Origin of the sequence: Bradyrhizobium sp. CCBAU 51745, assembly GCF_028128715.1 — a bacterium.
In the GTDB taxonomy this organism is placed as follows: domain Bacteria; phylum Pseudomonadota; class Alphaproteobacteria; order Rhizobiales; family Xanthobacteraceae; genus Bradyrhizobium; species Bradyrhizobium manausense.
Map to the genome: position 1 here is coordinate 162,703 of NZ_LBJP01000008.1, position 57,671 is coordinate 220,373.

The 57,671-nt window shown below is 64.5% G+C and carries 47 protein-coding genes and 3 pseudogenes (1 of these 50 running past the window's edge); 25 read left to right on the forward strand and 25 right to left on the reverse strand.

Features of this window, described 5'->3' with window-relative positions:
• A partial coding sequence (locus tag XH98_RS11545) for a DUF2155 domain-containing protein (protein ID WP_271618654.1) occupies positions 1-637 on the forward strand: 637 nt, incomplete at its 5' end.
• Between the two features lie 37 nt (positions 638-674).
• On the opposite strand, the pseudogene aat reads toward XH98_RS11545, so the two are convergent.
• The 10 genes and pseudogenes from aat to XH98_RS11595 form a co-directional block, all read right to left on the reverse strand.
• Positions 675-1,350, reverse strand: a pseudogene (aat, locus tag XH98_RS11550) (leucyl/phenylalanyl-tRNA--protein transferase).
• A gap of 52 nt (positions 1,351-1,402) precedes the next feature.
• Positions 1,403-2,512, reverse strand: coding sequence for a sensor histidine kinase (locus XH98_RS11555; protein WP_271602895.1), 1,110 nt, complete (start codon positions 2,510-2,512; stop codon positions 1,403-1,405).
• Complete coding sequence (locus XH98_RS11560) at positions 2,509-2,949, reverse strand: response regulator (protein ID WP_271618655.1); 441 nt, start codon at positions 2,947-2,949, stop codon at positions 2,509-2,511. The genes XH98_RS11555 and XH98_RS11560 overlap by 4 nt, the downstream gene beginning before the upstream one ends.
• Positions 2,946-4,463: a sensor histidine kinase gene (locus tag XH98_RS11565; RefSeq protein ID WP_271618656.1), complete on the reverse strand. Its 1,518-nt coding sequence runs from the start codon at positions 4,461-4,463 to the stop codon at positions 2,946-2,948. The genes XH98_RS11560 and XH98_RS11565 overlap by 4 nt, the downstream gene beginning before the upstream one ends.
• Before the next feature lie 102 nt (positions 4,464-4,565).
• Positions 4,566-5,924, reverse strand: coding sequence for an acetyl-CoA carboxylase biotin carboxylase subunit (gene accC, locus XH98_RS11570; protein WP_271618657.1), 1,359 nt, complete (start codon positions 5,922-5,924; stop codon positions 4,566-4,568).
• 81 nt (positions 5,925-6,005) lie between these two features.
• Positions 6,006-6,494, reverse strand: coding sequence for an acetyl-CoA carboxylase biotin carboxyl carrier protein (accB, locus tag XH98_RS11575; protein ID WP_271618658.1), 489 nt, complete (start codon positions 6,492-6,494; stop codon positions 6,006-6,008).
• A 97-nt stretch (positions 6,495-6,591) separates the two neighbouring features.
• Positions 6,592-6,741 (reverse strand): annotated as a pseudogene (locus tag XH98_RS11580) (type II 3-dehydroquinate dehydratase); the annotation flags it as partial.
• Between the two features lie 225 nt (positions 6,742-6,966).
• Complete coding sequence (locus XH98_RS11585) at positions 6,967-7,839, reverse strand: DUF1236 domain-containing protein (protein WP_271618660.1); 873 nt, start codon at positions 7,837-7,839, stop codon at positions 6,967-6,969.
• A 209-nt stretch (positions 7,840-8,048) separates the two neighbouring features.
• A complete protein-coding gene (locus XH98_RS11590; RefSeq protein ID WP_271618661.1) occupies positions 8,049-8,816 on the reverse strand; it encodes a DsbA family protein in 768 nt (255 codons plus the stop codon).
• Between the two features lie 193 nt (positions 8,817-9,009).
• The gene (locus tag XH98_RS11595) at positions 9,010-10,404 is read right to left on the reverse strand and encodes a M48 family metalloprotease (protein ID WP_271618662.1); all 1,395 of its coding nucleotides are present in this window, start codon (positions 10,402-10,404) and stop codon (positions 9,010-9,012) included.
• A 152-nt stretch (positions 10,405-10,556) separates the two neighbouring features.
• On the opposite strand from XH98_RS11595, the gene XH98_RS11600 reads away from it, so the two are divergent.
• The 3 genes from XH98_RS11600 to XH98_RS11610 all read left to right on the forward strand — a co-directional run bounded on the left by XH98_RS11600 (position 10,557) and on the right by XH98_RS11610 (position 13,810).
• Positions 10,557-11,744: a pyridoxal phosphate-dependent aminotransferase gene (locus XH98_RS11600; RefSeq protein ID WP_271618663.1), complete on the forward strand. Its 1,188-nt coding sequence runs from the start codon at positions 10,557-10,559 to the stop codon at positions 11,742-11,744.
• Between the two features lie 90 nt (positions 11,745-11,834).
• The gene (locus tag XH98_RS11605) at positions 11,835-12,392 is read left to right on the forward strand and encodes a biotin transporter BioY (protein ID WP_271618786.1); all 558 of its coding nucleotides are present in this window, start codon (positions 11,835-11,837) and stop codon (positions 12,390-12,392) included.
• Between the two features lie 83 nt (positions 12,393-12,475).
• Positions 12,476-13,810, forward strand: coding sequence for a dicarboxylate/amino acid:cation symporter (locus tag XH98_RS11610; protein WP_271618664.1), 1,335 nt, complete (start codon positions 12,476-12,478; stop codon positions 13,808-13,810).
• 26 nt (positions 13,811-13,836) lie between these two features.
• Here the strand turns inward: XH98_RS11610 and XH98_RS11615 are convergent, their stop codons facing one another.
• Positions 13,837-14,715 (reverse strand): SDR family oxidoreductase, encoded by an 879-nt coding sequence (locus XH98_RS11615; protein ID WP_271618665.1) that lies wholly within the window; start codon positions 14,713-14,715, stop codon positions 13,837-13,839.
• 89 nt (positions 14,716-14,804) lie between these two features.
• On the opposite strand from XH98_RS11615, the gene XH98_RS11620 reads away from it, so the two are divergent.
• Entirely contained in the window at positions 14,805-15,641 is an 837-nt protein-coding gene (locus XH98_RS11620) for a helix-turn-helix transcriptional regulator (RefSeq protein ID WP_271602885.1), read from the forward strand.
• Here the strand turns inward: XH98_RS11620 and XH98_RS11625 are convergent.
• From XH98_RS11625 to XH98_RS11635, 3 genes are read right to left on the reverse strand one after another with little or no spacing between them, the layout of a single operon-like run.
• Positions 15,638-16,870 (reverse strand): NAD(P)/FAD-dependent oxidoreductase, encoded by a 1,233-nt coding sequence (locus tag XH98_RS11625; protein ID WP_271602884.1) that lies wholly within the window; start codon positions 16,868-16,870, stop codon positions 15,638-15,640. The genes XH98_RS11620 and XH98_RS11625 overlap by 4 nt on opposite strands.
• 14 nt (positions 16,871-16,884) lie before the next feature.
• Positions 16,885-18,099 (reverse strand): MFS transporter, encoded by a 1,215-nt coding sequence (locus tag XH98_RS11630; protein ID WP_057744918.1) that lies wholly within the window; start codon positions 18,097-18,099, stop codon positions 16,885-16,887.
• A 59-nt stretch (positions 18,100-18,158) separates the two neighbouring features.
• Positions 18,159-19,655 carry an amidase gene (locus tag XH98_RS11635; RefSeq protein WP_271618666.1) on the reverse strand — a complete coding sequence of 499 codons (1,497 nt, stop codon included), beginning with the start codon at positions 19,653-19,655 and terminating at the stop codon, positions 18,159-18,161.
• 210 nt (positions 19,656-19,865) lie between these two features.
• Here XH98_RS11635 and XH98_RS11640 point away from each other — a divergent pair, with 210 nt between their 5' ends.
• Positions 19,866-20,546, forward strand: coding sequence for a helix-turn-helix domain-containing protein (locus tag XH98_RS11640; protein WP_057744921.1), 681 nt, complete (start codon positions 19,866-19,868; stop codon positions 20,544-20,546).
• A gap of 71 nt (positions 20,547-20,617) precedes the next feature.
• Here XH98_RS11640 and XH98_RS11645 read toward each other — a convergent pair whose 3' ends face one another.
• Positions 20,618-23,758 carry an Rne/Rng family ribonuclease gene (locus XH98_RS11645; protein ID WP_442868567.1) on the reverse strand — a complete coding sequence of 1,047 codons (3,141 nt, stop codon included), beginning with the start codon at positions 23,756-23,758 and terminating at the stop codon, positions 20,618-20,620.
• Between the two features lie 702 nt (positions 23,759-24,460).
• Here XH98_RS11645 and XH98_RS11655 point away from each other — a divergent pair.
• The 6 genes from XH98_RS11655 to XH98_RS11680 all read left to right on the forward strand — a co-directional run bounded on the left by XH98_RS11655 (position 24,461) and on the right by XH98_RS11680 (position 33,002).
• On the forward strand, positions 24,461-25,759 hold the full coding sequence (locus XH98_RS11655; RefSeq protein WP_271618669.1) for an N-acetylmuramoyl-L-alanine amidase: 1,299 nt from the start codon (positions 24,461-24,463) through the stop codon (positions 25,757-25,759).
• A 232-nt stretch (positions 25,760-25,991) separates the two neighbouring features.
• On the forward strand, positions 25,992-28,499 hold the full coding sequence (locus XH98_RS11660) for a penicillin-binding protein 1A (protein ID WP_271602879.1): 2,508 nt from the start codon (positions 25,992-25,994) through the stop codon (positions 28,497-28,499).
• A 113-nt stretch (positions 28,500-28,612) separates the two neighbouring features.
• Positions 28,613-29,744 (forward strand): peptide chain release factor 2 gene (prfB, locus tag XH98_RS11665; protein WP_157083446.1). Its coding sequence is split into 2 segments (ribosomal slippage): positions 28,613-28,681 and positions 28,683-29,744, totalling 1,131 coding nucleotides; the frame shifts between segments, so codons are not numbered across the junction.
• Between the two features lie 2 nt (positions 29,745-29,746).
• Positions 29,747-30,628 carry an NAD(P)-dependent oxidoreductase gene (locus tag XH98_RS11670; RefSeq protein WP_271618670.1) on the forward strand — a complete coding sequence of 294 codons (882 nt, stop codon included), beginning with the start codon at positions 29,747-29,749 and terminating at the stop codon, positions 30,626-30,628.
• A gap of 117 nt (positions 30,629-30,745) precedes the next feature.
• Positions 30,746-31,657, forward strand: coding sequence for a DMT family transporter (locus tag XH98_RS11675; RefSeq protein WP_271618671.1), 912 nt, complete (start codon positions 30,746-30,748; stop codon positions 31,655-31,657).
• Positions 31,658-31,766: 109 nt separating this feature from the next.
• Positions 31,767-33,002: an ABC transporter substrate-binding protein gene (locus XH98_RS11680; protein ID WP_271618672.1), complete on the forward strand. Its 1,236-nt coding sequence runs from the start codon at positions 31,767-31,769 to the stop codon at positions 33,000-33,002.
• 37 nt (positions 33,003-33,039) lie between these two features.
• Here the strand turns inward: XH98_RS11680 and XH98_RS11685 are convergent, their stop codons facing one another.
• Complete coding sequence (locus XH98_RS11685; RefSeq protein ID WP_271618673.1) at positions 33,040-34,401, reverse strand: M23 family metallopeptidase; 1,362 nt, start codon at positions 34,399-34,401, stop codon at positions 33,040-33,042.
• A 112-nt stretch (positions 34,402-34,513) separates the two neighbouring features.
• A complete protein-coding gene (locus XH98_RS11690) occupies positions 34,514-35,215 on the reverse strand; it encodes a redoxin domain-containing protein (protein ID WP_271603317.1) in 702 nt (233 codons plus the stop codon).
• 204 nt (positions 35,216-35,419) lie between these two features.
• On the opposite strand from XH98_RS11690, the gene XH98_RS11695 reads away from it, so the two are divergent.
• Complete coding sequence (locus XH98_RS11695) at positions 35,420-39,235, forward strand: YhdP family protein (RefSeq protein ID WP_271618787.1); 3,816 nt, start codon at positions 35,420-35,422, stop codon at positions 39,233-39,235.
• Between the two features lie 282 nt (positions 39,236-39,517).
• Here the strand turns inward: XH98_RS11695 and XH98_RS11700 are convergent, their stop codons facing one another.
• The 3 genes from XH98_RS11700 to tyrS form a co-directional block, all read right to left on the reverse strand.
• Positions 39,518-39,964, reverse strand: a complete 447-nt coding sequence (locus tag XH98_RS11700) for a DoxX family protein (RefSeq protein WP_220003344.1) — start codon at positions 39,962-39,964, stop codon at positions 39,518-39,520.
• A 219-nt stretch (positions 39,965-40,183) separates the two neighbouring features.
• Positions 40,184-41,455 carry an MFS transporter gene (locus tag XH98_RS11705; protein WP_271618788.1) on the reverse strand — a complete coding sequence of 424 codons (1,272 nt, stop codon included), beginning with the start codon at positions 41,453-41,455 and terminating at the stop codon, positions 40,184-40,186.
• A gap of 55 nt (positions 41,456-41,510) precedes the next feature.
• Positions 41,511-42,764 (reverse strand): tyrosine--tRNA ligase, encoded by a 1,254-nt coding sequence (gene tyrS, locus XH98_RS11710; RefSeq protein WP_271618674.1) that lies wholly within the window; start codon positions 42,762-42,764, stop codon positions 41,511-41,513.
• Positions 42,765-42,928: 164 nt separating this feature from the next.
• Between tyrS and XH98_RS11715 the strand changes: the two genes are divergently transcribed.
• The 3 genes from XH98_RS11715 (at position 42,929) to XH98_RS11725 (ending at position 45,134) form a co-directional block, all read left to right on the forward strand.
• The gene (locus XH98_RS11715) at positions 42,929-44,032 is read left to right on the forward strand and encodes an anhydro-N-acetylmuramic acid kinase (RefSeq protein WP_271618675.1); all 1,104 of its coding nucleotides are present in this window, start codon (positions 42,929-42,931) and stop codon (positions 44,030-44,032) included.
• A gap of 96 nt (positions 44,033-44,128) precedes the next feature.
• Positions 44,129-44,806, forward strand: a complete 678-nt coding sequence (locus XH98_RS11720; protein WP_271618676.1) for a glutathione S-transferase family protein — start codon at positions 44,129-44,131, stop codon at positions 44,804-44,806.
• 4 nt (positions 44,807-44,810) lie between these two features.
• Positions 44,811-45,134, forward strand: a complete 324-nt coding sequence (locus tag XH98_RS11725; RefSeq protein ID WP_271618677.1) for a DMT family transporter — start codon at positions 44,811-44,813, stop codon at positions 45,132-45,134.
• Here XH98_RS11725 and XH98_RS11730 read toward each other — a convergent pair.
• The 3 genes from XH98_RS11730 to XH98_RS11740 all read right to left on the reverse strand — a co-directional run bounded on the left by XH98_RS11730 (position 45,131) and on the right by XH98_RS11740 (position 47,658).
• Entirely contained in the window at positions 45,131-45,643 is a 513-nt protein-coding gene (locus XH98_RS11730; RefSeq protein ID WP_271602870.1) for a DUF1697 domain-containing protein, read from the reverse strand. The genes XH98_RS11725 and XH98_RS11730 overlap by 4 nt on opposite strands.
• 63 nt (positions 45,644-45,706) lie before the next feature.
• Positions 45,707-46,354, reverse strand: a complete 648-nt coding sequence (locus XH98_RS11735) for an alpha/beta hydrolase (RefSeq protein WP_008143006.1) — start codon at positions 46,352-46,354, stop codon at positions 45,707-45,709.
• A 353-nt stretch (positions 46,355-46,707) separates the two neighbouring features.
• Positions 46,708-47,658 carry a LytTR family DNA-binding domain-containing protein gene (locus tag XH98_RS11740; RefSeq protein WP_271618678.1) on the reverse strand — a complete coding sequence of 317 codons (951 nt, stop codon included), beginning with the start codon at positions 47,656-47,658 and terminating at the stop codon, positions 46,708-46,710.
• A gap of 44 nt (positions 47,659-47,702) precedes the next feature.
• Between XH98_RS11740 and XH98_RS11745 the strand changes: the two genes are divergently transcribed.
• From XH98_RS11745 to XH98_RS11785, 9 genes and pseudogenes are all read left to right on the forward strand, one after another.
• The gene (locus XH98_RS11745) at positions 47,703-48,896 is read left to right on the forward strand and encodes an acyltransferase family protein (protein ID WP_271618679.1); all 1,194 of its coding nucleotides are present in this window, start codon (positions 47,703-47,705) and stop codon (positions 48,894-48,896) included.
• Positions 48,897-48,947: 51 nt separating this feature from the next.
• Positions 48,948-50,087, forward strand: a complete 1,140-nt coding sequence (locus tag XH98_RS11750; protein ID WP_271618680.1) for a cysteine desulfurase family protein — start codon at positions 48,948-48,950, stop codon at positions 50,085-50,087.
• Between the two features lie 113 nt (positions 50,088-50,200).
• Positions 50,201-51,697, forward strand: a complete 1,497-nt coding sequence (sufB, locus tag XH98_RS11755) for a Fe-S cluster assembly protein SufB (RefSeq protein WP_271602866.1) — start codon at positions 50,201-50,203, stop codon at positions 51,695-51,697.
• A 61-nt stretch (positions 51,698-51,758) separates the two neighbouring features.
• Positions 51,759-52,511 (forward strand): Fe-S cluster assembly ATPase SufC, encoded by a 753-nt coding sequence (gene sufC / locus XH98_RS11760; protein ID WP_128952026.1) that lies wholly within the window; start codon positions 51,759-51,761, stop codon positions 52,509-52,511.
• Positions 52,512-52,522: 11 nt separating this feature from the next.
• Positions 52,523-53,845: a Fe-S cluster assembly protein SufD gene (sufD, locus tag XH98_RS11765; RefSeq protein ID WP_271618681.1), complete on the forward strand. Its 1,323-nt coding sequence runs from the start codon at positions 52,523-52,525 to the stop codon at positions 53,843-53,845.
• On the forward strand, positions 53,842-55,089 hold the full coding sequence (locus XH98_RS11770) for a cysteine desulfurase (RefSeq protein ID WP_271618682.1): 1,248 nt from the start codon (positions 53,842-53,844) through the stop codon (positions 55,087-55,089). The genes sufD and XH98_RS11770 overlap by 4 nt, the downstream gene beginning before the upstream one ends.
• On the forward strand, positions 55,086-55,457 hold the full coding sequence (locus XH98_RS11775; protein ID WP_220005952.1) for an SUF system Fe-S cluster assembly protein: 372 nt from the start codon (positions 55,086-55,088) through the stop codon (positions 55,455-55,457). Before XH98_RS11770 ends, XH98_RS11775 begins: the two co-directional genes overlap by 4 nt.
• A gap of 50 nt (positions 55,458-55,507) precedes the next feature.
• Positions 55,508-55,906: a HesB/IscA family protein gene (locus tag XH98_RS11780; RefSeq protein WP_083514086.1), complete on the forward strand. Its 399-nt coding sequence runs from the start codon at positions 55,508-55,510 to the stop codon at positions 55,904-55,906.
• 138 nt (positions 55,907-56,044) lie between these two features.
• Positions 56,045-56,501: pseudogene (locus XH98_RS11785) on the forward strand (TfoX/Sxy family protein); the annotation flags it as partial.
• Positions 56,502-56,561: 60 nt separating this feature from the next.
• On the opposite strand, the gene fabA reads toward XH98_RS11785, so the two are convergent.
• Entirely contained in the window at positions 56,562-57,092 is a 531-nt protein-coding gene (gene fabA, locus XH98_RS11790; protein ID WP_271602862.1) for a bifunctional 3-hydroxydecanoyl-ACP dehydratase/trans-2-decenoyl-ACP isomerase, read from the reverse strand.
• A gap of 95 nt (positions 57,093-57,187) precedes the next feature.
• Positions 57,188-57,671 carry the 3' portion of a GGDEF domain-containing protein gene (locus XH98_RS11795; protein WP_271618683.1) on the reverse strand. The gene runs 584 nt beyond the window's last position, so only the last 484 of its 1,068 coding nucleotides appear in the window; the start codon falls outside the window, past its right edge; the stop codon is at positions 57,188-57,190.

Sequence of the window (57,671 nt, forward strand, 5' to 3'; positions counted from 1 at the left end):
CGGTGCTGTTCCTGGTCAGCGCCAGCCGCAGCAGAAGGGCGGGACCCAGCAGGGCGCCGTGCCGCAGGCACCGGCGAGCCTGCAGCCGGGCGACGAGGTCGTCACCGAGCCGCCGGCCCAGAAGATCGTGAACAAGAAGGCGACCTTCTCCGGCCTCGACAAGATCACCGGCCGCATCATCAATTTCGACGAGGATATCGGCGAGACCGTGCAATTCGGCGCACTGCGGGTGAAGACCGATGCCTGCTACACGCGCCCCGCGACCGAGGCCGCCAACACCGACGCGTTCGTCGAGGTCGACGAGATCACCTTGCAGGGCGAGGTGAAGCGGATCTTCTCCGGCTGGATGTATGCCGCAAGCCCCGGCCTGCACGGCGTCGAGCACCCGATCTACGATATCTGGCTGACCGATTGCAAAGAGCCGCAGCAGACCATTGCGACCGCAGCGCCGGATCCGGCAACCAAGCCGGCCGCGCCCCCACCACCGCCAGCGGCGCAGAAGAAGGCCGCGCCCAAGCAGGCCGTGCAGCAGCGTCCGCCGCAGCCTCTGCCGCCACCGCCGCAGGCGGCCCCGCCGCCACCTCCGCCGCCGGAGCAGCGGCCCGGTCTGTTCGGTATTCCCGGGTTTGGCCGCTAGGCCAAATCCCCAGGGTTTGGCAGCCAGTAAGGCTGATCTACTGCCGCGAAGCGATGATCTCGAGCGCGCGTGCGCCCGGGATCGCATCGCCTGACGACAGTCGCAGGAAATCGCCGGACTCGCCGGTGAGCGCCTTGTCGAGCAGCGCGGTGTAGCGCCGCCGCGAGATTTCGGTCGCACCAAAACTCTTCAGATGCTCGGTGACATATTGGGTGTCGAGCAGCTCGAAGCCGCCGTGGATCGGCGACCAGATGCACCAGCGCGACCTTGGAGGCATCGCGCGCGGTGTGGAACATGCTCTCGCCGAAGAAGGCGCGCCCGAGGCTCACGCCGTAGAGGCCGCCGACGAGATCGTCGCCCTGCCAGGCCTCGACGCTGTGGCAATGGCCGAGCTCGTAGAGGCCGCCATAGAGGTCGCGGATGCGCTTGTTGATCCAGGTGTCCTCGCGCCCTGCCTGCGGCGCCGCGCAGCCGGCGATGGTTGCCTTGAACGCGGTGTTGACGGTGACGCGGAACGCGTCCGCGCGCACGGTGCGCGCCAGGCGCGAGGCGACGCGAAAGCCATCGAGCGGGATCACGCCGCGCATTTCCGGCTCGACCCAGAACAGGGTCGGATCGTCCGCGCTCTCGGCCATCGGAAAGATGCCGCAGGCATAGGCGCGCAGCAGCACGGCGGGTGTGATTTCAGATGAGGCGGAGTCGCGCGAAGTCATGATCGCTACAATAGCAGGATCGCGATGCCGGTGCGATGGGGCGGGGCCGGGATCAGCTCGCCGCCGCGGCGCTGTTCGCCTGGCCTGATACGGCGGGGGTGCGGCGGAACCGGAGGAGGATGCGGGTCCCGGAATGGTTCGGATCGCGCTCGACGGTGGCATCGAGCTTGGAAGCCATGGCCGCGACGATGCGCTGGCCCATGCCGGTGGAGCGCGGATCGGCCTTGACGTTGTCGCCGACGCCGTCGTCGGTGATGGACAGCAGGAGATCCTCGCCTTGCGAGGTCAGCTCGACGTGAATGGGCCCAGCGCCATCGGGATAGGCGTATTTCACAGCGTTCATCACCAGCTCGTTGACGATGATACCGACGGCGACGGCGCGGTCGGGGTCGATCTCGATCGGCTCGGCCTTCACCGTCAGGCGCGACATCCGGTTGCCTTCGGCGGAGCGGCGGAGGTCCTCGAGCAAGGAGTCGAGATACTGGTTGAGCATCACGCTCTTCAGATCCTGCGAGGTGTAGAGGCGGCGGTGCACCTGGGCGACGGCGGCAACGCGGCCCATCGCGTTGGTGAGGGCGGCCTTGACCTCGTCCTGTGCGGCGGAGCTCGCCTGCAGGTGCAGCAGCGAAGCAATGATCTGGAGCGAATTGCCGACGCGGTGATTGACCTCGCGCAAGAGCAGCTCGCGTTCGGCGGCAAGCGCGGCGTAGCGGTCGCGCGAGGCGTGGATCTCGGCCTCGGCTTCATCACGCGCGCGCTGCAGCTCGGCCTGGCGCAGCGCGCCTTCGGCCGCGACATGCAGCAGCGGGATGAAGTCGCCCTTGACGTCCTTGACCAGATAGTCGGCCGCGCCAGCTTTCAGCGCGGTGACGGCGATGCTGGAATCCTGCGAGGCGGTGACGAAGACCACGGGCGGGGCGTCCGGGATCGCCATGATCTGCTCGAGCGTCTCGAGCCCGTCGAGACCCGGCATGTACTGGTCGAGCGCCACGACATCGATGCAGCCCTGAGTGCTGGCGTTGCGGATCCGCTCGAGGCCTTCCTCGCCGCTGGCGGCATGGACGACCTTGTAGCCGCGCCGAGTGAGGCCGCGATCGACCAGGCGCGCCAGTGCGTCGTCGTCATCGATATAGAGCAGTGTCGGGGTGCGCTGTTGGGTCATGAGGCGGCGGGCGGGACCTGGATGACCGAGAAGAACAGGCCGAGCTGCCGGATGGCATTGGCGAAATTCTCGTAATTGACGGGCTTGGTGATGTAGACGTTGCAGCCGAGCTCGTAGCAGCGCTTGATCTCCTGGCTGTCGTCGGTGGTGGTGAGCACCACCACGGGTGAGGCCTTGAGATATTTGTTTTCCTTGATCTGTTTCAGGATGTCGATGCCGCTCATGTCGGGCAGGTTGAGGTCGAGCAGGATCAGCAGCGCGTTGCCCTTCTGAGCGAGCCCGGTTCCGTCCGGGCCGAACAGATGCTTCATCGCCGAGTCGCCGTTGGTGAAGGAGAGGATCTCGTTGTTGACGCCGGAACGGCGGATATTGCGCTCGATCAGCCTGGCGTGGCCCTCGTCGTCCTCGATCATGATGATGGTGACGGGCATTGTCATCGGTCCGCATTCCGGTTGCTGGCGTTCCAATTGATGGGCAGCGTGATCGTGAACGTGCTGCCTGCATTCAGTTCCGATGATACCGACATGGTGCCGCCGAGGCGGCGCACAAGTGCACGTACATGGGCAAGACCGATGCCCTGACCGGGCTTGTCCTGGGTTCCAGCACGCCGGAACAGGTCGAAAATCCGCTGATGATCCCTGGGATCGATACCACGGCCATTATCGCTGATGTCGAAGATAGCGTAGCCAAGCTTGGTGCGCCCGCGAATGCTGATCTCGCCGGGGACCCCGGTCTTGAGGTACTTGATCGCGTTATCGATCAGATTGGAGAAAATCTGCTCCAGTGCAAGGCGGTCGCTGACAATATTCGGCAACGGCTCGATGTGGATCTCGGCCTGCGCTTCGGCCGCCTGGTGCGCCAGCGAGGAGACGATGGCCTCGATGAAGTCGCGGGTGTCGATCCGCTCCGGCTGAAACTCGCGCCGGCCCTCGCGGGTGAGGTTGAGGATCGCCGAGATCAGCCGGTCCATCCGGGCGATCGAAGATTTAATGAAGCCGAGCGCTTCGGAAAAATCCGCCGACAGCTGCTTGTCGGCGTCATCGAGCGGAATCTCTGCGGCATCGACCGGTGGACCGCCGGCCGGCACACGCGTAAGCCCTCCGATCCGTCGGAAGATGTCGTTGCCCAATTCTTCGAGCTCGCTGGTGAAGCCCATGATGTTGACCAGCGGCGAGCGCAGGTCATGGCTGACGATATAGGCAAAGCGCTGGATCTCGTCGTTGGCTTCACGCAGGTCTGCCGTGCGTTCGTCGACGGTGGCCTCCAGGTTGACGTTGGCATCGCGCAGCTGTGCCTCGGCCTCGTCGCGGATGCGCGCCGAACGCCGCACCAGCCAGATCGAGATCAGGGCGAGGACCACCACGAGGCCGGAACCGATACCGGTGAGGGAGGCAGCCAGCGTCTGGCTGCGGTCGGCGTTGGCCGTGCGGAGCTGGAACAGCCGCTCCTCCTCGCGGATCATCGCGCTGCCGGCACTGCCGATGGCGATCGTGGTGCCGGCGCTAGCGGCTTCGCTGACGAGCGCCGTGGCCTTCTCCGGCTGACCCTGGCCCACGAAATCGATCTCGCGCGCGAACTGGCCGAGGCGGGTTTCGATCGCGGCACTGAGCTGCTCGATATTCTGGCGTTGTGCCGGATTGTCGCCGATCAGGCGCGTCAGCCTGTCGAGCGCAGGGATGATCGCGGCGACGGCCTTTTCGTGATCGGTCCGGAAACCCGCCTCCCGCGTCAGCAGGTAGCCACGCGCGCCGCTCTCGGCACGGCGGACCTCGAGCAGCAATGCATTGACCTGGTTCTCCACCTCGATGGTGTGAACCACCCATTTGCTGTCGTTGCGCGCCTCGTTGACCAGATAGACCGAGCCTGCGCTGATCGCGGTCAGCACGACGAGGCCGGCTGCGAACAGCAGGATCTGCCAAAATGCGCGACGTCGCTGCCCCTCGGCGGTCACGACGAACTCGCTCGATCATATCTGGAAGTCAAAACGCCCCCTTGGAACTGCCCACCGTCCAAAACGCGATGGGGGCCAAGCGGTTCCCGACCAGGGTGACGATTATTTCGCTGATGGTTCCGTCTTGCCGGCAAGGTACTGTTCCAGCCAGTGGATGTGGTAGTCGCCGTTGATGATGTCATCCTGGCGGACCAGATCGCGGAACAGCGGCAGCGTGGTCTCGATGCCCTCGACCACCATCTCGTCCAGCGCACGGCGCAGGCGCATCAGGCATTCGGCGCGGGTCTTGCCGTGGACGATCAGCTTGCCGACGAGGGAATCGTAATAAGGCGGGATCTGGTAGCCCTGATAGACCGCCGAATCGATGCGCACGCCGAGGCCGCCGGGCGGGTGATACTGGAGAATCCGGCCGGGCGAAGGGCGGAAGGTCTGCGGGTTCTCCGCATTGATGCGGCATTCGATGGCGTGGCCGATGATCTGGATCTCGTCCTGCCGGGCCGGCAGCTCGCCGCCGGCGGCGATGCGGATCTGCTCCAGCACCAGGTCGATGTCGGTGATGCTCTCGGTGACGGGATGCTCGACCTGGATGCGCGTGTTCATCTCGATGAAGTAGAACTCGCCGTCCTCGTAGAGGAACTCGATGGTGCCGACGCCGAGATATTTCATCTCGCGCATCGCCTTGGCGCAGGTCTCACCGATCTTGGCGCGCGCCGCCGCAGCCAGCACGGGCGAGGGGCCTTCCTCCCAGACCTTCTGGTGACGGCGCTGGAGCGAGCAGTCGCGCTCGCCGAGATGGATCGCGCCGCCGCGGCCGTCGCCGAGAATCTGGATCTCGATGTGGCGCGGCTTCTGCAGGTATTTTTCCAGGTAGACCGAGGCGTCGCCGAACGCGGATTTCGCTTCGTTGGCCGCCGTCGACAGCGCAATCTGCAGATCCGCTTCGCTCTGTGCGACCTTCATGCCGCGGCCACCGCCGCCGGCGGCCGCCTTCACCAGCACGGGGAAGCCGATCTTCCTGGCGATCGCCATCGCGTCATCGTTGGGACCGACCGCGCCGTCGGAGCCGGGCACCACGGGAATGCCGAGCCGCTTGGCGGTCTTCTTGGCCTCGATCTTGTCGCCCATCAGGCGGATATGCTCGGCCTTGGGGCCGATGAATTGCAGATTGTGCTCGGTAAGGATCTCGGCGAAGCGCGCGTTCTCCGACAGGAAGCCGTAGCCGGGATGCACGGCGTCCGCGCCTGTGATCTCGCAGGCCGCGAGCAGCGCGGGAACGTTGAGATAGCTGTCCTTCGATGGCGGCGGCCCGATGCAGACGCTCTCGTCCGACAGGCGCACATGCATGGCGTCGGCGTCGGCGGTGGAGTGCACGGCGACGGTCGCAATCCCGAGTTCCTTGCAGGCCCGCAGGATGCGAAGGGCGATCTCGCCGCGATTGGCTATGAGGATCTTGTCGAACATGTTGTCCTGCAGCGAATGGCGAGTGGCGAAGGCGAGTAGGGAGGGCTGGCGCCATTCGCTATTCGCAATTCGCCATCCGCGTTATTCTATGATGACGAGCGGCTCGCCGAACTCGACCGGCTGGCCGTCTTCGACCAGGATCTGCGTCACGGTGCCTGATCGGGTCGAGGGGATCTGGTTCATGGTCTTCATCGCCTCGATGATCAGCAGGGTCTGGCCGACCGAGACCTTGGAGCCGACCTCGACGAACGGCTTGGCGCCGGGCTCCGGCGCCCAATAGGCGGTCCCCACCATCGGCGAGGTCACCGCGCCTGGATGCTTGGAGACGTCTGCGACGCCTGAAGCCGCAGCCGCGGGAGCTGCGGCGACCCCGGGGGCCGCGGCCGCCACCGGCATCGGCATGGTCGCGGCGACGCTGATGTTGCGGGCGACGCGCAGGCGCAGGCCGGCGCGCTCGATCTCGATCTCGGTGAGGCTGGTCTCATCGAGCAGCAGAGCGAGCTCGCGGACGAGCGCGGAATCGTCGCTGGAAAACTTTGCGGCTGCTTTGTCGTCTGGCTGGCGCGCCATGTTCTTTGATCCGAATGTTCTGGGTGAAGAGAGAGCGTCAGGCTTTGGGCCTGGTGCCGAGCTTGGCGGCAAGCCCTTGGATAGCGAGGCGATAGCCCTCGATGCCGAAGCTCGCCGCGGTCTCCCGGCACAGTTTCTCGACGTCGGCCAGCGTGGCATGGCCATACTGCTCCGGCTCCCGCGTCCCCAACACATTGAGGTTCGGCCCGTTGAGAACGAGGATCGTGTCGGTCGCTGGTTCGGCCATTCTGTCCCGGAAAGGTGTTTCGGCGTGGCGGGGTTATAGGTAACAAAGTGCGTGAGGGGAAGCCTTCAAGGGCTTCCCGGGCCGGTTCAGGCGCCTCATCCAGCGTGCAAAAACCTGTGCGGAAACTACGGAAATTGCTTGCTAACCAGTTCCAAGCATGGCTGCCGGCCCAATGCAAAAGGGGCGGGCATCGCTGCCCGCCCCTGAGGTTGCCGTCTTCCGGCCTTAGACGTTCAGGACAGCCACGATCTCGTAGGTGTCCGGATTGATGATCACGATCTCATCCTTCACCAGGACGTACTTGTAGGTCCGCCACTCCGGATAGATCGTCACGACCCGCGACGGCAGGGCGTGCAGCTCGATGCCCTCGCGCGGAATGCGGGTACCGACCGAGATCGAGAAGTTCACGTTGCTCACGGGAGCGATGTGCTCCTCGCGGATCGCCGAGGTGATCTGGGTGCGCTGCTCGGTCGAGAGCTTGGCGCCGGCGCCGGCCTGACCGACCGTCGTGTTGGTGTTGCTCTGGCCCTGCGCGTTCTGGTTAGCGCCGGGGCTGGTCTGGCCCTGGGCGTTCTGGTTGGTGCTGGGGCTGGTCTGACCCTGGGCCTTCTGGTTGGTGCTCGTGGTGCCCTTCTGGTTCTCGGCATTGTTGGTCGAGGTGCCGCTCTTGCTGCCCTCAGCCTTCATGTCCTTCTGGGCGCCGGACTTGCTGGTGTCCTGGCTCATGCTCTTGGACTTGTCCTGCGTGGACTTGTCCTGCGCGCTCTGGGCGTGTTCACCCTTCGCCCCGCCGGCCTTCTCCTCGGCCGCGTTCTTGTTCATCGCGCCGCCGGATTTCTCCGCGGTCCCGGACTTCTCCATCGCGCCAGACGACTTCTCTTCGCCTTGCTTCATGGAGCCACCGGCCTGACCCACCGTGCCCTTCTGCGGACTTGCGGAGTCCTTGCCGCGCTCGCTGGCGCCGCCCGAAGACTGCGAGTGCTCCATCGGCTGCGCACCGGCGCCGCTGTCATTCTTCATCGTGCCTTGTGCGTTCGCCAGACCGGCGCCCGCGATCAGCGCGAGTGCGGCAACCGAGATCATAAAGCGGTTCAACATGCGTATTCTCCTCACGTGTTTCTTTGCGTCATTGCCCGCGCCGACAACGAGAGGAGGTGTCACTTGTTCCGGAACATCTGCTGTTCCCCGGCATTTGTTTCTTAAACGCGAGATGAACGTCCGCGCCGGATTCGCGCCGGTTTTCGGCATACGAAAAAGGCCGGCTTTTCAGCCAGCCTCGTTCCGTCCGCAAGTGGTGAATCGTCTCGCTAGCAAGTCGCCTTGCCGCAGCGCGCCACGCCGATCTTTTCCTTGAGGCCCTCGAGGCCGATGGCGCCGACCACGATCTGCTTGCCGATCACGTAGCTCGGCGTGCCGTTCATGCCCATCGCCTCGGCGAGCTTGAAATTCTCCTCGATGGTGGAGCGCACCTCGGGGCTGGCGATGTCCTTCTCGATCCTCGCGGTGTCGAGGCCGGCTTCCTTGGCCGCCTGCATGGCGCGCGCCTTGTCGGCCGCGCCGCGACCGCCGAGCAGCTTCTGGTGGAAGTCGAGATATTTCTTGCCGGAGGGATCCTGCATGCGCACTGCGACCGCGACCTGGGCGGCCTCGACCGAGCCCTGGCTCAGCACCGGAAACTCCTTCAGCACCACCTTCAGCTTGGAATCGGACTTCATCAGGTCGAGCATGTCGCTCATCGCGCGTTTGCAATAGCCGCAATTGTAATCGAAGAACTCGACGAAGGTGACGTCGCCGTCCTTGTTGCCGAGCACGACCTGACGCGGCGAGTTGAAGATCGCCTCCGAGTTCTGCGCGATGCTGGCTTCGTGCTTCTCGGTCTCTGCCGCGGCCTGCCGCTTGCTGAGCTCCGTCATCGCCTCCTCGAGCACCTCAGGATGGCTGACGAGGTAGTTCTTGATGATGGCCTCGATGTCGGTGCGCTGGGCATCCGAGAAGCTCTCGGCCGAAGCCGGTCCCGTTGCGCCTGATAAGGCGAGCGCAATGAGCGCGGAAGCAAGCAGGCGCAGCGATGGCATTGGCAAATCCTCTTATCCAGAGCAGGTTTTGAAACAACGTCCCGGCGGACCTAGTCGTGGTGTCGTGACGTCAAATGAGCAGTTCAGGCTTCGGTCTGGAGCCCCGATCCGACGAGGTCGGAACGGGGCTCCAGCTTTTTGTTTTGACGCGTTTTCCTGGCGCGAACCGGTATCCACTTCGCTTGAAAACGCTTTAGTTGCGCGGCGATTTCGACGCCACGATGTCGTCGGCCTTGACCCATCCGGGCGTGCCGACGGCGAAACGGGTTTTCGCGCGCGTGGCAAGCTCGCGAGCGGTCTTGTTGTCGCCGCGCAGATAAGCGGCCTGGGCAGAGGCGAGATCCGCCTCGGCATAGTCTGCCTTCCGGCCATAGGCCATCGCAAGCTGGGTGTAGCCGATCGGCGCCTCGGGCTCGCGCGCCACCGCTTCACGGAGAATCTTGATGGCGTCGTCCGTGTAGGCCTTATTATCGGTTCCAACCAGAGCCTGCCCAAGTAACATCTCGATGAGGGCCGAATTGTTCGAGAGTGCGACGGCCTTGCGCAGGGGGGCAATCGCATCGGCGGGCTTGCCGCTCTCCAGAAGGGCCTGGCCGCGCACCTCGTAGAAGTACGGGTTGTTGGGCTGCACCGCAATCAGGGCATCGATCTGGGCGAGGGCACTGCGCAAGTCACCATGCAGATAGGTGCTGATGGCGCGGGCATAGCGCGCCGGCAGGCTGTCATTGGTCAGGGGGTAGCGGCGATAGACCACCTCCTGCCGCTCCATGAAGGCGGAGATCTTGGCGCGCACCATGTCATGGCGCAGCTGGAGTGCGGGATCGTCCTTCTTGTCCCAATAGGGACTGGTGCTGGCAAATTCCTGGAGCGCTGCAACGCGGTCGGCGGGCATCGGGTGCGACTGCAGATAGGGATCTGCGCCGCGCGCCGCGAACAGGCTTTCGCTGGTGAAGCGCTTGAAGGTCTCGTACATGCCCTTCGGCGACTGCTGCGTCGCGGTCAGGAACTTCACGCCGGCGCGGTCGGCGTTCTCCTCCTGCTGGCGCTGATAGGACAGCAGCGAGCGGCGGATCATCTCCTGCGGGCCGGCAACCGCGGCCGCGCCGGCGTTGGCGAGCCCACTATTGCCACCGCCGCGGGCACCGGCCGCGATGGCGCCGGCGCCGAGCAGCATGGCGATGATCATCTGCGTCTGGGCGCTGGCGAGCTGCTCGCGCATCTTGGCCAGATGGCCGCCGGCCAGATGCCCGGTCTCGTGCGCAAGCACGCCGATCAGCTGGTTCGGCGTCTCCGACTGCAGGATTGCGCCGTAATTGACGAAGATGCGACGGCCATCGGCGACGAACGCGTTGAACGAGTTGTCGTTGATGATCACCATCTGGATGTTCTGCTTCTCCAGACCGGCGGCGCGCAGAATCGGGCGCGTATATTCGCGGAGCAGCTGCTCGGTTTCCGAGTCGCGCAAGGTCGGCGGCCCGCGGCCTTCCTGCGCCTGCGCTGCCGGGACCGGCAGCAGCGCGATTGCAGTCGCGGTAACGAGGGCGGTGAGGGCGGTGGCCTTCTTGCGCAATACGATCTGGAGCGACATCAAACGGGCTTGCAAACGGATTTGGATGCAGTTTTGTGATTGGTTTTGGCGATTGGCGGCGGACCGGATACGCGATATGCCCTTATGAGCCGTATAATGCGGCTAGTCTGGGGCGCAAGCGCCCTGTTTTGCCAGCGAAATAGCAGAAATCAATGCACGATGCGACACTAAGGAACCGGGTGGGGCAGTGGCTCGAGCCCTCCCGCCGCAGCGATGTTCCCCCGTTCATGGTGATGGACGTGATGGCGGCAGCGGCCCGCATGGAGGCCGCTGGCGGCCATGTCATTCACATGGAGGTCGGCCAGCCCGCGGCAGGTGCGCCGAAGACGGCGATTGCGGCTGCTCAGGCGGCGCTTGCGACGGCGCGGATCGATTACACCTCGGCGCTCGGCATTCCCAGCCTGCGTGAGCGCATTGCGCGGCATTATCGCGACGCCTATGGCTGCACCGTCAGTCCGGACAGGATCGTGGTGACCACGGGCTCCTCCGGTGGTTTCATCCTGGCTTTCCTGTCGATGTTCGAGCCCGGCGATCGCGTCGCCGTCACGGTGCCTGGCTATCCGCCGTATCGTCACATCCTCACCGCGCTCGGCTGCGAGCCGGTGTTGATCGAGACCACCCATGACACCCGCCACGCGCTCACCGGCGAGGCGCTGCTCGCCGCCCATCGCAAGGCGCCGCTGAAGGGCGTGCTGGTCGGCAGCCCCGCCAATCCAACGGGAACGATGATGTCCCGCGAGGCGCTCGCCGGCCTGATTGCAGCTGCGGAAGGTGCCGGCATTCGCTTCATTTCCGACGAGATCTATCACGGGCTCGATTATGCGTTTCCTGCGGTGACGGCGGCCGCGCTGTCCGACCAGGCGCTCGTGATCAACTCGTTCTCAAAGTATTTTTGCATGACGGGCTGGCGCGTCGGCTGGATGGTCGTGCCTGATATTCTGGTGCGTCCGATCGAGCGGCTGCAGCAGAACCTCTCGATCTCGGTGCCCTCGCTCTCGCAGATCGCGGCGGAGGCCGCCTTCGACGGCACGGCGGAGATGGAGGAGATCAAGCATGGCTATCAGGAAAACCGGCGCATCCTGATCGAGGGATTGCCCAGGGCGGGCTTAGCGAAGTTCCTGCCGGCGGATGGCGCGTTCTACCTCTATGCCGACGTCTCGGATTTCACCTCCGACAGTTTGGAGTTCGCGAAGCAGATGCTGGAGAAGGCCCATGTTGCGGCCACGCCGGGCGTCGACTTCGATCCAATCCATGGCCGCTCGTTCATTCGACTTTCTTATGCGCGCTCGCTTCAGGAGATGCAGGAGGCAGTTGACCGGATCGCTCACTGGCTTAAATAGCCGCCAGTTTTTGCTAGCCTTCCGGAGTGCATCTTGTCTGACCGAACCGCCCAGTCCGGCGCCCCGTCGCGTTCTCCTCTTGCCGCCGTGATGTGGCCGACCCGACCGGGCGAAGCCGTCGGGCACTTGCGTGCTGTGGTGCTTGTTGCGCTCGGCTCCGCGCTGATGGCGCTGTCGGCCAAAGTCAATTTGCCGCTGCCTTACGTGCCCATGACGCTGCAGACGCTGGTCGTGTTGATGATCGGCGCGGCTTATGGCTGGCGCCTTGGCAGCGCAACCATGATCGCCTACCTCGCCGAGGGCGCGATGGGGCTGCCGGTGTTCGCCGGCCCCGTCGGTGGAATTGCACCGCTGGTCGGCCCGACCGCCGGCTATCTTTTCGGCTTCGTGGCCGCTGCCTTCATCACCGGCTGGCTCGCCGAGCGCGGCGGGGATCGCAACGTCGTATTGCTGTTTGCGGCCATGGCCGCCGGTCATGTCGTCATTTTCATCGCCGGCTTCGGCTGGTTGGCCTACGGAATCGGCCTTGGTGCGGACAAGGCCTGGGCGGTCGGCGTCGCGCCGTTCATCGCGGCTTCGGTCATCAAGAACGCGCTCGGGGCTGCGCTGCTGCCGGCGGTGCGCCGGATCGTCGACCACCGCTGCTAGAGCTTACCACGGCGAACGGTTCCAATTGACAGGGCCGGCCAAGTTGATCTTGGCTGGCTCAGAGTTTCGAGGGGGAGGTAACAATGACAACGACAACGATGGCTGGCGCGCCGGCTGCACCTGCTACCGCCAAGCCGTGGTATAAAATTCTCTATGTCCAGGTGCTGATCGCGATCGTGCTTGGCGCGATCGTCGGCTGGCTGTGGCCGACGGTTGCCACCAACGACTGGATCAAGGCGCTCGGCGACGGCTTCATCAAGCTGATCAAGATGGTGATCGCCCCGATCATCTTCTGCACCGTGGTGTCAGGCATTGCCCACATCCAGGACGCCAAGAAGGTCGGCCGCATCGGTGTCAAGGCGCTGGTCTATTTCGAGGTGGTCTCGACATTCGCGCTGATCATCGGCCTGATCATCGGCAATGTCGTGAAGCCGGGCGCAGGCTTCGGCAGTGCGGCAGCCAATGCGAATGCCGTTGCCAACTTTGCCAAGCAGGCCGAAGCGCAGAAGTCGGTCGACTTCATCCTGCATATCATTCCCGACACCGTGGTCGGCGCCTTCGCGCAAGGCGAGATCCTGCAAGTGCTGCTGTTCTCGGTACTGTTCGGCTTCGCCATCATGGGCCTCGGCGAGCGCGGCCATGTGATCCGCAGCTTCATCGACGATGCCGCGCACGCGGTGTTCGGCGTCATCTCCATCGTGATGCGCGCGGCGCCGCTCGGCGCCTTCGGCGCGATGGCCTACACCATCGGCAAGTTCGGCACCGGCGCGATCCTCAACCTGATGGGCCTGATTGCGACGTTCTACCTGACCGCCGCGCTGTTCGTGTTCGTCGTGCTCGGCATCATCGCGCGGATCGCGGGCTTCTCGATCTTCAAGTTCCTGGCCTACATCAAGGACGAACTGTTGATCGTGCTCGGCACCTCGTCCTCCGAAAGCGCGCTGCCGTCCTTGATGGAGAAGCTGGAGCGGCTCGGCTGCTCGAAGTCGGTGGTCGGCCTCGTGGTGCCCACGGGCTATTCGTTCAATCTCGACGGCACCAACATCTACATGACGCTGGCGACGCTGTTCATCGCGCAGGCGCTCGGCTACGACCTCACCTTCAGCCAGCAGCTCACGATCCTGGTCGTGGCGATGCTGACCTCGAAGGGCGCGTCCGGCATCACCGGCGCGGGCTTTATCACGCTGGCGGCGACGCTTGCGGTGGTCGATCCGCGCCTCGTGCCGGGCATGGCGATCGTGCTCGGCATCGACAAGTTCATGAGCGAGTGCCGTGCGCTGACCAATCTCTGCGGCAACGGCGTCGCCTGTGTGATCGTCGCCTGGTGGGAGGGCGAGCTCGATCGCGACAAGCTCAACGCGCGGCTGAGCCAGCAGATCGATCCGACCGACATGGAAACCGCGGTCACGACGGACTGATCAGGATCTAACGGCGCGTTGCGCCGTTAGACCTGGAAGTAATAGGGCTGGTCGAGATCCTCGATCAGCCCTTTTTCTTTGGGCTGCCAGCCGAGCAGGGCGCGCGTCTTGGCGCTGGACGTCGGCACATCGGCACCGGCGAATTGTGCGAACCAGCCGAAATGCTCGGTCGCTTCGTCCAGCGATTTCGAGACCACGGGCAGGCCCAGCCTTTTGCCGATCACCTCCGTAATCGTCTTGAACGGGATGCCTTCCTCGGCGATGGCGTGATAGCGCGGTGCCGTTGCGCCTTGCTCGAGTGCGAGGCGATAGACGCGAGCGGCATCGCAGCGGTGCCCGGCCGGCCAACGGTTGGTGCCATCGCCAATATACGCCGCCACGCCTTTCTGGCGCGCGAGGTTGATCAGGATCGGCACGAAGCCATGGTCGCCCTCGCCATGGGTCGTCGGCGGCAGTCGAACCACCGCGGCGCGGACACCTTCCAGCGACAGCGCGGTGGATTCCGACACCCGCGGAAAGCGGTGCGCGGCCTCGTCGTCTTCCGTTGCAAGCCGCCCCGGCGCCAGCAGAGCCACGCCCGACGTGACGATGAGCGGACGGTCGGAGCCCTTGAGCTCCTCGCCGAGGGCGAGGATGGCGCGGCGGTCCAGCTCGCAATTGTCCAGAAACTTCGAGAAGTCGTGGTTGAAGCCGAGGTGCAGGACTCCGTCGGAAGAGGCCGCGCCGCTGCGCAAGGAGGCGTGGTCCTCCAGCGAGCCGCGATGGACTTTGGCGCCCATCGCGGTGAGGGCGGCCGCGCCGGCGTCGGACCTCGCAAGGCCCGTGACGCTGTGGCCGGCGGCGATCAGGTCCGCAACGACGGCGGAGCCGACGAAGCCGGTGGCGCCAGTGACGAATACACGCATGAGCAGGTCTCCAGTTGGTTGGAGCCAGCATCTGCGCTAGTATTATCCCGGTAAAGTAGTGACGTTATCAGGGTATTATAGCTAACAGGATGAGCGAGACGACCAGCGACAACCTGCTCGGGACCTACCTGAAGGACCGCCGTGTCAGGCTCGATGCGGCGGCGTTCGGCTTCAGCGGCCCTCGCAGGCGCACGCCCGGGCTCCGCCGCGAGGAGGTGGCGCAGCGCGCCAATATCAGCCCGACCTGGTACACCTGGCTGGAGCAGGGCCGGGGCGGCGCGCCGTCGGCCGACGTGCTCGACCGCATCGCGCGTGCGCTGATGCTGACCGACGTCGAGCGCGAGCACTTGTTTCTGATCGGGCTGGGCCGTCCGCCAGAGGTGCGCTACCGGGCGAGCGAAGGCGTCTCGCCACGGCTTCAGCGCGTGCTCGATGCGCTGGAGACGAGCCCCGCCATCATCAGGACAGTGACCTGGGACGTCGTCGCCTGGAATCGGGCGGCCACGATCGTGCTGACCGACTATTCAAAGCTGCTGCCCGAACAGCGCAACATCCTGCGCCTGATCTTCTGCGAGCCGCGGGTTCGCGCCGCCCAATATGATTGGGAGAGCGTGGCCCGTTTCGTAGTCGCAGCGTTTCGTGCCGATGTGGCGCGCGCCGGCGCGGTCTCGCATGTCGCTGACTTCGTCGATGAGATGTGCCGTCTCAGCCCGGACTTCGCCAAGCTGTGGGCCGACAATGACGTCCGCTCCTATAGCGAGGGCGTCAAGCATCTGCGCCATCCGGTGCTCGGCCAGATGGCGTTCGAATATTCGGCCTTCGCGGTCGATGGCCGGCCCGATCTCGGCATGGTCGTCTACAACCCGGCGACGCCGGACGATGCCCAGCGCATCAGGAAAGTGCTCGTCGCGCGATCTGACGGCTAGAACCGCTCCGGACGGTATGGTGTCGGATCAATCGACGGCGTTTCGCCGTTCATCATCTCCGCGAGCAGGCGACCGGTGGCGGGTCCCAGCGTAAAGCCCTGGTGGCCGTGGCCAAAATTCATCCAGAGGCCGCCGTGGCGCGGGGCGCGCCCGAGCACCGGCACCATGTCAGGCGTGCAGGGGCGGGTGCCGAACCACGGCTCGGGCTCGGCGCGCTTGCCGAGATCGATCAGTTCGCGCGCGGAGGCTTCGGCACTGGCGAGCTGCACCGGCGTCGCCAGCGCATCAGGGCCCGTCAGCTCCGCGCCTGTGGTAATGCGGATGCCCTTGGCCATCGGACCCATGGCGTAGCCCTGGCCCTTGTCGACCAGCGGCAGATCGAGCGTGGCGCCGCCGGTGTAGTGCATGTGATAGCCGCGCTTGCGCACCAGCGGAATCCGGTAGCCGAATTTGTGCAAGAGATCCGGCGACCACGGCCCCAGTGTCACGACGGCATTGGCGGCATCGATGCGGCCGTTGTCGGTGTTCACCGACCATCCGGTTGCGGTCTGTTGCAGCGACTGCGCATCGCCGAGCACGATCTGACCGCCAAGGCGCTCGAACAGCTCGGCATAGGCCGTCACGAGTGCGCCGGGATCGGACACGGTCCAGGTATCGAGCCAGTGGATCGCGCCGGGAAGATCGTTGCGCAGGATCGGCTCGGCTTTTGTCAACTCACTGCCCGACAGCACGCGGAAATTCACGCCGAACTCGCGGCGGTCTGCTTCCGCCTCCTTGATCGAGTGGTCGAGCGCCGCGGCATCGCGAAACACCGCGCGATAGCCGGCGCGGCGGATCAGATTGTCGGCGTGGGCCTCGCGGATCAGGACGTCGTGCTCGGGGGTCGCATAAGCGATCAGGCGCGCCCAGGCCGCGATCGCTTCGCGATGGCGCTTCGGCGCCGAATGCCACCAATAACGCAGCAGCGGCTCGACGTGACGATGCAGCGAGGAAAAACTGTAGCGCACGTCGTTGGTGCGGCCGGTCGCGATGTTCAGCAGCGAAGAGAGGTCGCGCGGCATCGGATAGGGCCGCACCGCTTCGGCCTGGATCATGCCGGCATTGCCGTAGCTGGTCTCGCGGCCGGGCTCCCGGCGGTCGACCAGTGTCACCGTCCAGCCGCGCTGGCGCAGATGTACGGCGGCGCCGACCCCCACCATGCCGCCGCCAAGAATGATTGCGCTTCGCATCTGCAGAACTCCCGTCAGGCCGGCTTCGGCGCCAACTTCGGCTGCGCCGTGTTGATGGTCGCGGCGACGACGACCGACATCGCCGTCATCGTCACCAGGAAGCCGAAGGCCGCGTCGAATGATCCTGACCCCGTCACGATGAATCCCATGATGGCGGGTGCAACGAAGCCCGCGCTCTGGCCGCCCAGGTTGACCATGCCGATGCCCGATCCGATCTGGTCGTCACGCAGCAGCTTGGTCGGCAGCGCAATCACGGAGGCCAGGACGAAGGATTTGAAGAAGTAGACCACCGATTGATAGACGATCAAGGCGGTGATCGTCTCCGCCTTGTACATGGCGTAGAGGAAGATGCCCGTTAACGCGGAACTGCCGATCAAGAGATATTTTTCGCGCTCGGCAAAGAAGGTGGTCATCACCCAGCCGCCGATTGCGGTTGCAAATGTCGCCATCACGAACGGGATCGGCGCCACCACGCCGACGGTCTTGAGGTCGAGCCCGCGCTGCTGCAGCAGATAGAGCGGCATCCAGGAATCCAGGCCCTTGTTGACGCAGCTCAGGCCGAACCACACCACCATGAGCTGCCACAGCAGCGGATTCTTCATCAGCTCGCGCATCGGCGCGCGGGGCTTTGCCGTCACCGGTCCGACGCCGATACGCGCCAGATGTGGAACAAAGACGAAGTAGATCACCGCGAAGACGATGCCGGCGATGCCGATCGTATTGAAGGCGTGGCGCCAGCCCAGCCAGACGATCAGCGGCGCCATGATCAGCGGTGCGATCATGCTGCCGGCATAATTCGAAGACAGCAGCAGCGACGACATTTTGGGCCGGCTGTCCTTCTTGAAGAGCTCCGCGATGGCGCGAATGCTTGCCGGCGGAAAGCCGCCTTCGGCGATGCCGAAGATGAAGCGGATCGCGATCAGCGAGGTCAGCGACCAGGCAAGGCTCGTGAACGCGGTGAACAGCGACCACATCACGATGGTGACGATGACGACATATTTCGAGCCGAAGCGGTCGGAGAGCCATCCCCCGGGCACCTGCATCGCCGCATACCCCAGGAAGAATGCGCTGATGACGATGCCGAGATCGGCAGCCTGCAGATTGAAATCCTTGCCGATCTGCGCCAGTGCCAGCGAGATCGCGGCGCGGTCGATATAGGAGATGCAATAGGCGAGATAAAGCAGGACGAAGGCGACGATTCCGGTTTTGCGGTTCGACAATTCGGCCATGCTGATCTCCTCGATGCCGGCGGGCCGGCGGTCATGCCTGTCTGGTTTGTTCGCGGGCTCTATTCCCAGGTGAGAAAGCCGGGCGCGGCCGACAGCGCCGGCGCGGCGGCGAGCCGTGCGAGGTCGGGCACCGGCCGGCACATTTCCGGATCGTTCGCGAACGCAGCCTCGATGCTCGCGGCGACCGAGAGGACGATGGCATCGCCACCACGCGGGCCGACGATCTGGAGGCCGAACGGCAGGCCGGCTTCATCAAGGCCGAGCGGAATGCTGATCGCGGGGTGGCCGGCAAGCGTGACGGCGTAGGCCAGCGCGAGCCAGTGGAAGTAGGATTTCGTCGGCACGCCGTCGATCTCGGCGGGATAGAGCTCCGACCAGGGCCGCGGGCTCAGCGTGATGGTCGGGCTGATCAGCACGTCGCAGGTTTCGAAGAAGCTTTGATAGGCGCGATAAATCCGTGTCTGCGTCGTGCAAGCGCGGGCGTGGTCTTCGAGCGTATAGCGGAGGCCTTCCTCGACGTTGGCGCGGACGTTGGGGCCGAGCATCTCGGGCCGCTCTTTGTAGGTCTTGCCATGGGTCGCCAGGAACAGGCCCGCGCGCAGCACGGCGAAAGCATCGTCGGCGCCGGTGCAGTCGGGTGTCGCCTCGCAGCTCTCGGCGAACAGCGGCGCGAGCTTGCTCACGCGCTGGCGGAACACGCGGCGGATCGCCTGCTCGGTCGGCGCGAATCCGAAATCCTCGGTGAAGGCAAGGCGCAGCTTGCCGAGGTCTGTTGGGCCCGGCGCCGCCCAGCGCTCGGCGCGTCCGCGCAAGGGCTCGCCGGGCAGGGTGTAGGCGAGTGGATCGCGGGGATCGTCGCTCGCCATTGCCGACAGCATCAATGCGGTGTCGGCAACGTTGCGCGCCATCGGTCCATCGGTCGACAGGTTGGACCAGCCGAAGATGCGCTTCTCGCTCGGCACCAGGCCATAGGAGGGTCGCATCCCGACGATGCCGGAGAAGCCCGCCGGATTGCGCAGGGAGCCGCCGGTGTCGGAGCCCGAGGCGAGCGGCGCCATGCCACAGGCGAGCGCGACCGCGGAGCCGCCGGAGGAGCCGGCCGCCGAGCGCATGGGATCGAAGGGATTGCCGGTCGCGCCGAATACGGGATTGCGGGTGTTGCCGCCGGCCGCCCATTCCGGCGTGTTGGTCTTGCCGAAGATGATGGCACCGGCGGCGCGCAAGCGCGCGACCGAGCCCTGGTCAGCAGCCGGCACGTTGTCGCGGAGCAGCGGGCTGCCATAGGTCGAGCGCATCCCGGCGGTGTCTTGCGTGTCCTTGATCAGAACGGGGAGCCCGTGCAGCGGGCCTCGATCCTCACCGCACCGGATGGCGGTCTCGGCGGTCTTTGCGGCGGCGCGAGCGCCCGGCTCGTCCAGAGTGACGACGGCGTTGACAGCGGGATTGACGGCGGTGATGCGGGACAGGCAGGCGTCGAGCAGTTCGACAGGCGAGATTGCCTTGCTGGCCAGCAGGCGGCGTAACTCAACGGCGCTGGAATCGCACAGGTCGGGCAAGGCCAATCCCTTTCAGATTATGAAAACGATTTAGCATATCGGAAATGAGCTCCGACGCACCAATATTCGTCAAAACCGGGCATTTCATGCACAAACCCTGGCCTGCATGCCCAGCTGGCAACCAGGAGAGCCATCCAAGGGGTGCGTGGCTTCGAAAAGATTGGGTCGATCAGTCAATATTTTTTCTTGGGCCCATGGTAGAGATGCTCCATGAGCGAGATCACGACGTCAGAGGGTGCCAACTCCCAGCTCGGCCAATGTCTCAAGGCCGCCCGTCAGGCGCGCGGTCTGACGCTCAAGCAGGTAGCGGAACGGACCGGGATGGCGCTGTCGACCTTGTCGAAGGTCGAGAACGGCCTGATGTCGCTGACCTACGACAAGCTGCTCCAGCTGACCTCAGGTCTGAAGATGGAGATCGCGGAGCTGTTCAATCCCGCGGTCGCGACGCCTGCACAGGGCCGGCCGGTCACCGCGCGCCGAAGCATCAGCCGGGCCGGGCAGGGGCAATTGATCAACACGAAATTCTACACCTACACCTATCAATGCACCGACCTGATCGGCAAACGCATGGTGCCGATCGTCGCCGAGGTCCGCGCGCGCTCGTTGGACGAATTCGGGCCACTGCTGCGTCACGCCGGCGAAGAGTATTTTCTGGTGACGAGCGGGCGCGTGGCCGTCCACACCGAGTTCTACGCACCTGAGATCCTGGGCGAGGGCGACGGCATCTATCTCGACAGCACCATGGGCCACGCCTACCTCAATGCCGGCGAGGGAGCGTCTGCCAAGGGCGTCTGTCTCTGCACCAGCGAGGCGCCCGATCTCTACGACCAGCTTCGCCAGATCGCATCGCGTGATGTGGCCTCATCAGGTGATGGCGAACTGCCGCCGTAGCGGATTGGCGGGGCATGAAAACGAAAACGCCCGGCTTTTGGCCGGGCGTTTTGCATTGGGGGTGTTCGGCTTTATTGGCCGCCGCCGAAACGGCGCGACCACCAGCCGGCGCGGCGCGGGGCCGCCGGCGTCTCGGTCGCCGCTTCCGGCGCGGGTGCAGGGGCGGGCGGAGCAACCGGCTCCGGCGCTGAAGCAACCGGGGTTGTTGCCGGCTCGCTCGGGCTGCTCGACAGGAAGCTCACCTTCTCGCGGACAGTCGACCGGCGACGTGCCGCCTTCCCGTCGCCGTCGACGACCGGCTCTTCCTCGGCCACAGCAGCAGCCGGTGCGGCCTGGACCGGCGCTTCAACCGGTGCCTGGTGGAATTGAGGCTCGGGTTGGGACGTCTCGTGCTCATCAAGAGCGACCTGCCCTGAATGCGCAATCGACGGCGCGGCCTCGCTGCCGGTGCTGTCGAAATCGGCCACAGCGTTGGTTGCTTCCGGCGGCGGATTGCCGCCGAGTTCGTCGCCGATGGATCCGGCGAGACCGTCCTCGCTGCCGCCGCGCCGACGACGTCCACCCCGACGGCCGCGCCGGCGACGGCGCTCGCCGCTGCCCTGCTGCTCGCCACGGGCGGCCTGCTCCTCACCGTCCTCGCCGTCCTGCTCGGTGTCGCCATCCTCTTCGCCTTCGCCGGCGGCCAGGGCCGGCTCTGGAAGCGTGGCCGGACTATCTTCCCGAAGCTCGCCGTCGCGCTGACCGCCGCGACCGCGGCGACGGCGGCGGCGTTTGCGGCGCTGGCCGTCCCCTTCGGACCCGGCTTCCCCGGACGCCTGCTCCTCGCTGAGACCTTCGGTCTCGTCGGTCTCGACCTCGGATTCGGTCTCGAGGTCGAAACCGTCCTCGTCGTCATAGGCCTCTTCGGGCAGGGGCGGCGGGCTTGCGGCCGCCTGTGCGGCCAGCAGCGCCTTGGCGGCTTCGAGCGTATGCACCTGCTCGCCGCGGTCGATCACATAAGCCTGCGGTCCTGAGACGCTGGGATCGGCGATCACCGACAGCGTGACCTTGAAGCCGTTCTCGAGGTCGCGGAGATGACCGCGCTTGTGGTTCAGCACGTAGAGCGCGACGTCGGTGCGGGTGCGGACCACGAGATTGTGGGTCGCGCCCTTCATCAGGATCTCTTCGAGGCCGCGCAGCAGCTGCAGCGCCACCGAGGACACCGAACGGACATGGCCGGTGCCGCCGCAATGCGGGCAGGGATCGGTCGAAGACTCCAGCACGCTGGCGCGGATGCGCTGACGCGACATCTCGAGCAGGCCGAAATGCGAGATGCGGCCGACCTGGATGCGCGCGCGGTCCTGCCTGAGGCAATCGGACAGCTTGCGCTCGACCGCGCGGTTGTTGCGCTTCTCGTCCATGTCGATGAAGTCGATGACGATCAGGCCGGCGAGGTCGCGCAGGCGAAGCTGGCGGGCGACCTCTTCGGCCGCTTCCAGATTGGTCTTGAGCGCGGTGTCCTCGATATGGTGCTCGCGGGTCGATCGTCCGGAGTTGACGTCGATCGAGACCAGCGCCTCGGTCTGGTTGATGACGATGTAGCCGCCCGAGCGCAACTGCACGGTCGGCGAGAACATCGCATCGAGCTGGCTCTCGACGCCCATCCGCGAGAACAGCGGCTGGCCGTCGCGATACTGTTTCACCGCACTGACATTGGCGGGCATCAGCATCTTCATGAAGTCGCGGGCTTCGCGGTAGCCGGCTTCACCGGCGACCTGAATCTCGTCGATCTCCTTGTTGTAGAGGTCGCGCAGCGAGCGCTTGATCAGCGAGCCTTCCTCGTAGACCAGCGTCGGGGCCTGCGACTTCAGCGTCAAATCGCGCACCGTCTCCCACATCCGGATCAGGTACTCGAAGTCGCGCTTGATCTCGGGCTTGGTGCGGGCGGCACCCGCGGTGCGCAGGATAATGCCCATGCCCTCGGGCACGTCGAGATCCTGCACCACTTCCTTCAGGCGCGAGCGATCCTGCGCCGAGGTGATCTTGCGGCTGATGCCGCCGCCACGGGCGGTGTTCGGCATCAACACGGCATAACGGCCGGCGAGCGACAGATAGGTCGTCAGCGCCGCACCCTTGTTGCCGCGCTCTTCCTTGACCACCTGCACCAGCATCACCTGGCGGCGCTTGATGACTTCCTGGATCTTGTACTGGCGGCGCGGACGGAAGGTGCGCTCCGGCACTTCCTCGAGCACGTCGTCACCGCCGACGGATTCAACCACTTCCTCTTCGGCTTCTTCGCCGTCCTCGTCGTCCTCTTCGTCTTCTTCGGTTTCCGCAGCCTCGCCATGCGGCGCCTCCGCCGCTTCGCCGGCGGCGTAAACGGCATCGGCCGGCTCGGTGACCGAGGTCACGACTTCCGCAAACGTTTCGCCATGGGCTTCGACGGCAGGAGCCCGCTCAGGCTCGGCAACCGTTTCGGCCGCAACCGCGGGCTCGGCGCCCACAGCCGCGACAGGCGCGGGCGTCTCGTCGGCGTGATGCTCGTGCTCGTCATGATCATGCTCGTGGTCATGACCATGATCGTCATGATCGTGCGCATGCGCGTCATCATGGGCGTGAGGATGATCGTGATGGCCGTGATCATCATGCTCATGATCGTCATGCCCGTGATCGTCGTGATCATGGTCGTGATCTTGATCCTCGTGGTGCTCGCCGTGATGCTCGGCATCAGCGTGCAGGTGCTCGCCCTCCTGCGGCGCGCCTTCGGCGTGCTCGGGCAGGGGCTGACCTTCGACCGGTTGGGCGGCGGGATCGGCGCCGGCGTCGAGACCCTCGACGATGTCGCTGCGGACACGCTCGCCGTGACCGCGGCGGCGGGCATTGCGGTGGCGCGAGCGGCGGCGGCCGTGCGACCGGTTCTCGCTCTCCTCCTCGGCTTCGCGATGAGCCTGCTCTTCGGCCTCGATCAGCGCCTGCCGGTCGGCAACCGGGATCTGGTAATAGTCGGGATGGATTTCGCTGAAGGCGAGGAAGCCGTGGCGGTTGCCGCCATATTCGACGAAGGCGGCCTGGAGCGAGGGTTCGACCCTGGTGACCTTGGCGAGGTAGATATTTCCGCGCAGTTGCTTGCGTTGCGCGGTCTCGAAGTCAAACTCCTCGACGCGATTGCCGCGGACCACGACGACCCGGGTCTCTTCCGGGTGGGTGGCGTCGATCAACATCTTGTTGGGCATGTCTTAACTCTTGGCGGCGGCGGGCGCGGTTCACCGTGGGCGCGAAGAGCGCTGCCGGGTGACGCGACGGTCCACCTGATTCGGGGGTGAGGGGAAGGCCGAAACGCCGTCTCTCGCGCCTTGCCGAATCGGAAGCTTCAGAACCGAAGCGGCGCGCGGGATTTTCACTCCGCCGCGTCGCGAAAGGTCCTTCAGAATTCGTCGGCACAGTCTGGCGCATCAAGCGTCGGCCCGTATGAAACGTTGGACGGCGGGGCCGCCCCTAATCAGTTGCTGCTGGCCAGGCATGGCGCGTGCGCGCTCGCCCTGGATCAAGAACCGCCCCCTCTGGATTAAGGGAGTGGGTAACTGGCCGCGTCGCTGTCAAAACTGTTCCGGAAACAGTGTGGTAACCGGAAACCGTCCGCCGCCGGGGCTTGCCCCGTTCGCCTCGCTGCCGCGCACCGCGCTGGTCGTTGAGGGAACAGAAAAACGCTGGAATTCCCGAACCTTGGGAGCTCCGGCGCTGCACCGGGAGGCTGAATGCGACACAACCGGAAATCATTGGCCGTCAGCATTCCGTACATACGAGGAATGGGCCATCCGTGCAAGGGAGCGTCGCACGCCGGTCACAGTCCGGGAGTTTTGCGTTTCCGTCATTAAGGACCGATTAACCCTGTGGTTCTATTGCGTTAAAGAGGGCTGCTCGGAGGCACGGATTCGGTGGCGAGCCGCACAAATCAACGGGTTTTGCTGGGATTTGCGCTTCTATGCGCCTCAGCCTTGCCATGCGCCGATTCCTCGCGCCTCAACGCGGCGGAAAGCCCCTCGCGGCCCTCTGTAGCGGCAGCAAATTTTCCTGTCGCCTCAGCTGCGCGCCTGGCCGGTGACGGCAAGCAGACTCGCTTCATTCTCGATCTCGACCAGACCGTGACCTTCCGCGCCACGACGCTCGCCGACCCCTACCGGGTGGTGGTCGATGTTCCCCAGGTCAATTTTCAGCTGGCACCGGGCACAGGGGCCGGGCGAGGGCTGGTCAAGGCCTTCCGGTACGGGCTGGTGATGCCCGGCGGCTCCCGAATCGTGTTCGACCTGACCGGGCCGGCCAAGATCGCCAATTCCTACGTGCTCGATGCGGCCAATGGCCAGCCAGCCCGGCTGGTGCTGGAACTCGAGGAGGTCGACCGCGCCGCCTTCGTGCAGTCTCCCCCGCCGGAAAATCGCTCCGAGCTGCGGCCGACGATCGCCGTCGTTCCCCCGGCAACCCTTCCCGCCGCGCCCGAACCGGCGCAGCAGAAGCCGGGTGCACCTTCGGACGGCCGCCCGGTCGTCGTGATCGATCCCGGCCACGGCGGCATCGACAACGGCACCCAGTCGAGCGGTGAGAGCGAGAAGAATCTGGTGCTGGCCTTTGGCCTCGCCTTGCGCGACCGGCTGGAAAAATCAGGCAAATACCGGGTGGTGATGACGCGAGACGACGACACCTTCATTCCGCTGAATGACCGGTCCAAGGTCGCCCGCAATCTGAATGCCGCGCTGTTCGTCTCGATCCACGCCGATGCGCTGCCGAAGGCCGAGGGCGATGCCCAGGGCGCCACCATTTACACGCTGTCGGACAAGGCCTCCGACGCCGAAGCGCAGCGCCTGGCCGATGCCGAAAACCGCGCCGACGCGATCGCCGGCTTCAACCTGGCGGAAGAGCCGACCGACGTTGCCGATATCCTGATCGACCTGACGCAGCGGGAAACCCGCACCTTTTCAAGCCGTTTTGCCCATCTGCTGATGAGCGAAATGAAGACGACCATGCGAATGCACAAGCATCCCCTCAAGTCGGCCGGCTTTCGGGTGCTGAAAGCGCCCGACGTGCCCTCGGTGCTGGTCGAGATCGGCTATGTCTCCAACAAGGGCGATCTCGAGCATCTCGTCTCCGAGGGGTGGCGGTCCAAGGCCGTCGGCTCGATGGCCCAGGCGATCGACACGTTCCTGGCCAAACGGATGGCGACGGCGGGGGCCAGCAATTGAGAAGAGAATGCCGAGTCAGCTGTTAAGCCCTAGTTTGGCCACAGCGGGCGCCTTATAAAAACGAGGCAGGGGGTTCCGGAATCGACGAGAATCCCGTTCGGCGAGCGTCTTTCGGTCCGGCATCGATGGTATTGGGTAGGCCGGTGAATTCGCGACGTGAGGACGGCGCCCGTTTGGGGCGCCTTGTTTAGGCGGCTTGGGCTGATCCTGGGATTAAACGGATAAACACATAATGCGCTTGCTTGTGCGGTTCATGGGCTTCCTGTTCGCCGCGGGAACGGTGGTGTTCCTTGTCGGTGTCGGCGCCGTGGCAGGCCTGATCTGGCATTTCTCCAAGGACTTGCCCGATTACTCTCAGCTCCAGGATTATGAGCCGCCGGTGATGACCCGCGTGCACGCGGTCGACGGCTCGCTGCTCGGCGAATACGCCAAGGAGCGGCGATTGTACCTGCCGATCCAGGCGGTGCCGAAGCTCGTGATCAACGCGTTCCTCGCCGCCGAAGACAAGAATTTCTACGAGCATGGCGGCATCGACTACACCGGCATGGCGCGCGCCGGCGTGCTCTATCTCCAGAACTTCGGCTCCAACCGCCGTCCGCAGGGTGCCTCCACGATCACCCAGCAGGTCGCCAAGAATTTCCTGCTGACCAACGAGGTCTCGTTCTCGCGCAAGATCAAGGAAGCCTTGCTCGCGATGCGCATCGAGAAGACCTATTCGAAGGACAAGATCCTCGAGCTCTATCTGAATGAAATCTATCTCGGCCTCGGCGCCTACGGCATTGCCGCCGCCTCGCTGGTGTATTTCGACAAGTCGGTGAATGAGCTCACCGTGGCTGAGGCCTCCTACCTCGCGGCGCTGCCGAAGATGCCGGCGACGCTGCATCCGGTGCGCAACCGCGATCGCGCCATCGAGCGCCGCAACTACGTGATCGACCGTCTCCAGGAGAACGGCTGGATCAAGCAGGCTGACGCCGACAAGGCGCGCAAGGAGCCCTTGGTCGTCACCAGCCGTTCCAACGGTGCCCACACCTTCGCCGGCGAATATTTCGCCGAGGAAGTCCGCCGCGACATCTTCGAGCGCTATGGCGAGAAGAAGCTGTACGAGGGCGGCCTCTCGGTTCGAACCACGCTCGATCCGAAGATCCAGGTCATGGCGCGCAAGACCATGGTCGCCGGCCTCGTGAACTATGACGAGCAGCAGGGCTATCGCGGCGCCATCAGCAAGCTCGATATTTCGGGCGATTGGGGCGTGAAGCTCGCCGAGATCAAGTCGCTCTCCGACATCTCGCCATGGCGCATGGCGGTGGTGCTGGAAACCAGCGACCAGTCGGCGCGCATCGGCTTCCAGCCGAACCGCGAGCTTGGCGGCGCCGTCAGCAAGCAGCGCGAGACTGGACTCATTACGGTCGACGGCGTGCGCTGGGCGAGGCCGACCCAGGGCAACTTCAAGGGCAAGACGCCGACGTCAGTAGCGCAGGTGCTTCAGCCTGGCGATGTGATCTATGCCGATCCGCTCTACAGCAAGGAAGGACAACCGGTCGAAGGCCAGTATCGCCTGCGACAGATTCCCGAAGTCTCGGGCGCGATGGTGGTGATGGACCCCTGGACCGGCCGCGTGCTCGCGATGGTCGGCGGCTTCTCGTTCGACCAGAGCCAGTTCAACCGCGCCACCCAGGCCTACCGGCAGCCCGGCTCGTCGTTCAAGCCGATCGTCTATTCGGCCGCGCTCGACAACGGCTATACACCGTCGACGGTCGTGCTCGATGCGCCGATCGAAATCGACCAGGGCCAGGGCGCAGGTGTCTGGCGGCCTGAAAACTTCGATGCCGGCAAGTATATGGGGCCAATGACCTTGCGCAATGCGCTGCGGCTGTCGCGCAACACGGTGACGGTGCGGCTTGCCCAGGACATCGGCATGCCCTTGATTGGCGAATATGCCCGACGCTTCGGCGTCTATGACGAGTTGCCCAATTACCTGTCCTACTCACTGGGCGCCGGTGAAACCACGGCGATGCGCATGGTCACGGCCTATTCGATGCTCGCCAATGGCGGCCGTCGTGTGAAGCCGACGTTGATCGACCGCATCCAGGACCGCTACGGCCACACCATCTTCAAGCACGACCAGCGCGAATGCCGCGGCTGCGATGCGCCCAGCGGCTGGAAGAATCAGCCCGAGCCGCAGCTGATCGACCGTCGCGAGCAGGTGCTCGATGCCATGACCGCCTATCAGATCACCGAGCTGATGGAAGGCGTGGTGCAGGCCGGTACCGCGACAGTCGTCCGGGAGGTCGGCAAGCCGATCGCCGGCAAGACCGGAACCACCAACGAGGCCAAGGACGCTTGGTTCGTCGGCTTCTCGCCCGATGTCGCTGTCGCTATCTACATGGGCTACGACAAGCCGCGTCCGCTCGGCCGAGGCAATGCGGCGACCGGCGGCCATCTCTCGGCGCCGATCGCGCGCGATTTCTTCAAGCTCGCGCTCGCCGACAAGCCGGCGGTGCCGTTCAAGGTGCCGGCGGGCATCAAGCTGGTCCGCGTCGTTGCCAAGACCGGCATGCGCGCCGGTCCCGGCGAGACCGGTGGAACCATCCTGGAGGCCTTCAAGCCGGGCACGGCGCCGCCGGATAATTACTCCGTTATCGGCGTTGCCGACGCCGACGGGCGTGGTGGCGTGTCGCCGCCGCAGCAGGCGCCGGACTCCGGCTTCTTCATGCGGCCCGGCACCGGCGGGCTCTACTAGGCCAGCGGATAAGACGGACGATCGCAGCTCCGGCGGTTGCGCTTTGCAGCCGCCGCCGCTACATCCCGGTCTCAATTGTGCGCGGAACCAGTTCCGCGAAACCAGAGAACGACATGCGCCCCGAAATCGAGCGGTTGGTAGAAGAGATCAAGCAGTCAGTCGGGCTGCTGAGGAGGCATCTTTGACGTCGAGAAATCGACGGCGCGCCTCGCTGAGCTGAACAAGCTCGCAGAAGATCCCAACCTCTGGAACGATCCCCAGAAAGCCCAGAAATTGATGCAGGAGCGGACCTCGCTGGAGGACTCGCTCTCGGGCATCGGCAAGGTCGAGCAGGAGCTCGAAGACGATATCGGCATGATCGAGCTCGGCGAGGCCGAGGGCGATGACGGCGTCGTGGCCGAAGCCGAAGCTGCGCTGAAGAACCTGAAGAAGGAAGTCGCGCGGCGCGAGCTTGAAGCGTTGCTCTCGGGCGAGGCCGACCGCTTCGATTCCTATCTCGAAGTCCATGCCGGGGCCGGTGGCACCGAGAGCCAGGACTGGGCGCAGATGCTGCTGCGCATGTATACGCGCTGGGCCGAGAATCACGGCTTCAAGGTCGAGTATCTCGAAGAGTCCGAAGGCGAAGAGGCCGGCATCAAGTCCGCGACCATCCAGGTCTCCGGCCACAATGCCTATGGCTGGTTGAAGACGGAAGCCGGCGTGCATCGCCTCGTGCGTATCTCGCCGTTCGATTCCAACGCGCGGCGCCACACCTCGTTTTCGAGTGTGCAGGTCTTCCCCGTCATCGATGACAGCATCAAGATCGACATCAAGGAATCCGACGTCCGCACGGACACGATGCGGTCGGGCGGCGCCGGCGGCCAGCACGTCAACAAGACCGAATCCGCGGTGCGCCTGACGCATATCCCGACCGGCGTCGCGGTGGTCTGCCAGGCCGGCCGCTCCCAGCACAAGAACCGGGCGCAGGCCTGGGACATGCTGCGCGCGCGCCTCTACGAGATCGAGCTGAAGAAGCGCGAGGAGAAGGCCGCGGCCGACCAGGCCGCCAAGACCGACATCGGCTGGGGCCATCAGATCCGCTCCTATGTGCTGCAGCCCTACCAGATGGTGAAGGATCTGCGCACCGGCGTGCAGACCTCCGACACGTCGGGCGTGCTCAATGGCGAGCTCGACGAGTTCATGGCCGCGACGCTGGCGCAGCGCGCCTTCGGCACCACTGCAGGCGATGTCGAGGACGTGGATTAGCGATGACCCGCGTGGCCTTCATCGGGCTTGGGCGGATGGGCCATGGCATGGCCGGCCGCTATCTCGACGCCGGCTTCACGGTCACGCTGTGGAACCGCAGCAAGGCCAAAGCGGAAGACCTGATCGCGCGCGGCGCAAAGTGGGCGACCTCGCCTGAGGATGCCGCGATCGACGCCGATGCCGTGGTGACCATGGTCGCCGACGACGAAGCCTCGCGCGTGGTCTGGCTCGGCCCCAATGGCGCCGCCAAGGCCGCGAAGGCGGGCACCATCGCCATCGAGTGCTCCACCGTTTCCTATGACCACGCGCGCGAGATGGGCCGTGAGCTCGATGCGCGTGGCCTGATCTATATCGATTGTCCCGTGACGGGATTGCCGGATGCGGCAGCGGCCGGAAAGCTGACGCTGCTGGTTGGCGCCGACCCGGCCGACCTCGAGCGCGCGCGGCCTTTCCTCGAACCGATCGGCTCGACCGTCAGGCATTTCGGTGCGGTCGGCTCCGGCACGGTCTACAAGCTGATCAACAATCTGATGGGCGCGATCCAGATCGCCGGCCTTGCCGAGGGCCTCGCCATCGCCGAGCAGGCCGGGCTCGATATGACGCTGGTGCTGGAGTCGATCCAGGCGGGCGTTGCCGCGAGCCCGCAGGTTCAGCGCCACTCCAAGCGCATGGTCGCCCGCGATTTCAGCGGCGCGACGTTCACGACCGCGCTGCGGCACAAGGATGCCGCCTATGCCGTGAAGCTGGCCGAGAGCTTGCTCGCGGGCAAGCCACTGGTCTCGCGGGCTGCGGTCGATGCTTACGCGCAGGCGAAGGCCGCAATGCCCGACGACGACGAAGGCAGGATGATCGAGCTGGTATCGCGGCCGAAGCAGCCGTCTTAACGCTGGCGCAGACCAGTTGCGTTTGCCGCTGATGACTTGGAATTGCAGACTTCAACGGAAATCGGGTGGCAGGATGTTGTCCTAGGCGAGCAAGCTCGCCCCGCCGAGGTGAAACCTATGTCTCCGAACGACCACCGGATCGACGCGCGGGACTGGTCGCTGCTTGCCGTCCTCTCGATCCTCTGGGGTGGCTCGTTCTTCTTCAACGGCGCCGCGCTGCGAGAATTGCCGCCCCTGACGCTGGTGTTCCTGCGTGTCGTCCTCGGCGCGGCCATGCTGCTGCCGCTTCTGCGCATGCAGGGGATCGGCTTTCCCAAGGGCGTCGCCGGCTGGACAACGTTTGTCGCGATCGGGTTGCTCAACAACGTCATCCCGTTCTCGTTGATCGCGATCGGGCAGACCCTCGTTCCGAGCGGGCTGGCGTCGATCCTGAATGCGACCACGCCGCTGTTCACGGTGCTGGTGATGGCCGCTGCGGGCGAAGAAACCTTGCAGGCGCGGCGGGTGGCTGGCGTGGCGCTGGGCATCGCCGGCGTGATCATCCTGCGGGGATCGGGAATCGAGACGCGAAGCGGGCAAGGGATCGGCATCCTGCTCTGTCTTGGGGGCGCGCTGAGCTATGGCTTTGCGGCGCTTGCCGCGCGCAGGCTGCTGAAGGACTCAGCCCCGCTCGGCACGGCGGCATTTCAACTGATGGCGTCAACGGTGATGATGGCGATCGTCGCAGGTGTCGTGGAGCAGCCCTGGCGGCAACCGATGCCGGGCCTTGCGACTTGGCTAGCGGTGCTCGGCCTCGCCGCGCTCTCGACCGCGCTTGCCTACATCGTCTTCTTTCAGATCATACGACGCTCAGGCGCAACAAACGTCATGCTGGTGACGCTGCTCATCCCCGTCACCGCCATCCTGCTGGGATGGCTCGTGCTGGGTGAGCCGATGTCCATGCACGAGATAGGCGGCGCAATCATCATCGGCAGCGCCTTGATCGTGATCGACGGACGGGCTCTGCGAGTGTTGCAGCGCGTCGGGTAAGTTCCCGATCCGATCGTTTCACTTCGCGGAAAATCCTGCCGCTTGCCAGCAGCCGGCCACCTTGCGACACTCTCGCAAAACAAGAACGATAAAATCCAGGGAGAGACCAATGCCGGGTCGTCGCGAACACCTCGCTGCCCTCGCCATGCTCGTTGCCGGCGTACTCGTCGCGACGCCGGCTTTGGCGCAGAAGACATACGGTCCCGGCGCCAGCGACACCGAAATCAAGATCGGCAACATCATGCCCTACAGCGGGCCGGCGTCGTCCTATGGCGTGATCGGCAGGACCGAGGCGGCGTTCTTCCGGATGATCAACGATCAGGGCGGCATCAACGGGCGCAAGATCAACTTCATCAGCTATGACGATGCCTATTCGCCGCCGAAGGCGATCGAGCAGGCGCGCAAGCTGGTCGAGAGCGACGAGGTGCTGCTGATCTTCCAGGCGCTCGGCACGCCCTCGAACTCTGCGATCATGAAGTACATGAACGCCAAGAAAGTGCCGCAGCTCTTCGTTGCCTCCGGCGGCACCAAGTTTGGCGACCCGAAGAATTTTCCGTGGACGATGGGATTCCAGCCCAACTACCAGAGCGAGGGGCGGATCTACGCAAAATACATCCTCGACAATTTCCCTGATGGCAAGATTGCGGTGTTCTGGCAGAACGACGACGCCGGCAAGGATCAGTTCAAGGGCTTGAAAGATGGCCTTGGCGACAAGGCTGGCATGATCATCGCCGACAAATCCTATGAGGTCAGCGATCCCTCGATCGACTCGCAGATTGTCGCGCTGCACGATTCCGGCGCCGACATCTTCTTCTCATGGGCCGCGCCGAAGGGCTCGGCGCAGGCGATCCGTAAAGTCGGTGAGCTCGGCTGGAAGCCCAAATTCTTCCTGGCCAACACCGCAACGTCGATCGCCTCGGTGCTCAAGCCCGCCGGGCTCGAATATGCCAAGGACATCATCTCGACGGCCTATCTGAAAGATCCGACCGATCCGACCTGGGACAAGGATCCGGCGGTGATCGCGTGGCGGGGGTTCATGGACAAGTATTATCCTGATGGCGACAAGACCAACGCCAACAACCTCTATGGCTACGTGCAGGCCGAGGCGATGGCGCAGGTCCTGAGGCAGTGCGGCGACAATCTCACGCGCGACAACGTCATGAAGCAAGCGGCCAGCCTGAAGAACTTTCACACCGACCTGATGCTGCCGGGCATCATGGTCAACACCTCACCCGATGACTATTTCCCGATCGAGCAGATGCAGCTGATGCGCTTCAACGGACAGGCCTGGGAGCTGTTCGGCGACGTCATCACCGGCGAGGTCGGCCACGAGCACAGCCAGTAATCAGAGGTGGGCGGCGCGAAGGGCCGACGTGCGGGGCCTAGCCGGCGCTGAGCCGCACACCGGCACGCAAAAACTTCTGCGGATCGACGGCTTCGCCGTCGATGCGGGTCTCGTAGTGCAGATGCGGACCGGTTGAACGACCGGTGGAGCCGACGAGGCCGATGACCTGGCCGATCCTCACGATCTCGCCGACCTTGACGTTGATCTCGGAGAGGTGGCCGTAACGGGTCGACAGACCGTTGCCGTGATCGACCTCGACCATGCGGCCGTAACCACCGGACCAGCCGGCCGAGACCACCTTGCCGTTGGCGGTGACGCGCGCGGGATCGCCGGTCGCGGCGCGGAAGTCGAGACCGGTGTGCATCGCCGGCCGGCCGAGGAAGGGGTCGCTGCGCACGCCGAAGCCGGACGTGAATTCGACCTCGCCGACAACAGGCTTGCGATAGGGCACCTGCGCCAGCGTACGATTGAGCCGGTCCAATTCGGCGCGGGTGACGTTGATGCGATAGAGCTGCTTCTCGAAGGGGCCCGCGTTCGCCGTGAGCTTCACCGGCACGAACGGGCCACCCATCGGCGCGCGCGGCACCGCGGCCTCGATGCTGGCGAGGTTCAGGCCGAGGTCGCTGACAACGCCGCGCATCCGCCGCATCCGCGAATCCATGCCTTCCTCGACGGCGTTGAGCGCCGCGACCTGGCGGCGCTCGACCTGATCGAGCGCGTTCGTGAGCCGGACCAGGACATTGTCAAAACCCTGGTTCTTGGCGAATTGATTGACCGGCGGGGCGATCACGGCAGGTGCGCGCGATTCGAGCCGCGCCTCTCGGTCAGGCGGCGCCACGAAGATCACGGTGTCGCTGATCGGCGACGGTTTGGGCGTGCCCTGGGTCGTCTGGTTCGCCTCGCCACGCTGCGGCGCCGCGCGCGGGATCGATCCGGTCACGTCGGGCATGGCGCCGAGCGCCGTGGCCCGGGACTCCAGCGCCGTCTGGCGCTTCATGATCTGGTCGAGCTTCTGGTCGAACTGTTCCTGGTCGAGCAGTTGCCGGCTGGTGGCGCGATCGACCTTGGCGCGCAGCTCGGCGATGCGGTCTTCATAGGCGTACTGCATCTCGGCCTGGCGGGCGATCAGCCGTGTCAGCACGTCGTCGCGAAAAGCGAAATAGGTGGCGGTTGCCGCCGACCAGAGCCCGAGCAGAACGACGGTGCCGACCACGATCCAAAACACCACGGGCCCGAGGCGAACCTGCTTGCCGTGATGTTGGATGGTGTAGGCGTCGTCGGTATCGGAGAGGGGAATCGCTGCAGCTACTGCCGGAGCAGGGCGGCGGTGAAAGGACCGTCCGTGGTCGTGCGGATGATGCTGGGGGTACTGCGAATATTGGGCAGAACTTTTCGACATCGGCACTCCCGCGCCGGTCGGAACGGTTCCTTGCGGCCTCAAATTGCCGAGCAATCTGGGCCGGTCATGGTTAATTTTCCGGAAACGGGAACGCTCGATTTTAACGGGCTGGTTAAAGACTTCTTGCCGCAGCCAGCACCTCGTCGGCATGGCCGTCGACCCGCACATTGCGCCAGATCCTGGCCACCTTGCCGTCGCTCCCGATCAGCACCGTGGTGCGAAGAATCCCGAGGAAGGTCTTGCCATACATGGACTTTTCGCCCCAGGCGCCATAGGCCTGCAGCATCTCATGGTGTTCGTCCGAGATCAGCGGGATACCGAGACCGTGCTTGTCGCGGAATTTCTCCTGGGCCTTTAGCGGATCGGCCGAAATGCCCAGCACCGCGGTGCCGGCGGCCGCGAAGTCACCCTTGAGCCGTGTGAAGTCGATCGCCTCGCGGGTGCAGCCCGGCGTGTCGGCGCGGGGGTAGAAGAACAGGACAAGCTTCTGGTCGGCGTAATCCGACAGTGTGACGACGTTGCCACCGTCGCGAGGGAGGCGGAACGCCGGGGCCTTCTGGCCCTCGGCCAAAGCGGATTTGGCGCCGGGCGCCGTAGCCGCGGGCTTGGAGGCCTTTTCAGAAGATTTTAACCGTTTCGATGCGGCCTTATGCGATGCTGATTTTGCGCCCGTCCTGGTTGATGTGCCGGCCGATACCGGCTGTGTCTTTGCGCTGCGCGTTTGAGTCGTTGCCCGCGTTTTCACGGGCTTCTTTTTAGCGGTCAAACTGCCGGAGGGCGTTTTGGACGATTTCTTTCGGGATTTCTTGGACATACGCCTTCCTTTCGTCGCTTTCGGCGGGTCAACCAAAGCGGTATTGCAGCTCTCGTCCGGTGTGCCGGATTCGCGCCCTCGGCTGGGCAATTTTGGCGGCGCCGGAGTATGGTTACAAGGAATTCCACGCACCACCCCACTGCTCGTTGAACGCGCTCCCGGGGCGAAATGACGAACAGCAGGAACATCAGAGGTATGGCGGCAATGCCGGGGCGGGGAGCGTCTATACCCGTCGATGGCTGCGGTCCCGGCGGCGCTCAATCCTACGACGGGCGCCTGTATCGAGAGGCAATGGCAAGGAATACGTCGCCCCAGGATCACACCCAGGATCACAATCGGGACTTCGATCGACACGCCGGCCATCACGAGCAGCCGGATTGGGACGAGGCCGACTGGGATCAGGACCAGGAGGAGGAGGCGGGCCACCGCGCACGCCGCCTGTTGTCGGGTTCCAACTCGCGCTTCCAGATCGGTAACGGCGCCTCGGCGTTTCGCCGGATACTGCCGAGCGGACGCTGGCTTCGCCGGATGTCCGTCGTCCTCGGCTCCTTGATCGTCATCTTCGTCGGCTGCTTTGGCGCGCTGTGGTGGCGGCTTGGCGCCGGCCCCATCAATCTCGACGTGGCAACGCCATGGCTCGCCGCCGCAATCGAGGACAATATCGGCCACGGCAACACCGTGGAGGTCGGCGGCACCCAGATCGAACGGACCGGGCGCGTCGGGATCGCCGTGCGCATCCGCGACATCATCGTTCGTGATCATGACCATGCCATCGTCGCCAGCGCGCCGAAGGCCGAAGTGAGGCTGTCGGGAACAGCTCTTCTCACCGGTCGCCTGCGCGCCGAAAGCCTCAACCTGGTCGATGCAGAACTCGCGATCCGGATCGCGCCCGACGGCACCGTCACGGTCTCCGCCGGCGACACCGCCAAGCCGCTCGCGACCGGCGTCGCGTCCAAGAAGGAAGCGGGGCTGCCGCCGACCTTCCCCCGCAACGGCGTGCCGCCGCCGCCTTTCGGGATGGCGCCTGCAACGCCGGACGCATCCCAGGCCGCGCCCCAACCCGCCGCGCAAAGCGGCATTCTTCAGGGGCTCGACTGGCTCGACAGCCTGAGCATGACCGGCCTCGACGGCCAGAACCTCAACGAGATCGGTCTCAAGAACGGCAATCTGATCGTCGACGACCAGCAGCGCGGCGGCAAATGGACGTTTGAGAACATCACGCTCAGCCTGCGCCGGCCGAGCCAGGGCGGTGTGGCGCTCAGCCTCGGCGAAGAGGGCGCGCATCCGTGGTCGCTGCGCGCCACGATCGGACCCAGCGAGAATGGGGTGCGTTCGGTCGATATCCGCGCCGACAAGGTCTCGACCTCGAACATCCTGCTCGCGCTGCGCGTCAAGGACCTGACCTATACGGCCGACCTGCCGCTGACCGGCGAGCTGAAAGGCGAGCTCGGCCGCGACGGCGTGCCGACATTCTTCCGCGGCAAGGTCAGCATCGGCGCGGGCAACATCATCGACACCGACACGCCCGATTATCCGATGGCGATCGACCAGGCCGAGATCAACATCGAATGGGATGCCAATCGACGGGTGCTGGTCGCGCCGTTCAAGATCCTTTCGGGCGCGAACCGTCTGACGCTGCTGGCCCATCTTGAGCCGCCCAACGGCACCGTGAACGATTGGCAGCTCGGCTTCAGCGGTGGTTCGATCCTGCTCGGCGGCATCGACAACGAGCCGCCGCTCGTCTTCAACCGCATCGCGATCGGCTTCCGCTTCGATACCGACCACAAGCGCATGCTGCTGACGCAGGCCGATATCAGCAACGGCGAGATCGGCGTCGCCGGCACCGGTGCGATCGACTATTCCGGCGAACCGCGCCTGACGCTCGGCTTTGCGGGAACGCCGATGTCGGCCTCCGCCTTGAAGCGGATGTGGCCGACGCTGGTGGTGCCTGAATTGCGCCAATGGGTGATCGAGCGGATCGAGCGCGGCACGCTCCAGCGCATCGAGGTCGGCGTCAACTCGCCGACACGTAACCTGCCGCGCAAGGGACCGCCGATTCCCGACGACGGCCTCTCGGTCAACATCGTGGCCAGCGGCGTCGCGGTCCGGCCCGTCGACGGCATGCCCGTCGTGCACGACGCCGACCTCAGGGCGCATGTGACCGGACGCACGGCCACGGTGAATATCGGCCAGGGCATTGCCGACACGCCCGCGGGCCGCAAGATCACGATCTCCGATTTCACCTTCGAGGTGCCTGACATGGCGCCAAAGCCGTCGCCCTCGCGGACGCGCTTCCGCGTCGAAGGTCCGGTGCCGGCGGCGGCCGAAATGCTGTCCAATGACCGGCTGAGCGATCTGTCGTCGACCGTCGTCGACCCCAACACCAGCAAGGGCACGTTCACGGCGAATATCCAGCTCGGCCTGCCGGTCAAGGGCGAGCTGACCAAGGCGGACACCACCTACGCCGTCACCGCCGATCTCAACGGCTTCAGCGCCGAAAAGCTGGTGATGAACCAGAAGCTCGAGGCCAACAATCTCAGGATCGTCGCCAATAACGGGGGGTACCAGGTCAAGGGCGACGTCAAGATCAACGGGCAGGCGGCCGCGCTCGATTATCGCAAGGCGACCGATGGCGATGCCGACGTCAAGCTGCAGACGACGCTGGACGATGCCAGCCGCGCACGCCTCGGCTTCGACCTCAGTCCTGCCGTCAGCGGCTCGGTGCCGGTCAAGGTGTCGGGCAAGATTGCCGGCAGTCCCGACGCAACGACCAAGCTCGGCATCGAGGCCGACCTCACCTCGGTCAAGCTCGACAACATCCTCCCAGGCTGGGTCAAGCTGCCGGGTAAGGCGAGCAAGGCCACGTTCAAGGTGGTGCCGACGGCGCAATCGACGCGGCTCGAGGACATCGTCATCGAGGGCGGCGGCGCCTCGATCAAGGGCTCGCTCGAAGTCGACCCCAACGGCGACCTCATGAATGCGAACTTCCCGGTCTACTCGCCATCCGACGGCGACAAGACGTCGCTCAAGGTGGAGCGCGGTCAGGACGGCGTGGTCAGGGGCACCATGCGCGGCGATGTGTTCGACGGCCGCGGCTTCCTGAAGTCGGCGATCTCGGGTACTTCCAAGGACGACGGCAAGAGCAAGCTGAAGAACATCGACTACGACATCGATGTGAAGCTTGGCACGGTCGCCGGGTTCAACGGCGAGACGATGCGCAGCGTCGATGCCAAGATGTCGAAGCGCGCCGGGGCGATCAAGGCATTCACGCTGAGCGGCAGGATCGGCCAAAACACCCCGGTGGCAGCGGATCTGCGCGGCGGGCGCGCGCAAGGCAGCCGCGAGGTGATCTATCTGCAGACCAATGATGCGGGATCGCTACTGAAGTTCACTGACACCTACACCAAGGCGGTCGGCGGCCAGATGGTGGTAGCGATGGAGCCGCCGACATCGGAGCCCAATACCTCGCGCGAGGGCCTTATCAACGTGCGCGACTTCACGGTGAAGGGCGAGGCGCAGCTCGAGCGGGTTGCGGCTGGTTCGCCCAACGGGACCGGGAACGGCGTTTCCTTCAGTGCATTGCGCGCCGAGTTCACGCGGCAGAACGGCGCGCTCACGGTTCGTGACGGCGTGGTCAAGGGGCCGATGATCGGCGCCACGATCGAAGGCTCGATCGACTATCCCGGCAACCAGGTTTGCATGAGCGGTACCTTTGTGCCGATGTACGGGTTGAACAACATGTTCGGACAGATTCCGGTACTCGGGTTGTTCCTGGGTGGTGGCAACAACGAGGGACTGATCGGCGTGACCTACGAGGTCATCGGCACCCCGGCTGCGCCCGTGATGCGCGTCAACCCGATCTCGGCAATATTTCCCGGCGTGACTCGGAAGATCATGGAGTTCAATACCGGTAAGCAGAACTCGCCGTTCGACGATCAGCTGCCGGCGGCGCAGGCGGGCGACAGCCCGACGGGATCATCGCGGCCACTGTCGAGCGGTTGCAGCCTCGCGCGGCGTTAGCGCATGATCCGGAAAAGTGCGAAGCGGTTTTCCGAAAAAGATCATGCTCAAAAATGACCTAAAGCGCGATGACGATTCATCCTAATCTCATCGCGCTTTAGCGCGAAACCTGACTGCCGCAGCCCTGGCGCGATCAGCAATGAGCCGCTTCGTTCACCGCATCATCATGTTCGCGCTGCTCGTGGCAGTGCTGGTCCTGATCTGGAACGTGCTGGGCACGCGATAAAAAAGCGGCGCCGCGATTGTCGTGGGCGCCGCCTCTTTTCGTTGATCGAGGACGCCTTAGCGTCGCGCGAAGGCGCCGCCGGTCGCCTCGCTCTCTTTGCCCACCAGTGCATCGACGCTGACCACGCCGCCACCGGCGGCCGCGAGGTAGAGGCAAGCGAAGCAGAACAGAATCGCCGCGGTACCGCCGTTGAGCAGCGGCAGGAACACCGGCGGGCCTTCCTTCGAGATGTGGAAGACGTGACCGAGGAAATAGGCGAAGGCCATTTCACCGGAGAGGATGAAGGCCGAGAGGCGGGTGAACAGTCCGATCATCAGGGCTGCGCCAAGCACGAGCTCAATCAGGCCGGCCGTCCAGATCAGCGGCGGCGGATTGGCGAACATGGCCACCTGCGGGATGTGGAAGAGCTTGGTCATGCCGTACTGGAACAACAGCAGTCCGGTGATGAAGCGAAACAGGCTCAAGAGAACCGGTTGATAGCGAGAGAGATAAGGAAAGTTCATTGGTTTGTGCCCTCCATCCAATGCTGCGACTAGGACCGCATTCGGTACCGCCTCGCAAGCTGCGCCAGGTCAATTCACGCTGACATTTTCGTCATGACGGACAAAACACCGCAGGCTGGGGTTTCAGCCGCGAGGTGCCTGCATTTTCTTGGCGTCTACGCGCACGGCCGCCCGTAGTTCCCCGGTGACACGAATGAGTGCAGGTTACCGTCAGGAAACCTAGCGCCGCAAGGCCGGCACAATCAGAAATGGAATCATCCCCAGCACGACGCTCGCAAGTGCGAAAACGAGCAGCGCGTTGTAGCCATGGGTGGCGTCGTGGATCAGGCCGCCGCTCCAGGAGCCGAAGGCCGATCCGAGCCCGCTGCCGATCGAGATGGTGCCGTAGATGGTGCCGACCCGTTTGCCCTGGAAGATCCGCATCGCAGTCGCGCTGATCAGTGGGCCGCGCGAGCCCATCATGCTGCCGAAGCAGACGACGAAGCCGGTGAGCAGGAAGATGTTCGGCGAATACTGCAACAGCCAGAGCAGGATGATGCCGAGGATCGAGATCGCGTAGCTCAGCAGCACGGACGGCCGGCGCCCGATCAGGCCGTCGAGCGCGGAGACACCCAGCATGCCGAACACCAGCACGACGCCGGAGAAGCCCCAGGCGGTCGCGGCCTGCAGCGGCGGGAAGCCGGCGTCGATCAGATAGGCCACGATCTGGGCCGCGATCGCGTACATGCCGACGGCGGTGAAGAAGAAGGTCGAGAACAGCGCCCAGAAAGCGTGGTGGCGCATCGCGCCGAGGAGTGTCCAGCCGTTGTCGACGAAATCGGGATCGGTCCTCTTCACGACATGCGGCGAGCCCGCGGCGAACAGCCGCCATGGCAGCAGCAGCAGCGGCACCAGCAGCCCCAATGCCGCAAAGCCGAACAGCTGGTAGGTGTCGCGCCAGCCGATGTGATCGATCAGGAGCTGCGAGGCCGGCAACAGCGCCAGCACGCCGCCGCCCATCGCCGAATACACCACGGACATCGCGGTCGGCAGCCGTGGTCCAAACCAGCGGCCGAGCAGGATCGAGTTCGGCACGATGCCGATGAAGGCAACGCCAATGCCGACGCAGAGGCCGATCGAGAGCTGGAATTGCCAGAGATGCTGGGCGTGCGCCGCGATCAGGAACGCCGCGCCGAGCAGCAGAAGTCCGAGCGCATAGACGATGCGTGGTCCCGAGTGATCGAACAGCCGTCCGACGAAGGGGGCGGTGAGGCCGCTGGCGAGCCAGGTGAGGGAATAGACCGAAACGATCTGCGCGCGATCCCAGCCAAAACTCTCCGAGATCGGCTTGAGGAACACCGTAAAACTGTCGCCGAGCCCGCGCCCGAGGACGGCCAGCGTGAAGCAGAGCGCCAGCACGGTGAGTGCGATGCGCACGGCGCCTTCCGGCGCCGCCGCGACGCCACCCTTGCTCGCCTTCGCCGACGTTTCCTTGGGCGCCTTCTGATCCATTGCCATCAGGGAGCGCGCATCCGCGCGCCCTGACAAGCATCAAAAGCTCATACGCCTATGCAGGCCTGAGGAGGACGTGCTTCTTCTTGCCGAAGGACAGCTTGATCACGCCTTCAGGCGTCAGATGGCCTGCCAACAGCGTCATTTTTTCGTCGGTGACTGCGACGTCGTTGACGCGCAGGCCACCCCCCTTGATCTGGCGCCGCGCTTCGCCATTGGAAGCAACGAGCCCTGCCTTGACGAAGGCGTTGAGCACACCGAGGCCGGACTCCAGCTCACCACGCGGAATTTCCACTGTCGGCAGGCTTTCGGCGAGTGTGCCTTCCTCGAAGGTGCGGCGCGCGGTTTCGGCCGCTTCATTGGCGGCATCGCGGCCGTGCAGCAGCGCGGTCGCTTCGGTCGCGAGCACCTTCTTGGCCTCATTGATCTCGGAGCCGCCGAGCGCCTCGAGCTTCTTGATCTCGGCCATCGGCAGTGTCGTGAACAGCTTGAGGAATTTGCCGACGTCGGCATCCTCTGTGTTGCGCCAGTACTGCCAGAAGTCATAGGGCGAGAACTGGTCGGCGTTGAGCCATACCGCGCCTTGCGCGGTCTTGCCCATCTTGGCGCCCGACGCGGTGGTCAGCAGCGGAGTGGTCAACGCGAACAGCTGATGCGTGCCCATGCGGCGGCCGAGATCGACGCCCATGATGATGTTGCCCCACTGATCCGAGCCGCCCATCTGCAATTTGCATCCCGTCCGCTTGGCGAGCTCGACGAAGTCATAGGCCTGGCAGACCATGTAATTGAACTCGATGAAGCTCATCTCCTGCTCGCGCTCGAGGCGCAGGCGCACGGAGTCCATGGTCAGCATGCGGTTGACCGAGAAATGCCGGCCGACGTCGCGCAGCATCTCGATCCAGTTGAGCTTGGTCAGCCACTCTGCATTGTCGAGCATGATGGCGTCGCTCTTGCCATCGCCGTATTTCAGCACCTTTGCGAATACGCCGCGGATCGATTCCTTGTTGGCCTCGATCTCGGCAATGGTGCGGATCGCGCGGGTCTCGTCCTTGCCGGAGGGATCGCCGACCATGGTGGTGCCGCCGCCCATCAGCGTGATCGGCTTGTTGCCGGACTGCTGCAGCCAGTGCAGCATCATCATGGTCAGGTAGTTGCCGATGTGCAGCGAGGGGGCGGTGCAATCGTAGCCGACATAGGCGGTCGCCTCGCCCTTGGCGGCGAGCGCGTCCAGCCCCTCGAAATCGGAGCATTGGTGGATGAATCCACGTTCCTGCAGGGTATTGAGGAAATCCGATTTAAATGCAGTCATCTGTCGGCATGCCCAACAATTCTTGGTTTACTGTTTTGGGAGCAATTTAAGGGTCTACCTGGGAACTCGATTGCTGCCCGCCATTTGGCGCTGTGGCATTATAAGATGTGCCCCTCTGGCACAAGATCGGCATCCCGGAGGGGATGTTTGAGGACGCTGATCCCATGATGTTGACGGCACTCGGTTTGATGAGCGGCACCTCGCTGGATGGGGTGGACGTCGCGCTGATCGAAACCGATGGAAGGCAGGTGAAGGCGTTCGGGCCCTCCGGCTACCGGCCCTACAACCCGGCAGAGCGTAATTTGCTGCGCCAGGCGCTGAGCGAGGCGGTGAACCTGCCGCAACGCGATGCCCGGCCGGGTATTCTGGCCCAGGCCGAGCGGGTGGTGACGCGCGCCCATGCCGAGGCGGTCGCCGCCTTCGTCGCTCAGAACCGGATGAGGCCTGAGGACGTCGACATCGTCGGCTTCCACGGCCAGACCGTGCTGCACCGGCCCGAGAAGCGGCTGACGGTGCAGATCGGCGATGCGCCGGCGCTGGCCAAGGCCATCCATATCCCCGTCATGCACGACTTCCGTGCCGCCGACGTCGAGGCTGGCGGGCAGGGGGCGCCGCTCGTGCCGGTCTATCACCGGGCGCTGACGCAATCGTTGGCGCGCGAGGGGCCGATCGTCGTGGTCAATATCGGCGGTGTCTCCAACATCACCTATATCGACGGCAACGACACGCTGATCGCCTGCGACACCGGGCCCGGCAACGCGCTGCTCGACGATTTCATGTACCGCATCATGAACCAGGCGTTCGATGCGGAGGGCAAGTTCGCGGCGCTCGGCAAGGCGGATGAAGCCTGGATCGCGCGCGCGCTGGAGCTGCCGTTCTTCACGCTGCCGCCGCCGAAATCGCTCGACCGCAACGATTTCGTGGCGTTGAAGCTTGGCGATGTGCTGCCTGCCGATGGTGCTGCGACGCTCACTGCCTTCACCGCTGCGGCGATCGCGCGGGTCGTGCCGCTGCTGCCCAAGCCGCCGAAAAGCTGGATCGTTGCCGGTGGCGGTGCCCGCAACCTCACCATGCTCCGGATGCTGCGCGAGCGGCTGGCGCCCGCCACCGTCGAGGCCGCCGAGACGCTCGGCTGGGCGTCTGATGCCATCGAAGCCCAGGCCTTCGGCTTCCTCGCCGCACGCGGCCTGAAGGGTCTGCCGCTGTCCTATCCGGCCACCACAGGCGTGCCGATGCCGATGACCGGCGGGGTGATCGCGCGGCCGTGAGATCACGGGTGATTGATGCAACAGCATCGATCTTGACGGATAAATGCAAGTGCATCTATATTGGATGCAGTTGCATCGAATCGTCGGGATCGCACCATGTCCGCCTCACTCAAGCTGATCAGCCACAAGCTTTGTCCTTACGTGCAGCGCGCGGTGATCGCGTTGAAAGAGAAGGGCGTGCCGTTCGAGCGGATCGACATCGATCTCGCCAACAAGCCCGAATGGTTCTTGAAGATATCGCCGCTCGGCAAGGTGCCGGTGCTGGTGGTGACGACGGACAAGGGCGAGGTCGCGCTGTTCGAGAGCAACGTGATCTGCGAATACATCGAGGAGACGCAAGGCGGCGCGAAGCTGCATCCGGCCGATCCGCTGAAACGCGCCGAGCACCGCGCCTGGATGGAGTTCGGCTCGGCGATCCTTGGCGACCTCTGGGGGCTGGAGACCACGACCGATCCCGCGACATTCGAGAGCAAGCGCCAGGCACTCGCCGCGAAATTCGCGCGTGTGGAGGCCGCCCTTGGCACAGGACCGTTCTTTGCCGGCGAAGCGTTTAGTCTGGTCGATGCGGTGTTCGCGCCGGTCTTCCGCTATTTCGATCTGTTCGACGAACTGACCGAGCACGGCATCTTCAACGATGTGCCGAAGGTGCGGGCGTGGCGAGCGGAGCTTGCAAAACGTCCAAGCGTAGGTGGTGCCGTCGGCGCGGACTATCCGCAATTGCTGCGCGCCTTCCTCGTTCGGCACGATGCTCATCTGCTCAAGCTCGCGGCCTGAGCACATGTCGCAATCTCTGGCCTGGCTGATGCTGGTGATCGCCGGCGCGCTCGATGTCGGCTGGGCGATCTCGATGAAGTACGCGGAAGGCTACACGCGCGTGGGCTGGAGCCTTGCTTCGCTCGTGCTGCTTGCGGCTTTTGTCTTTCTGCTCGGACGTGCCTTGAAGGTGCTCGAGGTCGGCGTCGCCTATTCGGTGTGGACCGGCATCGGCGCCGCCGGCACGTTCCTGATGGGCGTGGTGCTGTTCGGCGAGGCGCTCAGCGCGATGAAGCTTGTCGGTATCGTGCTGGTCCTGACGGGGATTGCCGCGCTGAAGCTGGCCTAGAGCTCCGCGGCCATCTTCGCTAGCGTTGCGACGGTGTTCATGTTGCGCGCGGTGCCGGCCTTGGCGGCGGGGATCACGAGTTTTGACGTCCCCATGCCGGCGCCGTAATGCACGTAGATCTCGCGGCCGCCAAGCCTGACCTCTTCGTCCTTCTGACTGCGAATGCCGGCGAGCGTGTCGGCGGGCGGCGCCTTGTCGAGGAAGATCGCGACTGTGCGGTTCGGCGCCATCTTTGGAAAGGGATTATTGGCCAGGACGTCTGCCATCTCGGCAGCGCTGCGCACGAGCACGCCGACCGGCGCGCCGGCGTAAGCGTGCAGACGCTTTTCCAGCGCGGCCTTGATGGCGGATTCCGATTTACGGCTGGTGAAGACCACGTTGCCGCTGGCGATGTAGGTGCGCACGGCGCCAAAGCCGAGCTCTTCGCACATCGCCTTGAGCTCGGTCATCGGCAGCTTGCCGGTGCCTCCGACATTGACCGCGCGCAGCAGGGCTACAAACGCGGTCATGTCAGAGCATGATCCGGAAAAGTGTGAAGCGGTTTTCCGAATAGATCATGCTCAACAAGAGTCTTACCGCACGTTGGCGAGGCGCATGTCGAGATAGGCCGTGATGGTTTCCATCAGCGGCTCGAGCTTGGCGTCGAAGAAGTGGTTGGCACCGGGAATGACCTGCTGGTCGATCACGATGCCCTTCTGCGTCTTCAGTTTCTCGACCAGCGTGTTGACGTCCTTCGGCGGCACCACCGCATCCTTCTCGCCATGAACGATCAGCCCCGATGAGGGGCAGGGCGCGAGGAACGAGAAGTCGTAGAGATTGGCCGGCGGCGCGATCGAGATGAAGCCCTCGACCTCGGGACGGCGCATCAGCAGTTGCATGCCGATCCAGGCGCCGAAGGAGAAGCCCGCGACCCAGCAGGCGCGCGCCTCAGGATTGATGGTCTGCGCCCAGTCGAGCGCTGCCGCCGCATCCGACAATTCACCGGTGCCATGGTCGAACGAGCCCTGGCTGCGGCCGACGCCGCGAAAGTTGAAGCGGAGCACCGAGAAGCCGCGATGCGCAAAGGCGTAGTAGCACTGGTACACGATCTGATGGTTCATCGTGCCGTGAAACTGCGGATGCGGATGCAGGATCATCGCGATCGGCGCGTTCTTCTGCTTGGCCGGGTGATAGCGGCCTTCGAGACGGCCAGCGGGGCCGGCAAAAATGACTTCGGGCATTGATGATCTCTGGATTGACTTGCTGGAAAGCGGGTCCTTGGCAATCAACCGATTGTGGCCTCATCGGCGGATGCCGACGAAAGCGCGAATGGAAGGACGAGAAGGCCGTGCGCCTTGCGGTGATGCGCAGATGGCGCGCGGTGACTTGACGGAGCGCGTTCTAACATAGGCAGCGGGGCAAAAAGCAAGCATCTTCGACATCTGCCAATCTGCTCAAGACCTTAGCGGGTCATGGCAATGCGACGTCCGGCATGGTCGGGATCGAGCAGGCAGATTGCGGAGGTTGGCATTGAGGCGGCAAGCATTTGGAATCACGATCGTTTTATCGGCTGCCGGCCGATCCGAGCGGCGATTCACACGGGCGCGGCACGGCTTCCGAGCGAGGCGACGGCGGGCCGGTAGCGGCGGCTGCCGCCAAGCGTCCTGCCGTTGTCGAAGGTGAGTTCGAAATCCCCTGACGGCTTGAAGTCCACGCCGCTGACGCGGTCGAGATTGGCAAGCCGGGTGCGGTGAACGCGCACGATGGCGAAACGGGCCAGCTCGCTTTCTGTCGCGGCAAGGGTCCCCCGGATCAGGTGCTGGGTGCCGTTGGCAAGGCTGTATTCGATGTAATTGCCGGCGGAGGCGACCCACAGGATGTCGCGCGGCGCGACCCGAATCCGGCTGGTACCGTCCCGCAGCCAGATCAGGTTCGACGACGGTTGCTCCAGCGAAGCGGCCGGATTGGACTGGGCTTCCTGCGCGGCCTTGCGCAGTTCGCGGCGGCTTTCGAACAGCCAGAGCGTTGCCCCAATCAGCAATGCTGTCACAGCATCCTTGCGGAACTCGTAGAGGACGAACGCCGGCGAAAAATGGAACTCGTAAGCGCCGCCCGCGAGCCAGAGCAGGAACTTCCGCAAGCCCACCATGCCGGCGACGTGGAGCGCCGAGAAGCCGAGCAAGGCGACTGCCGCGATTCCGATCCGCGCCGCGATGCTCGTTGTCCGGCGCATGCGCCGGACCGACAGCATCAGAATCGGCACCAGGGCCAAGATGACGACGATGCTCGTCATCTCCCAGAACAGGCGCCGGCCGATATCGGCGCTGTCGCCGCGCCAAGCCGCGTCCTGTGCGCCGGAGAGCGCATTGACGATTCCGACGATGAGCGCGATGGCGGCGATCGCAGCGAACGTCGCCCAGTCGCCGCTGATCCCGGCGCGCCAACCGCTCGTCCCTGAGGACGACGCTTCGTCCCCTCGCGTTCGGTTCTGATCCCAAACCGCCTCGACGCGCTCCGCTTCCGGCGCATTTTGGCCGTCAGCCATGGCCCCAAACCCACTGATATCGAGAGCCTAGGGAGCAGAGATCCATGTCATCATCACAGCAGGCATCAGGTTCGGAACGACGCATCGATCTGGACTGGGTACGGATTTTAGCCTTTGGGCTGTTGATCTTCTACCATGTCGGCATGCTCTACGTGTCCTGGGGATTTCACATCAAGAGCGAGCACCGGCTGACCTTTCTCGAGCCGGCCATGCTGGTCCTCAATCCCTGGCGGCTGTCGCTCTTGTTCCTCGTCTCCGGGGTCGCCAGCCGCTTTATGCTGAGCAAGGTCAGGCTCGCGGCGTTCGCCCGGGCCCGGTCGGTGCGGCTCTTGATCCCGCTGATCTTTGGCATGATCGTGATCGTGCCGCCGCAGTCGTATCTCCAGATCGCCGAGAGCTTCGGTTACCCCGAGGGGTTCGCCGACTACTACCTCCATCACTATCTGGCGTTCAGCGCGCAGTTCTGTCCGAACCCGTGCATCGTGCAGCCGACCTGGAACCACCTCTGGTTCGTGGTCTATCTCTGGGTCTACACCATGTCCCTGGCTGGCGTGCTGGCGCTGTGGCCGGCGGCCGCCGATTGGATCGGCCAGAGGCTCGCGGCCCTGCTCGCCGGGCCATGGTTGCTGGTGCTGCCGTGCCTGCTGTTCGCGGCCTGGCGGCTGTTCCTGTCGCCGATTTTCCCCTCGACGCATGCCCTGTTCGGCGACTGGTACAACCACGCCGACCATGCGACCGCGTTCTTGATCGGCTTCCTGCTCGCACGCGAGGGCGGCATCTGGCGCGACATCGAGCGGCAACGATGGGTGGCGCTGTCGCTAGCAGCCGTTTGCTTCACCGTCTTTGTTCTCGCTTACGCCGGCTTGTTCCCGCGCTCGCCGATGCTCCAGTGGATCGCCGGTTCGGCCTATGGCTGCTACCAATGGATCGCGATGATCGCCGTGCTCGGCTTTGCGCGCCGCCATTTGACCGCTGATGGCCCGGTGCGCCGCTACCTGACCGATGCGATTTTTCCCTATTACATCGTCCATCAAACCGCGATCATCATGATCGCACACGCGCTGCGCGGCAGCCGGCTGTCTGCGGCAAGCGAGGCCGCCATCGTGATAGCAGGCACGGCGCTCGCCTGTGCGGCGAGCTACGAGTTCGCGCGGCGCATCTTCTGGCTGCGTCCGTTGTTCGGTCTGCGGATGGAGCCGCGTTCCGTCGCCGGGATCGCGCGACAGCAGCCGGCCTGATGTGCGGCAGGGCCCGATTGGCGAGCGGACAAAAGGTGCTAAGAGGGCGCCATGCCGAGCCGTGTCTATCTCGACTGGAATGCGACCACACCGCTGCGCACCGAAGCGCGCGCAGCGATGCTGGCCGCCTATGAGCTGATCGGCAATCCGTCCTCGGTCCATGCCGAGGGGCGGGAAGCGCGGCGGCTGGTCGAGGAGGCGCGAGCCGCGCTGGCGACGGCGGTGGGCGCGCTGCCGCGGAATGTGATCTTTACGTCGGCTGGAACCGAGGCCAATGCTCTGGCGCTGTCGCCCGGCCTACGCGGCCGATCGGGCGAGCCGGTGCGGCGGCTTCTGATCTCTGCCGTCGAGCATGCCTCAGTGCTGGCGGGCGGCCGGTTTCCGGCTGAGAGCGTCGGCCAGATCAGGGTCACGCGATCCGGCGTCGTTGATCTCGATCACCTCCGAGAATTGCTGAATGGTGGCCCCCCAGCGCTCGTCTCGATCATGGCGGCCAACAACGAGACTGGTGCGCTTCAGCCGGTGGCCGAGGCGGCAGGGCTGGTCCACGAGGCCGGCGGTCTTCTGCATGTCGATGCGATCCAGGCGTTGGGCAAAATTGCATTCAATCTTAACGCGGTAGGCGCCGACCTTGCGGCCTTTTCTGCGCACAAGATCGGCGGGCCCAAGGGCGTGGGTGCACTGGTCGTGGCGGAAGGACTTTCCGGATTGGAACCGGTCCTGCGCGGCGGCGGGCAGGAGCTCGGCCGGCGGGCTGGAACCGAGAATGTCGCGGGGATCGCGGGCTTCGGCGCGGCGGTGAAAGCCGTCCTTCAGGCTCTGCCTGAGGATGGGGAGCGGATGGCAAGCCTCAGAGATCGCTTGGGAAATGGTCTTCACGAAATTGCCGGAGCGACGGTCTTCGCCGAAGATGTGAAGAGGTTGCCCAATACCGTCTTGTTCACTGCGCCCGGGCTGAAGGCCGAGACCGCCGTCATCGGCTTTGACCTCGAGGGCATTGCCGTATCCTCGGGTTCCGCCTGTTCCTCGGGAAAGGTCCAGCCGTCCCATGTACTTTCGGCGATGGGGTATGATGCCACCGTGGCCCAGGGAGCGGTGCGCCTTAGTCTGGGCTGGTCCACGGGACCTGAGGACATCAATAGGGCGTTAGAGGCTTGGCGAAAGCTCGGTAATACCCTACTTAGAGGCTAAGCGACGAAACACGGCTTGAACCGTTCTAAGCCCGTGCTTTCCGCACAGAAACATCGTAATAGTCGTTCGAGTTTGATCCACCGTGGTCCTTGAAACCACGAGCGGAGGATGGAATGCCAGCCGTTCAAGAGACGGTCGAGCGCGTCAAGCGCATCGACGTCGACCAGTATCGTTATGGGTTTGAGACCCTGATCGAGTCCGAGAAGGCCCCCAAGGGACTGTCGGAAGAGATCGTCAAGTTCATCTCTCAGAAGAAGAATGAACCCGCCTGGATGCTGCAGTGGCGGCTGGAGGCCTATCGCCGTTGGCTGACCATGCAGGAGCCGACCTGGGCCCGCGTCGATTACCCGAAGATCGACTTCCAGGACCTCTATTATTACGCGGCGCCGAAGCCGAAGAAGACGGTGACCTCGCTCGACGAGATCGACCCGGAGATTCTGAAGACCTACGAGAAGCTCGGCATCCCGTTGCGGGAAGTCGCCATGCTGGAAGGCGTCGAGCCCAAGGTGGGCGAGGAAGATCCGGCCAGGCGCAAGATCGCGGTCGATGCGGTGTTCGATTCGGTCTCGGTTGCGACCACGTTCAAGGCGGAGCTGAAGAAGGCCGGCGTGATCTTCATGCCGATCTCGGAAGCGATCCGCGAGCATCCTGAACTGGTGCAGAAATATCTGGGCTCGGTGGTGCCGACCTCGGACAATTTCTACGCGACGCTGAACTCGGCGGTGTTCTCCGACGGCTCGTTCGTCTACGTGCCGCCGGGCGTGCGCTGCCCGATGGAGCTGTCGACCTATTTCCGCATCAACGAGCGCAACACCGGCCAGTTCGAGCGCACGCTGATCATCGCCGACAAGGGTTCCTACGTCTCCTATCTCGAAGGCTGCACCGCGCCGCAGCGCGACGAGAACCAGCTGCACGCCGCCGTGGTCGAGCTCGTCGCGCTCGATGACGCCGAGATCAAATACTCGACGGTGCAGAACTGGTACCCCGGCAATTCGGAAGGCAAGGGCGGCATCTACAATTTCGTCACCAAGCGTGGCGACTGCCGCGGCGCCAATTCCAAGATCTCCTGGACCCAGGTCGAAACGGGATCTGCGATCACCTGGAAATATCCGAGCTGCATCCTGCGCGGCGATAATTCGCGCGGCGAATTCTACTCGATCGCGATCTCGAACGGCTTCCAGCAGGTCGATAGCGGCACCAAGATGATTCATCTCGGCAAGAACACGTCGAGCCGGATCATCTCCAAGGGCATCGCCGCGGGCAAATCGCAGAACACCTATCGCGGTCTCGTCACCGCGCACCGGAAAGCCTCCGGCGCGCGCAACTTCACCGCCTGCGATTCGCTGCTGATCGGCGACAAATGCGGCGCGCACACCGTGCCGTACATCGAGGCCAAGAACTCCTCGGCGACGTTCGAGCACGAGGCGACGACCTCGAAGATCTCCGAGGACGTGCTGTTCTACTGCATCCAGCGCGGCCTCAGCCAGGAAGAGGCGGTCGGCCTCGTCGTCAACGGCTTCGTCAAGGACGTGCTGCAGCAACTGCCGATGGAGTTCGCGGTGGAAGCGCAGAAGCTGATCTCGATCTCGCTCGAAGGGTCGGTCGGCTGATTGCCGACCCCAGCGGTGCGCTCACGCGCTCCAACATGAATTGAATAAACTGGACACCAAAATGGCTTTGCTTGAAGTGAAAGACCTCAAGGTTCGTGTCGAGGAGCGCGAGATCCTCCATGGGCTGACGCTGACCGTGAACGAGGGCGAGGTGCACGCGATTATGGGGCCGAACGGCTCCGGCAAATCGACGCTCTCGCACGTCATCGCCGGCAAGCCCGGCTACGAGGTCACCGACGGCCAGATTCTTTTCAAGGGCGAGGACCTCTTGGAGATGTCACCCGACGAGCGCGCCGCCAAGGGCGTGTTCCTGGCGTTCCAGTATCCGGTCGAGATTCCCGGCGTCGCCACCATGACCTTCCTGCGCACCGCGCTGAACGCGCAGCGCAAGGCCCGCGGCGAGAGCGAGTATTCGACGCCGGACTTCCTGAAGAAAGTCCGTGAAGTCTCGAAGTCGCTGAATATCCCGCAGGACATGCTCAAGCGCGGCGTCAATGTCGGCTTCTCCGGCGGCGAGAAGAAGCGCAACGAGGTGCTGCAGATGGCGCTGTTCGAGCCGAGCCTGTGCATCCTCGACGAGATGGATTCCGGTCTCGACATCGACGCGCTGCGCATCGCGGCCGACGGCGTCAACGCGCTGCGTTCGCCGAAGCGCGCGATGGTCGTCATCACCCACTATCAGCGGCTGCTCAACTACATCGTGCCCGACGTGGTGCACGTGATGTCGAGGGGCCGTGTCGTGAAGAGCGGCGGCAAGGATCTGGCACTGGAGCTCGAAGCATCCGGCTACGCCCAGTTCGAGGATGCCGCGTAAGGAATTTTGCGATGAACGTTGCTGTGGCAAAGACCGGGAACGGCCGCGCGGTGAGCGATCTCTTCGCCAGCGCCGAAGGCCGCTTGCCGGGTTCGCCTGGTGTGGCAGCACTGCGCCGCGAGGCGTTCGAGACCTATGAGCGTCTCGGCCTGCCGCACCGCCGGATCGAGGAATGGAAATACACCGATTTGCGCGCACTGGTCGGCGAGGTGCTGCCGCTCGCAGCCGCGCCCGATGCCGCCGCGCTGAAGCGCGCCGCGGAGGCGGTGAAGGCGCATGCGATTGCGGGCGCCCGCAAGCTGGTGCTGGTCGACGGCGTGTTCGCGGCCGACCTGTCGGACGTCAAGGCACTTGCGTCCGAGGTCAGCGTCAAGACGCTGCGTGAGGTTCTCGCGAATGAGGCCAACCCTGCCGCCGGCGATCTCCTCCGGACCGCCTCGACCGATGCGGTCATCTCGCTCAATGCGGCCCTGGCGACGGACGGCGTCGTGGTTTCGGTGGCCGACGGCACTTATTTGTCGGCGCCGATCCAACTTATCCATATCGCGACGGCGGCCGGCGCGTCCGCGTTCACCCGCTCGCATCTGCGAATTGGCAAAGGCGTGCGTGCTACTCTCGTAGAGACCTTCGTCGCGGCCGGGAAGGCGAGCGGCTACCAGGTCAACGACGCGGTGATCCTCTGGATCGGTGACGATGCCGACGTCGCGCATATCCGCCTGATGGACGACGCGCCTGATGCGGTGAACGTCTCCTCGCACTTCGTCACCGTCGGCGCCGCCGTGAAGTTCAACTTCTTCAACATGACGACCGGCGCTGCGGTCAGCCGCTTGCAGGGCTTCATCACGCTCTCAGGCGAGGGCAGCGAGCTCTCGGCCAATGGCGTCAACCTGCTGCAGAAAACCGAGCACGGCGACACCACGCTGGTGGTCGACCATGCCGTGCCGAACTGCGTCAGCCGGGAAACCTTCCGCGCCGTGATCGACGACCGCGCTCATTCGGTGTTCCAGGGCCGCATCATCGTCCGTCCCGACGCGCAGAAGACCGACGGCAAGATGATGACCCGGGCGCTCTTGCTCTCGGACGAAGCCGAGGCCGACAACAAGCCCGAGCTGGAAATCTTTGCCGACGACGTCTCCTGCGGCCACGGCGCCACCGCCGGCGCGCTGGACGACAGCCTCTTGTTCTACCTGAAGGCCCGCGGCCTGCCGGAGAAGCAGGCCCAGGCGCTGCTGATCCAGGCGTTTGTGGGCGAGGCGATCGAGCAGATCGCTGATGATGTCTTGCGCGAGCACGTGATCGGCATTGCCGAGCGCTGGCTGGAGCGGCGGTCATGACGACGCATCCCGCAGTCAAGAACGGCGCCTATGACGTGGCGCGCGTGCGCCAGGATTTTCCGGCGCTCGCCATGCAGGTCTACGGCAAGAAGCTGGTCTATCTCGACAACGCGGCGTCCGCGCAGAAGCCGAGCGCCGTGCTCGACCGCATGACGCAGGCCTATACGAGCGAATATGCCAACGTGCATCGCGGGCTGCATTACCTCGCCAACGCGGCGACGGAAGCCTATGAGGGCGGCCGCACCAAGGTTGCGCAGTTCATCAACGCGCCCCGCACTGAAGAGGTGATCTTCACCCGCAATGCCACAGAGGCGATCAATCTCGTCGCATCGTCCTGGGGCGGGCCGAACATCGGAGAAGGCGACGAGATCGTCATCTCGATCATGGAGCACCACTCCAACATCGTTCCCTGGCACTTCCTCAGGGAACGCCAGGGTGCGGTGATCAAGTGGGCGCCCGTTGACGACGAGGGCAATTTCCTCATCGACGAGTTCGAGAAGCTGCTGGGCCCGAAGACCAAGCTGGTCGCGATCACGCAGATGTCGAACGCGCTCGGCACCATCGTGCCGGTCAAGGACGTCGTGAAGATCGCGCACGGCCGCGGCATTCCGGTGCTGGTCGACGGCAGCCAGGGCGCGGTGCATCTGCCGGTCGACGTCCAGGACATCGGCTGCGACTTCTACGTCTTCACCGGCCACAAGGTTTATGGTCCCACCGGCATCGGCGTGCTCTGGGCCAAGTACGACCATCTCGTCGCGATGCGTCCCTTCAACGGCGGCGGTGAGATGATCCGCGAGGTCTCGCGCGAGATCGTCACCTATGGCGATCCCCCGCACAAGTTCGAGGCGGGAACGCCGGCGATCATCGAGGCCGTCGGCCTTGGCGCTGCGATCGACTACGTCAATTCGATCGGCAAGGAGCGCATCGCCGCGTACGAGGCCGACCTCACGGCCTACGCCCAGGAGCGCCTGCGCGAGATCAACTCGCTGCGGCTGATCGGCACGGCGAGGGGCAAGGGCCCGGTGATCTCCTTCGAGCTCAAGGGCGCGCATGCCCATGACGTCGCCACCGTGATCGACCGCCAGGGCATCGCGGTGCGCGCCGGCACCCATTGCGTCATGCCGCTTTTAGAGCGGTTCAACGTCACGGCCACCTGCCGGGCCTCGTTCGGCATGTATAATACGCGGGAAGAAGTCGATCATCTGGCACAGGCGCTGCTCAAAGCGCGGGATTTGTTCGCATGAGTGACACGGCCGAAATCAAAGCTAGTCCGATGGAGACGCATTCGGCGTTGCCGCCGGAGGAGACCGAGCGTCTGACCCGCGAGATCATTGCCGGGCTCAAGACCGTGTTCGACCCGGAAATTCCCGCCGACATCTATGAGCTCGGCCTGATCTACAAGGTCGAGATCAAGGATGACCGTTCCGTCGACGTGCAGATGACGCTGACAACGCCGAACTGCCCGGCCGCAGGCGAGCTGCCGACCATGGTTGAGAACGCGGTCGCCAGCGTGCCCGGCGTCGGCGTGGTCAACGTCAAGGTGGTCTGGGAGCCGGCCTGGACGCCGGAACGCATGAGCGACGAGGCCCGCCTCGTGCTCAACATGTGGTGACGGTCTCAACGCGCATTGAATTTCGTTCTGCAACGGACCACATAAACAACATGACCCAGGCAACTCCAGCTTCGACACCAAAGCCCCGGCGCCCGCGCCCGCAGGTGATGCGGCTGACGGACGCTGCTGCCCAGCGCATCAGCGAGCTGACCCAGCGCGCCGATTCCGAGATCGTGGGTCTGCGCGTTGGCGTGAAGAACGGGGGCTGCGCCGGCCAGTCCTACACGGTCGAATACGCCCACGAGATCCGCCCGACCGACGAGGTCGTCGAGGACAAGGGCGTCAAGATCCTGGTCGATCCCAAGGCCGTGCTGTTCCTGCTCGGCACCGAGATGGACTACAAGGCCGACAAGATGCAGGCCCAGTTCGTCTTCAACAACCCTAACCAGATCTCCGCCTGCGGCTGCGGCGAGTCCGTCGAGCTGCGTCCGGCCAAGATCGACGGGTAAGCCTCTTTCGTCATTGCGAGGAGCACTTGCGACGAAGCAATCCAGACTGTCTCTGCGGCGACAGTCTGGATTGCTTCGCTTCGCTCGCAATGACGGCGGTGGTATGAAGGCTGGCTTGCTTGCCTCGGGAAGCCAACCATGGACCGCGAATTTCTGATCGACCTGTTCGCCGATTTCGGCCCTGTCGCCATCCGAAAAATGTTCTCCGGCTACGGCATCTCCGCCGACGGCATCAATTTCGCGCTCGCCTTGCGAGCCGGCCTGTTCTTCCGCGCCGACGAGGTGACCATCCCGGATTTTGAAGCCGAGGGCTCGAAGCCGTTTCAGTATTCGACCCGCGCCAAGACCGTGCTGGTGAACTCCTACTGGGAGCTGCCGGCACGGCTGTTCGACGATTCCGAGGAGCTGGCGCAATGGGCGAGGGCGGCGCTCGCCGCCGCCCAGCGCGCCAAGGTCAAGAAGCGGCCGAGGGGGAAGAGGGCGACGAAGAAGGCGGCAAACAAGCCGACGAAGAAAATCGCGACGAAGAAGAAATCGGCCAGAAAAGTAGCCAAGAAGACGGTGCGGTAGGGCGGGCAAAGCGCAGCGTGCCCACGACTCAAAGATGGTGGGCACGGCACTTACGCGCCTTTGCCCACCCTACGAGACCATTTGCTCAATCGACAGCCCTCGTCAAACCTACCCGCATGTCCTTCGCCACGAACACGCAGGTGCCGTCGGTGATCACGCGCCCATCCGCAATGCCGAGCACCAGCTTGCCGCGGCGGACCATGCGCATGGTGACTTCGTAGCGCACGGATCGCGTCTGCGGCGTGATGGCTCCCGTCACCTCGACTTCGCCGACGCCGATGGCGCGGCCCTTGCCCGGCGAACCCGACCAGCCGAGCCAATAGCCGATCATCTGCCACATGGCGTCGAGCCCGAGAGTGGGCGGCATCATCGCGTCACCGCGATAGTGGCAATCGAAGAACCAGCGCTCAGGCACAATATCGAGCTCGCCGACGATATGGCCCTTGCCGTATTCGCCCCCATCCAGGCTGATCTCGGTGATGCGGTCCATCATCAACATCGGCGGGGCCGGCAATTGCGCATTGCCCGGGCCGAAATAACCGCCTTCGCTCGATCTCAGAAGCTCGTCCTTGGTGTAGGACGGTTGCGGCGTGTGAAAATCACGGGGATTGGGCAAGCGACGGGTCCTCGCGATCACTTACTTTGATGCGGCGAGGAAGATGTTGGTCGTCGGATTGGAATGTCAAGCGGAGCCGGACCTCGCAGCCCGTATCAGGCCACCCGGCCGTGCTGCTCGACCGCAAACTCCGGATCGACTTCGCAGATCACGCGATTGCGGCCGTTGCGTTTGGCCGCGTAGAGACAGGCGTCCGCGCGCTCGATCAGCGCGTCGGTGTCGTCGCCCTGCTTCAGCAGGGAGACGCCGACCGAAATGGTCACGCGGCCGAGAATTTCGCCCGTGGACTTCTTCTTCAATTCCTTCGCCATCACGGCGCGGCGGATGTGATCGGCGACGGTGAGAGCCTGGCGCAGCGCCGTGTTGGGCAGCACCACCGCGAATTCCTCGCCGCCATAGCGCGCGGTGATGTCCTGGCCCTTGATGGTCTGCTTCAACGACAGGCCGACCAGCCGGAGCACCTGGTCGCCGGTGAGATGGCCGTAGGAATCGTTGAACGACTTGAAATGATCGATGTCGAACAGCAGCAGCGACAGCGGCTCGCCGCTCGCAAGCGCGCTCTGCACCGCCATGCCGATC

Bases quoted from the DNA above. Each gene is read 5' to 3' on its own strand.
- XH98_RS11555 (WP_271602895.1), bottom strand. From the start codon at position 2,512: ATGACCCAACAGCGCACCCCGACACTGCTCTATATCGATGACGACGAC.
- XH98_RS11560 (WP_271618655.1), bottom strand. From the start codon at position 2,949: ATGACAATGCCCGTCACCATCATCATGATCGAGGACGACGAGGGCCAC.
- accC (WP_271618657.1), bottom strand. From the start codon at position 5,924: ATGTTCGACAAGATCCTCATAGCCAATCGCGGCGAGATCGCCCTTCGC.
- accB (WP_271618658.1), bottom strand. From the start codon at position 6,494: ATGGCGCGCCAGCCAGACGACAAAGCAGCCGCAAAGTTTTCCAGCGAC.
- XH98_RS11585 (WP_271618660.1), bottom strand. From the start codon at position 7,839: ATGTTGAACCGCTTTATGATCTCGGTTGCCGCACTCGCGCTGATCGCG.
- XH98_RS11590 (WP_271618661.1), bottom strand. From the start codon at position 8,816: ATGCCATCGCTGCGCCTGCTTGCTTCCGCGCTCATTGCGCTCGCCTTA.
- XH98_RS11595 (WP_271618662.1), bottom strand. From the start codon at position 10,404: ATGTCGCTCCAGATCGTATTGCGCAAGAAGGCCACCGCCCTCACCGCC.
- XH98_RS11600 (WP_271618663.1), top strand. From the start codon at position 10,557: ATGCACGATGCGACACTAAGGAACCGGGTGGGGCAGTGGCTCGAGCCC.
- XH98_RS11605 (WP_271618786.1), top strand. From the start codon at position 11,835: ATGTGGCCGACCCGACCGGGCGAAGCCGTCGGGCACTTGCGTGCTGTG.
- XH98_RS11610 (WP_271618664.1), top strand. From the start codon at position 12,476: ATGACAACGACAACGATGGCTGGCGCGCCGGCTGCACCTGCTACCGCC.
- XH98_RS11615 (WP_271618665.1), bottom strand. From the start codon at position 14,715: ATGCGTGTATTCGTCACTGGCGCCACCGGCTTCGTCGGCTCCGCCGTC.
- XH98_RS11620 (WP_271602885.1), top strand. From the start codon at position 14,805: ATGAGCGAGACGACCAGCGACAACCTGCTCGGGACCTACCTGAAGGAC.
- XH98_RS11625 (WP_271602884.1), bottom strand. From the start codon at position 16,870: ATGCGAAGCGCAATCATTCTTGGCGGCGGCATGGTGGGGGTCGGCGCC.
- XH98_RS11630 (WP_057744918.1), bottom strand. From the start codon at position 18,099: ATGGCCGAATTGTCGAACCGCAAAACCGGAATCGTCGCCTTCGTCCTG.
- XH98_RS11640 (WP_057744921.1), top strand. From the start codon at position 19,866: ATGAGCGAGATCACGACGTCAGAGGGTGCCAACTCCCAGCTCGGCCAA.
- XH98_RS11645 (WP_442868567.1), bottom strand. From the start codon at position 23,758: ATGCCCAACAAGATGTTGATCGACGCCACCCACCCGGAAGAGACCCGG.
- XH98_RS11660 (WP_271602879.1), top strand. From the start codon at position 25,992: ATGCGCTTGCTTGTGCGGTTCATGGGCTTCCTGTTCGCCGCGGGAACG.
- XH98_RS11670 (WP_271618670.1), top strand. From the start codon at position 29,747: ATGACCCGCGTGGCCTTCATCGGGCTTGGGCGGATGGGCCATGGCATG.
- XH98_RS11675 (WP_271618671.1), top strand. From the start codon at position 30,746: ATGTCTCCGAACGACCACCGGATCGACGCGCGGGACTGGTCGCTGCTT.
- XH98_RS11680 (WP_271618672.1), top strand. From the start codon at position 31,767: ATGCCGGGTCGTCGCGAACACCTCGCTGCCCTCGCCATGCTCGTTGCC.
- XH98_RS11685 (WP_271618673.1), bottom strand. From the start codon at position 34,401: ATGTCGAAAAGTTCTGCCCAATATTCGCAGTACCCCCAGCATCATCCG.
- XH98_RS11690 (WP_271603317.1), bottom strand. From the start codon at position 35,215: ATGTCCAAGAAATCCCGAAAGAAATCGTCCAAAACGCCCTCCGGCAGT.
- XH98_RS11695 (WP_271618787.1), top strand. From the start codon at position 35,420: ATGCCGGGGCGGGGAGCGTCTATACCCGTCGATGGCTGCGGTCCCGGC.
- XH98_RS11700 (WP_220003344.1), bottom strand. From the start codon at position 39,964: ATGAACTTTCCTTATCTCTCTCGCTATCAACCGGTTCTCTTGAGCCTG.
- XH98_RS11705 (WP_271618788.1), bottom strand. From the start codon at position 41,455: ATGGATCAGAAGGCGCCCAAGGAAACGTCGGCGAAGGCGAGCAAGGGT.
- tyrS (WP_271618674.1), bottom strand. From the start codon at position 42,764: ATGACTGCATTTAAATCGGATTTCCTCAATACCCTGCAGGAACGTGGA.
- XH98_RS11715 (WP_271618675.1), top strand. From the start codon at position 42,929: ATGATGTTGACGGCACTCGGTTTGATGAGCGGCACCTCGCTGGATGGG.
- XH98_RS11720 (WP_271618676.1), top strand. From the start codon at position 44,129: ATGTCCGCCTCACTCAAGCTGATCAGCCACAAGCTTTGTCCTTACGTG.
- XH98_RS11725 (WP_271618677.1), top strand. From the start codon at position 44,811: ATGTCGCAATCTCTGGCCTGGCTGATGCTGGTGATCGCCGGCGCGCTC.
- XH98_RS11730 (WP_271602870.1), bottom strand. From the start codon at position 45,643: ATGACCGCGTTTGTAGCCCTGCTGCGCGCGGTCAATGTCGGAGGCACC.
- XH98_RS11735 (WP_008143006.1), bottom strand. From the start codon at position 46,354: ATGCCCGAAGTCATTTTTGCCGGCCCCGCTGGCCGTCTCGAAGGCCGC.
- XH98_RS11740 (WP_271618678.1), bottom strand. From the start codon at position 47,658: ATGGCTGACGGCCAAAATGCGCCGGAAGCGGAGCGCGTCGAGGCGGTT.
- XH98_RS11745 (WP_271618679.1), top strand. From the start codon at position 47,703: ATGTCATCATCACAGCAGGCATCAGGTTCGGAACGACGCATCGATCTG.
- XH98_RS11750 (WP_271618680.1), top strand. From the start codon at position 48,948: ATGCCGAGCCGTGTCTATCTCGACTGGAATGCGACCACACCGCTGCGC.
- sufB (WP_271602866.1), top strand. From the start codon at position 50,201: ATGCCAGCCGTTCAAGAGACGGTCGAGCGCGTCAAGCGCATCGACGTC.
- sufC (WP_128952026.1), top strand. From the start codon at position 51,759: ATGGCTTTGCTTGAAGTGAAAGACCTCAAGGTTCGTGTCGAGGAGCGC.
- sufD (WP_271618681.1), top strand. From the start codon at position 52,523: ATGAACGTTGCTGTGGCAAAGACCGGGAACGGCCGCGCGGTGAGCGAT.
- XH98_RS11770 (WP_271618682.1), top strand. From the start codon at position 53,842: ATGACGACGCATCCCGCAGTCAAGAACGGCGCCTATGACGTGGCGCGC.
- XH98_RS11775 (WP_220005952.1), top strand. From the start codon at position 55,086: ATGAGTGACACGGCCGAAATCAAAGCTAGTCCGATGGAGACGCATTCG.
- XH98_RS11780 (WP_083514086.1), top strand. From the start codon at position 55,508: ATGACCCAGGCAACTCCAGCTTCGACACCAAAGCCCCGGCGCCCGCGC.